The sequence below is a fragment of the Lentihominibacter sp. genome (assembly GCF_046951855.1).
Taxonomy (GTDB): Bacteria; Bacillota; Clostridia; order Peptostreptococcales; family Anaerovoracaceae; genus Lentihominibacter; species Lentihominibacter hominis.
The window spans coordinates 1-53,875 of sequence record NZ_JBKTXS010000013.1; the positions used below are offsets into that span (position 1 = coordinate 1).

The following is a 53,875-nucleotide window of genomic DNA, read 5'->3' on the forward strand; positions in this document are numbered from 1 at the left end:
CAATAGTACCTATGATAATAAGATACATAAATGTAAAAAGAGGAAAGGCCAGAGATGTTGTCAAAGCCAATGATAAGGAAAAGTCGTTTGACGAGTTGTTCCCGCCTCTGACTGAAGAAGAACATAAGGAGCGCGCAGCAGCGTATGCTGTAGAAGCAGCGAGAGAATAAATTCTTGACAAATATATTCAGGATGAATATAATTACACCATAATAATATAAAAACTTTAAACCGATGATTAAGAATAGTAGGTCAGGTTTTGAATTCAAAGAGAGTCGCGTGCGGTGGGAGAGCGATAAGGATAACCGGATCGAATGGACTTATGAGGGCAGACGAAAAGCTGTATAGCCGAGTAGAAACTGACGGGATCTCCGCCTGTTATAAAGGGAGTGCGTATGATAGCTGTACGTGAAAAGATAAGGGTAGAATCGTTATCCTTGGGTGGCATAACAAAAGCAGCGCTTTTGTCCCGTAGCTGGGGCAAGAGCGCTTTTTATAATTGGGAGATATTGAGTTTTTCTATTTCCTGAAAAAATATTATTAACAATGTCAGTAAGTGAAAGGAGTTTTAAATGAAAACTAAAATACCGCACAGAATATATCTTACAGAAGATCAAATTCCCAAGCAATGGTATAACCTAAGGGCAGATATGAAGGAACAGGCCGCTCCTCTGATTAACCCTGCTACAGGCAGGCCTGCGGCTCTCGAAGATCTTTATCCTGTGTTCTGCGAGGATCTGGCAAAGCAGGAGATGGATGATGAAACCAGATATTTTGATATTCCTGAGGAAGTTTTGGATATTTACAAGATTTACAGACCATCACCTTTATGCAGAGCCTATAATCTTGAGAAAGCTTTGGATACACCGGCAAAAATATACTATAAATTTGAAGGAAATAATACATCCGGAAGTCATAAACTGAATTCTGCTGTGGCTCAGGCATATTATGCAGGAAAAGAAGGTCTTAAAGGGGTAACTACAGAGACGGGAGCCGGCCAGTGGGGGACAGCTCTCTCGGAAGCTTGCTCATATTTTGGACTGGATCTGGAGGTTTATATGGTTAAGGTATCATTCCAGCAGAAACCTTTCAGAAAAGATATCATGAAGACTTTTGGAGCAAAAGTTTTCGCATCACCTTCAGAGAGAACGGAGGCTGGACGAAGGATCTTGGCGGAAGATCCGGATAACAGCGGAAGCTTGGGCTGTGCCATATCAGAAGCGGTGGAAAGGGCTGTTACAAGCGATGGGTATAAATATGTACTTGGTTCGGTCCTCAATCAGGTGGTGCTTCACCAGTCTGTCATAGGCCTTGAATCGAAAACGGCTATGGAACTTTGCGATGAATATCCTGATATAGTTATAGGATGTGCGGGAGGCGGTTCGAATCTCGGAGGCCTTATAGCTCCGTTTATGCAAGATAAGCTGACCGGTAAGTCAGATCCGCGGTTTATTGCTGTAGAGCCGGCTTCGTGCCCATCTCTTACAAGGGGTGTTTATCGATATGATTTCTGTGATACAGGAAAGATTACTCCTATGGCTAAGATGTATACGCTGGGCTGCACATTCAAGCCGTCGGCCAATCATGCAGGCGGCCTTAGATATCACGGGATGTCCCCGATACTGTCCAAGCTGTATCATGATGGATATATGGAAGCTGTAGCGTATGAACAAACTAAGGTCTTTGAAGCAGCAGTTCAATTTGCCAAGCTTGAGACGATTCTTCCTGCCCCGGAATCGGCTCACGCCATCAGAGCGGCTATAGATGAGGCATTGAAATGCAGACAGACGGGAGAAGCAAAGACTATTCTATTCGGTCTTACAGGAACAGGATACTTTGATATGACAGCGTATGCTGCGTATAATGAAGGGAATATGAATGATTATATCCCTAGTGATGAGGAACTTAAACCTGCTATAGAGGCTCTTCCTAAGATACCGGGAATACAGGAATAGTAAATATGGGTGTTTACAATTCTTCATTTGTATCTTATTATATAAATAGAAAGTTATAAATTTAACAGAGAGGTATTTATGAGAATTTTTGACACCAAAGTACAAGAATTAAAGTATACGGTATTAATGGAGCTGGCATGGCAGACATGGAGGGGCAATGATGCCTTCATGGTGTTTAATGAGATAGCCGATGAGATTGTCAAGAAGGATGCGCCTCCGATGAGCTGCTGTATTTACAAGGACAGAGCCATAGTGGCAGAGAGAATCAGGATTGCCCTTGGCGGTAATAAAAATAACCCTAACATTATTCAGGTGATAGATATTTCATGTGATGAATGTCCTGTGGCCGGTCATGTTGTAACAGATCTGTGCAGAGGATGTGTAGCTCACAGATGTTCTGATGCGTGTAAACTGGGGGCGATAACATTCGATGATGAGCAGATGGCTCATATAGATAAGGATAAGTGTGTGGAATGCGGAAAGTGCGCAGAAGTGTGTCCTTACAGTGCCATAACCAATTTTAAGCGGCCTTGTGAAAAAGCTTGCAAAGTAGATGCCATATATATGGCAAAAGATGGTGTCGCCACTATAGACAGCGAGAAGTGTATTGCCTGTGGCGCATGTGTATATCAGTGTCCTTTCGGAGCTACTCTTGATGTGTCCAGTATAACCGATGTTATCAAGACGATAATGGCCAGTGAAAACAATGAAAAATTTAAAGTATATGCGGTAGTAGCTCCGGCTATTGCCAGCCAGTTTACATATGCCAAACCGGGACAGGTAATAACGGCGATCAAGGAAGTTGGCTTTTACGGAGTTGAGGAAGCTGCACTGGGAGCTGATATCGTGGCTTATAATGAAGCGGAAGAGCTTCAGGAAAGAGAGCTGATGACATCGTCGTGCTGTCCTGCTTTTGTCCAGTATATAAAGAACAATTTCCCGGAGATGGAGAAGTATATATCTACCAGTCTGTCTCCTATGGCTGAAGCCGGAAAACTCATAAAAAAATATGACCCTGACTGCAAAGTTGTGTTCATAGGGCCGTGTACCGCTAAAAAAGGGGAAATAAAGGATCCAAAGGTGGCTGAATATATCGATTATGTTTTGACTTTTGAAGAACTTCAGGCTCTGATAGACAGTAAAGACATTGAAGTAGAGGAACTGCCTGAGACGGATCTTAATACGGCGTCGCCTTTCGGAAGAAATTTTGCAAGATCAGGAGGCGTTGCAGACGCGGTTGCGGAAGCCGTTAAAGAGAGAATAGGTGATGAAGTTAAAGTTAATCCGATAGTGTGTGACGGTATTGATCAGTGCAAATCTGCACTGACCAGAGCAAGCAGAGGGGTACTGCCCAATAATTTCATAGAAGGAATGGTGTGTGACGGAGGCTGCATAGGTGGGGCAGCTTGTCTTACCCATGTGGATAAAGCCAATAGGAAAAAGATCGAGGCGTATGGAATAAGCGCCAAGATCAAAGAAATACAGGAAGCTGTAGAGCAAGCCAACAACAGAGAATAAAAAATTATATAGCTTGCAATGATTATATTAATATGGTAAGATGAATTGTTAGCAAATTTACCTGCGGCTTAGTCGGGCGAAACTCCGACGGCGACTCGGCGGCAGGCGAATAAGAATAAGGAGGAACAGAATATGATAACAACTGAAAAAAAAGCGGAAATTATTAAGGAATATCAGAGAAAAGAAGGAGACACAGGTTCTCCGGAAGTTCAGATAGCAGTACTGACATACAGAATAAACGATCTGAACGAGCATCTTCAAATACACAAGAAAGACCATCATTCAAGAAGAGGTCTTTTGAAGATGGTAGGACAGAGAAGAAACCTTCTTAATTACCTGAGAGAGAAGGATCTTGAAAGATACAGAGATCTTATCACTCGCTTAGGTTTGAGAAAGTAAATTAAACTTAAAAATTTAGGCGGGCTCATATTGATCCCGCCTGTTTTTTATCATGCAGGAAATATTGCATAGATGTTGTTAGAAGAAAGAATAAACAGGAGGTAGTTGTTTATTATGAAATTTACAGATTACAGGACTTTTAAGACAGCCATCGGCGGCAAGCTTCTCGAACTTGAGATAGGAAAAGTATGCGAAATGGCTAATGGACAGGTTATGGTGAGATATGGCGATACTGTGGTTAATGTTACGGCCGTAGCGTCTAAAGAACCGAGGCCTGATATTGATTTTTTCCCGCTTTCTTGCGACTATGAGGAAAAGATGTATGCAGCCGGAAAGATTCCCGGTGGATTTATTAAAAGAGAAGGCCGGCCGAGTGAAAAGGCTATACTTAATTCAAGGCTGATGGACAGACCTTTGAGACCGTTGTTTCCTAAGGGTTTTTTCAATGATGTGCAGGTGGTGGCGACTGTTATGTGTGTCGATCATGATGCGCCGTCTGAAATTGCCGCTATGATAGGATCATCAGTGGCGCTTGCGATATCTGATATTCCGTGGGACGGACCTACGGGATCTGTTCTTATAGGAATGATTGATGGACAGTTTGTGGTGAATCCGTCATTGGCGCAGAGAGAGGAAAGCAGTCTGCATTTGGTGGTTTCCGGTACTAAAGAAGCTATTATGATGGTAGAGGCGGGCGCTGAAGAGGTGTCTGAGGAAACTATTCTGGATGCTATAATGTTTGCCCATGAAGAAATAAAGAAGATAGTAGAATTCATAGATGAGATCGTGAAGGAAGTCGGCAAGCCTAAAATGGAGCTGGAGCTTTATAAAGTGCCTGAAGATATAGAAGCAGCGGTCAGAGAATATGCAGAAGATAAGATGAGAGCCGCTATCCAGACTTATGACAAAATGGAGAGACTGGATAATATGGATGCTGTGGAAGCTGAGACAAAAGAACATTTTGAAGAGATATATCCTGACAACAGTAAGGATATCGGCAATGTGCTTTATTCTATAACCAAGGAGCAGGTGAGAAGTCTGATCCTTGATGACGGAATCAGACCGGATAACAGGAAAGGTACGGAGATCAGGCCGATATGGTGTGAAACCGGTCTTCTTCCGAGGACACACGGTTCAGGCTTGTTTAAAAGAGGACAGACTCAAGTAATGTCTATTGCGACTCTGGGACCTCTGGGCGAAGCGCAAACTATTGATGGAATAACGGAGCAGACTGAGAAAAGATATATGCATCACTACAACTTCCCACCTTACTCTGTGGGAGAAGCAAGACCTATGAGAAGTCCGGGAAGAAGAGAGATTGGACATGGCGCATTGGCAGAAAGAGCGCTTTTGCCGGTATTACCTGATGAGGAGGATTTTCCTTATGCTATCAGGGTAGTATCTGAGGTTCTTTCCTCTAATGGTTCTACATCGCAGGCATCTGTATGCGGAAGCTGTCTGGCTCTTATGGATGCAGGTGTTCCTATTAAAGCTCCTGTTGCCGGAATAGCCATGGGACTTATAGAACGGGTGGAAGAAGACGGAAGCAGTAAGATGGCAATCCTTTCAGATATACAGGGTATGGAGGATTTTCTTGGGGATATGGACTTTAAAGTGGCTGGTACAGCTAAAGGTGTGACAGCTATTCAGATGGACATTAAAGTACACGGTCTTTCGAAGGAAGTTCTGCAGAATGCTTTGAAGCAGGCTTATGAAGGCAGAATGCATATAATGAAAGAAATGCTGGATGAGATATCAGAACCGAGGAAAGAGCTTTCTCCTTATGCTCCGAGGATTATATCTATGCAGATCGATACCGACCAGATTAGAACTGTTATTGGACCTGGAGGAAAGACTATTAATAAGATAATCGCTGACACCGGAGTAAAGATTGATATCGATGATACAGGGCTTGTATATATTGCTGCTCCTGATATGGAATCTGCTCAGGCAGGAGTTAAGGAAATCGAGATGTTGCTTAAAGAACCTGAACCCGGTGAGATTTATGAGGGAAAGGTGACACGAGTGATGCCTTTTGGAGCATTTATAGAGATTCTTCCGGGAAAAGAAGGCTTGCTGCATATTTCGAAAATGGCAAAAGAAAGAGTGGAAAAAGTGGAAGATGTCATGAATGTCGGTGATATGGTGACGGTAAAAGTTACTGAGATAGATAATCAGAACAGGATAAATCTTTCAAGAAAAGAACTGCTTAAATAAATTAAGAAAATATAAAACATCCGGTTTTAAAAGAGACCGGATGTTTTTTTATATAACTTATAGTATTTGGAGAGTATGAGAGTCGATATTTGTGTAAAAGCTAAGATTGCAGTTTCGCATTTTTTTGTTTTGTATGAGAAAAGCATGCGATGTAAGACTGATAATTAGTTGGGATTCTGATAAAGTGTGGAGAAATTTGAATGAAAATGAAATATTTTGAATGAAAATGATTGACTTTGAACGAGATTGTGTTATTATTAAAACACAAAGGAGAAAAGATATGCTGCAGGAAGAAAGATTCAATAAGATATTGGCAGAGTTATCCGAAAAAGGAGCCGTAAAAAATATCAGGCTTGCCGAAATGCTCAATGTCAGCGAATCTACAATTCGACGAGACATAAATGAGCTTGATGATATGGGCAGATTAAGAAAAGTTTTCGGCGGAGCAATGCGGATAGAAAAAGATGTGAATACACTGGAAGAAGACATTATCACGAAGTCTTCAGTTCATGTTGATGAGAAAGAACTGATAGCCAGATATGCGGCCGGCCTCATAGATGACAATGATTCAGTATTCATAGATGCCGGCACGACTACGGAAAAGATGGTAGAGCATATAGAAAATCATACAGCGACTTACATGACCAATGGCATAATTCATGCTCAGAAGCTTGCTCAGAAAGGAATGGATGTAAGTGTAGTATGCGGGAGAGTAAAGGGAAAGACACTTTCCGTAATAGGTGCAAGAGCTGTGAAGTCAATACAAAGCTATAATTTTACAAAATGTTTTATGGGTGTCAACGGTATAGATGTTTCCAAAGGATTCACGACGCCTGATCTGGATGAGGCTATGATAAAAGAGGAGGTTGTGAAGCGGTCTCATACATCGTATATATTGGCAGATTCTTCGAAATTTGATCAGATATTTGCGGTGACATTTGCAAAATTAAAGGGATCATGTATTATTACTGATACATTAAATAATGATTTATACAGAGAATATGCTGTGATAAAGGAGGTTAAGTGAGATGATATACACGATAACCATCAGTCCCGCTATAGATTATGTAGTACATCTTGATTTGCTGAAAGAGGGAATGACTAACCGTTCGACCCATGAAGAATATTTTCTGGGAGGGAAAGGGATAAATGTATCTCAGGTACTTAAAGAACTTGGAGTGGGGAGTGTGGCTCTTGGATTTGTCAGCGGATTTACCGGGCAGGCTCTTGAATCGGGACTTCGGGATAAAGGGATAGATACTGACTTTATTCATTTGACACAGGGGATAACCAGAATAAATGTAAAAATCAAAGCGGATGAGGAAACGGAGATAAACGGACAGGGAACTGTGCCTACAGCAGCGGATTTTGACAAATTGGCAGAAAAGCTGAAGAAACTTAAAGATGGCGATATTCTCATTATATCCGGCAATATACCTAAGGTACTTCCTCAGGATACTTATGATAGAATATTGAAGCTTACCAAAGATAAAAAAATGAGAATAATAGTGGATACAAACGGCGATCTTCTCATAAATTCACTGAAATACAGACCCTTCCTTATAAAACCTAATATAGACGAGCTCAAAGATATTTTCGGAAAAGACATCAGCGCTGAGGAAGGGGCATTAAAGCTTCGGGAATCCGGAGCGCGTAATGTAATAGTTTCATTAGGCAAAGATGGAGCAGTCCTTCTGGCAGAAGACGGTAATATATACAGAGCAGGAGTATGCACAGGGAAGGTTCTCAACACAGTTGGATCAGGCGATTCCATGGTGGCGGGATTTCTTGTGGGATATATGCAGACAGGTGACTATAAATATGCTCTTGATCTGGGAAGTGCGGCAGGATCCGCAACGGCACTTTCGCCGGGTCTTGCTGAAAATCATAAGATATACGGTTGTTTAAAAGAGTTGAGGGGCACCGAAGATGTGCAGCCTAAATGATCACTTTAGTGATCTGAACTAAAGGAAAGGAGAATTAAACATGCGTATTACAAATTTATTAAACAAGAGTGCTATGATTCTCAATGCTGATGTTTCAGACAAAAACACCGCAATTGAAGCATTGGTTGAGATGCATGACAAGGCCGGGAATCTTTCTGATAAAAAGAAATACAGAGAAGATATTCTGGCAAGAGAGGCAGAGAGTACTACGGCAGTAGGCGAAGGTATAGCTATACCTCATGCTAAAAGCAGCGCGGTATTAAAACCCGGTCTTGCTGTGATGACTGTAAAAGACGGGATAGATTACGGAGCCCCTGACGGAAAGCCTTCAAATCTTCTTTTCATGATAGCGGCTCCTGAAGATGGCGATCTTCACCTTGAAGTCCTCTCACGTCTTATGACACTTTTGATGGATCTTGATCTCAGAAAGAATCTGCTGGAAGCCGGAAGTAAGGATGAATTTTTAAATATAATAGATAAAGCCGAAGAAGATAAATACGGAAAGCCTGAGTCTTCGGCGGTTAAAAAGAGCGAAAAAAAATATCAGCACAAAGTAGTAGCAGTAACGGCGTGTCCTACAGGAATAGCACACACATATATGGCAGCAGAAGCGCTGGAACAGAAGGCTGCCGAAATGGGTGTACAGATAAAGGTGGAGACTAATGGTTCAGGCGGAGCTAAAAATGTATTGACTCCTCAGGAAATACAGGAAGCAGACGGAGTTATAATAGCTGCTGATAAAAACGTTGAAATGGTACGTTTTGATGGGAAGCTTGTTTTGAAAACTACTGTATCTAAAGGTATAAATGAACCGGAGGAACTGATACAGGAAGTAATAAAAGGCAAAGCTCCTGTATACACGTATGAAGGAGGGAAAACAACAGAGATCAATGTTTCAAGTGAATCTGCGGGACGTCAGATCTATAAGCATTTGATGAACGGTGTTTCATATATGCTTCCATTCGTTATTGGCGGAGGAATAATGATTGCTTTAGCATTTCTGATTGATACTATTGCAGGAGCGCCGAAAGATTCTTCCTTCGGAACTTATACTGCAGCCGCCGCTTTCTTTAAGACGATAGGAGGATATGCATTCAGCTTTATGCTTCCGGTACTGGCAGGATATATAGCAAGAAGTATTGCTGACAGACCCGGTCTTGCTGTAGGCTTTGTGGGAGGTTTTATAGCCACAGTCGGAAGTACATTTGCACAAGTATCGGGTGACAGCTCAGCTATTTCGGGATTCTTGGGAGCTTTGATAGCAGGGTTCGCAGGTGGATATATCGTACTTCTTCTTAAAAAGATCTTCTCATTCCTTCCTAAATCACTGGAAAGTATGCTGCCTGTATTGATCTTGCCTCTGTTGGGAACAATAATAATCGGACTGTTTATGTGTGCTATAAATCCGGCTGTCGGAGCATTGAATATGTGGATCACAGATCTGCTTAATTCTATGGGAGAAACCAGTAAGATAATACTCGGATGCGTAGTAGCCGGAATGATGGCGATAGATATGGGAGGACCGTTTAATAAAGCGGCATATGTTTTCGGTACAGCAGCAATAACTACAGGAGGCTTTGATATCATGGCGGCTGTAATGATCGGAGGTATGGTTCCGCCGATAGCAATCGCTCTCTGTGCTACATTCTTTAAAAACAAATGGACTGATACAGAACTGAAATCAGCTCCTATAAACTATATTATGGGACTATGCTTTATAACGGAAGGAGCTATACCATATGCGGCGTCAGATCCTATTAGGGTTATCCCTTCATGCGTAGTGGGTTCTGCCGTAGCAGGCGGACTTTCTATGGCATTCGGATGTACTTTGAGAGCTCCTCATGGAGGAATATTTGTATTCCCTGTAGTAGGAAATGTACTGTTTTATGTGATTGCACTTGTGGTAGGAGCTGTTGTAGGAATGGCGCTTTTGGCTATATTAAAGAAAAATATTGCCAGAAAAGTTTCAAATTAGATATTGAGCGGAGGAAAATAAAATGGTATCAAAAAAAATGAAAGTGGTTAATTCACAAGGATTTCATATGCGCCCTGTAACCGAATTTGTAAATAATATGAATAAATATAATGCAGACGTTAAAATTATCGCTAAAGGAAATGAGATTAACGGAAAAAGTCTTATGAACATAGTTGCCTCCTGTATAAAATTCGGAGATGAGATAGAACTTCAGTGTACCGGACCGGATGAAGATGCTGCGCTTAAAGCGGCAGCAGATATGATTGAATCCGGATTTGGCGAAGAATAGATAAGATTTACGGAGGATCAAGTCATGCTGAAAGGAATCCCGGTTTCGGAAGGAATAGCGAAAGGTATCGCTGTTTGTATAAAATCCGAGGATAAATCGGAAAATAAACAATGCATTTACAAAAAGGCAGAGGATAAAGATCAGGAATCACGCAGGTTTAATACGTCGCTTCAATCGTTTCTGGAGGATACTCAAGAGTCGGTAAATAAACTTAAAAAACGAGGAATGGAAAAGGAATCGGGAATACTGAAGAGCCATATGGAGATAGTAAAGGATCCTTCTGTGATATCAAAGATAAATGAGGAAATCGAAAATGGATGTTGTGCAGAAGAAGCTGTAGATAAAACAATGGGATTTTTTGCCGATATCTTTGAAGCAACAGGTGATGAACTTACTATGCAGAGGGCAGCGGATATACGTGATGTGAATAAAAGTCTCAGAGATAAACTTACAAAATCAGAGTCTGCCGATTTATCTAATATTCCGAAAGGCTCGGTGATAATAGTAGATGAATTGACTCCATCTATGGCGGTTTATATAGACCCTGAGAAAGTCACGGGTATTATAGCTGAGTCGGGAGGGTATACTTCTCACTCTGCAATACTTTCCAGAGCGCTGGGAATCCCGGCGGTACTCAGTGTTCCTGAAGCTCTTTTGAAAATAAATGACGGAGATGAGCTGATTGTTGATGGAACGACAGGTGATGTAATAAAGGATCCTACGGATGCAGATGAAGCTGAATATATGAAAAAGGCAGAGGATTTCAAAAAGCATAAGGAATTGCTCAGAGAATTTTCAGGTAAACCGAGTATGACATTATGCGGGGAAAAAAAAGATGTCTTTGCTAATATAGGAAATGCTGCAGATGCCGAGAAAGCCAGATCTGATGATGCTGAGGGAATAGGTCTTTTCAGAACGGAGTTTCTTTACATGGATAGAGATTCTGCACCCGGTGAAGAGGAGCAGCTTGAAGCTTATAGAAAAGCGGCAGATATATTTGCTCCTGCGCCTGTTATAATAAGGACGCTGGATGTAGGCGGGGATAAAAATATTCCATATATGCATATGGGCAAGGAAGATAATCCTTTCATGGGATTTAGAGCAGTAAGATATTGCCTTGAAAACCAATCATTATTCAAGACACAGATAAGAGCCTTGCTTCGGGCTAATACACAGGGGAACATAAGGATAATGTTACCTATGGTAACGAATCTGTGTGAAATAAGGGATGTAAGAGATATGATAAATAAATGCTGCGAGGAGTTGAAAGCAGAGGGAAAAGAATTTAATTCGAATGTCTGCTTGGGTATTATGATAGAAACACCGGCTGCAGCGGTTACGGCAGATATACTTGCCGGCGAAGCAGATTTTTTCAGTATAGGGACCAATGATCTTACAGGATATATGATGTCTGCAGACAGAGGCAATGCCAAGGTTTCATATCTTTATAAGGCATATCAGCCTGCCGTGCTGAGGATGATAAAATTTATATGTGAATCAGCTCATAAAGCGGGTATCCCTGTGGGTATGTGCGGAGAAGCTGCGGCAGATACGATACTGACTCCGTGTCTCATCGCTTTTGGGCTTGATGAATTCAGCGTAGACAGCGGAAAGGTGCTGGAAACCAGAAAAAATATTTCTATGTGGAGTTTTAATGAAGCAGTAGAAGTATCTGAAAAAGCCATGGCTTTACATACTGCTGAGGAAACAGAACAGTATTTGAACAGTGTAAAAAGATAAGGAGGATATCATTATGAGTACTAAGGTTGCAATTAATGGATTCGGAAGGATCGGGAGACTGGCTTTCAGAAGGATATTTACAGACAGTGAATTTGAGGTGGCTGCTATAAATGATTTGACAAAACCGGAGATGTTGTCATATTTGCTTAAATATGACAGTGTTCAGGGAGCCTACAGTGGTCATAATGTTGAAAATACAGAAAACAGTATCATAGTAGACGGAAAAGAAATACCTGTATTTTCTTCGCCGGACCCCGGTCAGCTTCCATGGGGGAAATTGGATGTAGATGTAGTTCTTGAATGTACAGGTTTTTTTGCTTCAAAGGATAAGGCAAGAGCGCATATTGAAGCGGGAGCTAAAAAAGTTTTGATATCAGCGCCTGCCGGAAATGATCTACCGACTGTTGTCTATGGTGTAAACCATGATATCCTCACTAAAGATGATGATGTTGTTTCGGGAGCAAGCTGTACTACAAACTGTCTGGCTCCTATGGCAAAGGCTCTCAATCAATACAGAGAACTCAGGACAGGTTTTATGACTACGATACATGCTTATACCGGAGATCAGATGATTCTTGACGGACCTCATAAGAAGGGTGATTTCAGACGTGCGAGGGCCGGAGCTGTAAATATCGTGCCTAACAGTACAGGAGCGGCTAAAGCTATAGGCCTTGTTATCCCTGAGCTTGACGGTAAGCTTATTGGGTCGGCTCAGAGAGTGCCTGTTCCTTCAGGATCACTTACAATCCTTGATGCTACTTTGAAAGACGAAACAGACAGTGTATCTGTTGAGGGAATAAATGAAGCTATGAAGGCCGCTTCAAATGATTCTTTTGGTTATACCGAAGAAGAGCTTGTTTCCAGTGATATAATCGGTATGTCATATGGTTCGCTTTTCGATGCTACACAGACTCTTGCAGAAAAATGCGGTACACATATTTATGAGGTTAGAATTGTGTCATGGTACGATAACGAGATGAGCTACACTTCTCAGCTGGTAAAGACTCTCAAACATATGGGAACCTTGCTTTAAGAAGATAATTCCTATACCACATTATTAAATAACAGAAAATACGCCGAAAAGAAATTGTTTTCCGGCGTATTTTCTGTTTGTCAGAGAATTTTACAAACTTGTGATATATTCGTTCATGGGTTTTACCATATAACTACTGTATGGAAGTTTGTCAGTACTGATATAGCCTGCGGGAGCATCGATGAGCTGCGGCAGTCTGTTTAGTATTGTAGCGCATGTCAGTTCGACAGTAGACGGTTTGTTTACTATGATTGTTGTATCGGGTTCTCCGTAAAGAGTCCACTGATTTTTATCAAATTCTTCAGGTGCATATACTTTTCCTATGCATTCTGTTTCAAGGACTATTCCTTCAGCTGTCTTTGTGGTAACAATAGCTGACATACCAGTAGCATTTCCGGCTTTTACAGTCATACCGAGAGTATCTGATCTCAGATCCTTGTGATAGGTGTGGGGTATGCATTTTTGTGTCTGAGATATGATAGTGAGACCCAGCTTACTGCAAAGCCATCCGTTTTGGTTCCACATATATGATGGAATATATTCCCCTTTTTTGACAAGAGCGCCTATTTCTTCTGAGGATAGGTTGTTGCAGGTGCCTATTTGCTTTTCGAATTCCTCTATGCTTAGCCCTGCTCCGTGCCCTTGGGCAAGGGCTATTCCGTAATCTTCTACGTTATAACTGCTGCTTCCTTTAATTTTAGTTATTTTTGCAAGAGATGCGGCGATATTAGTTATCATGGTTCCCCAGTAAAGATCAGGATATCCGCTTCCACATAGTGTACAGTTGTTTTTCTTTGAAAGCATATCTAAAGCCTTTGTTATGTCAGGTGATGAATTCCATGGATAAAGAGATTCTTCACAAGTCGAGATAGCATTGATTCCATTTTTTGCACATACTGAGAAGGCCTCTTTCAGCTCTTCCATAGTGCTGCGTGTGGCAATGATACATGCGTCAGGCTTTGTATTTTTTAGAATGGTATCTGCATCAGATGCAGGGGAGATTTTTAATCCGACAGGATTACCGCCGGTGATGATACTGATATCCTTTCCAACTATATCCGGATTTACATCAAAGGCTGCAACCAACTCAGCTCCTTTTTCCAAAACATAACTTATCAAATATTTACTCATTTTACCGCACCCGTATTGTGCTATTTTTACTTTACGATTCATAATGATACCTCCCATTTTATTGAAGTATGGACTGATTTATAAATTTTATACTATAAGCATAATCCTTATAGTTAGTATAAAGTCAACAGTATTTTGAAAATTCTAAAATTTATTGTGATTAATGTTAATGAATCGTAAAAATTTATGTACAGTGTATCTTTTGTAAGATTATTTTGAACTGACAGGTATCTCAAGTTTATAAAACATATTTCTGCAGTTGTTTTCAAAAATGGGAAACTCCACAAGAACTTCACACAGATAATCTCCGCATATTTGAAGTCCGCTTCTATGTATTTGGGCTATCAGTTTGGCTGCATTATCTTTTTCTGCGTAAAAATCATCTGAACAAATACAGTAATACATTGCGGCAGGTATGGTTTCAGGATTTAATGCATGGTCTTGAGGATCGACAAACAGGAAAACTTCATTAGCAGAAAAATCACCTTTAAGCATCGTTTCTTGCCTCATTATGGTTCCCACGTTGCAGAAGTAACCCATGGAGAGGTCTTCGCTGGCCAAGTGCATCTTTAATTCTCTAAGCATATATTCGTATCCTGTATGATCCTGATCAAAGAAATTTTTTTCAGTGGAATAACGATAGATATACCTTTCCTGTATGTATTCCATAAACATTCGGCCGTCCTTTGGCAGAGACTCATATTTTCTGTAATTTTCCAGCATTCTGGAAATAGAACGACTGCGCCTTGAAAGTTCATCTATTTGAATGTCTATAGAGAGCTGCTGCCGTTTTAAAAAAGATTTTATATCGTTGGAGCTTCCGTTGTCCAGGGTATGGCGGATTTGTTTGAGCGTCATGCCGTAATCTTTCATATATTGTATCATATCAAGCCGCGCTGACTGGATTATATGATAATAGCGATAGCCTGTATCGGGATCTGTGACGGCAGGAGTCAGCAGTCCTTCTCTGTCATAAAGTCGCAGAGTCTGAGGTGAAATATGATTCAGTTTTGCCATCTGTCCAATGGTCAGAGAGTTTAAATTCATATATAGCCTCCTTTAAAGCTGATAATTTATTTGATTATACGATAAAAAATAAGGCCCTTTCAAGGGTCATGAACCAATTTGCTGTATGATTCATATCTTAATATGAACATAGTTGGGAGGGATTTTTTTGTATAGAGTTGTAGTAATAGGCGGTGGCTGGTCCGGATGTGCAGCGGCGCTCACCGCAAAAAAAGCAGGAGCGGATGTGACGCTTCTGGAAAAAACAGATCTTCTTTTAGGTCTGGGAAATGTAGGCGGAATCATGCGCAACAATGGCAGGTTTACTGCTGCCGAGGAAAATATAGCAATGGGGGCAGGGGATTTATTTGCCATCACAGACAAATGTTCGCGCCATATTAATATAGATTTTCCCGGGCATAAGCACGCAAGTCTTTATGATGTTACCAAAGTGGAACCGTGTGTGAGAAGACTTCTTCGTGAAAAAGGTATAGATGTAAGGCTTATGGCGCGAGCGGTAGATGTAGTGACAAGAAAGAAAAATAAGCAGAGAGGCGGCAGAGACGGTGAGTCTGTCATTGAAAAAATTGTATTGGCTGGCGGAGAGGAAATTGAGGGGGATGTTTTTGTAGAAACAACAGGATCCACAGGTCCTATGGGAAATTGCCTTACATATGGAAACGGATGTTGTATGTGTATCCTCAGGTGTCCTGCTTTCGGTCCGAGAGTAAGTATTAGCGCTAAAGCCGGCGGAAGCGATATAATGGGCAAAAGAAAAGACGGATCTTTTGGAGCTTTCAGTGGCAGCGGCAAACTGGAAAAGCGTTCTTTGTCAGAAGAACTGCAGCACCAGCTCAATGAAACCGGTGTAGCAGTAGTTCCTCTTCCGGAAAAAGCTATAAAACGTGAAAAACTTGATATGAAGGTATGCAAACAATATGCTCTCAATGAATATGCCGAGAATATAGTATTGCTGGATACGGGATATGCTAAGATAATGACACCGTTTTTTGATCTGGAGACACTGAGACAGGTTCCGGGGTTTGAAGATGCCAGATATGTAGATCCTTATGCCGGAGGCAAGGGTAATTCTATCAGGTATCTTTCTGTTGCAGAAAGAGAAAACACTATGAAAGCTGCCGGAATAGAGAATCTGTTCTGCGGGGGAGAAAAATCAGGTCTTTTTGTAGGTCATACCGAAGCTATTTCTACCGGAAGCCTGGCAGGCCATAATGCGGTAAGATATCTCAAGGGAATGAAGATGCTTGAACTTCCTATCGGAATAGCTATAGGAGATCTTATTTCGTTTGCAAACGAAAGCCTTAAGACAGATGATGGACTGATGAGTCGTTATACTTTTGCCGGAGCTGAATATTTTAAGAGGATGAAAGAAAAAGGACTTTATTCTACAGATGCAGAGGAGATCAGCGCTAAAGTCAGAAGGTATGGCGTAGATAATATATATGAAGAGCAGCTCATATAAACATAAATATCAGATATATCAGTATATTCGAAAAAAATATTGACAATGAAAAAGGTTTTGGTATAATGCTTTTAGGAACAGCCGATGTAAAGCGGCAGTTTGTCTTTTAAAACATAGGAGATTGAGAACCGAAAGAGAATACGTCAAGTAAGCTCATCGCAGACCAATACATTTACTTTGTATTGGTCTTTTTTATTATGCAGAAAATATCGTTTTGTGATATTGATGCAATGCAATAAAGCCAGCTGCTGGAGAAAATAGGTGAAGCCGGCTTTGTTCTTATCAGAAAGGAGAGATGTAATGAAGATGACAAAGAAGTTGGTGGGAGTAATACTGGCTGCTGTTATGGTGCTGACGTGTCTGACTGCATGCGGTGGTAAGAAGGATATGGAATATCCTGAGGATTTTCAGAAGTTTATGGATGTTCTGGATACAGATTTTTCTTATGATGTGGACAAAACTATATCAGAAAAAGGGGATGATCCTGCTTTGGGATTCAGATCAGCAGGATCACCTGCGGAAAAGGAGACTGCCGAGTATATAAAGCAGACTATGGAAGAAATCGGGCTTGAAAATGTTACTGTGGACAAGACCCGCTTGGACGGATGGACTTTTAATGGAGCTAATATAACCTTTAAAAACGCAGATGGTGAAGAAGAGAAAATAGATCTGGGCGGATATCAGACGACTATACAGGCTGATAATGAAACGGTAGAGGTAGTATACTTGGGTAAGGGGACTGCTGAAGATTACGAGAATGTTGATGTGACAGGCAAACTGGTTCTGATAGATATCAATCAGAATGAGGAATGGTGGATCAATAGCCCAGCGTATCAGGCTCATGTTAAAGGAGCTAAGGCGGTACTGGCTAATACTGAACTTCCGGTAGAGATGGATGATCGTATCGGTACTCAGGATATATGCGGACCTGAGGATGCTCCTGCTATGGGAATCAGTCAGGAGGATACAGATGCACTGAAAGAAGCTATAAAGGCTTCAGGGAAAAATGAAATAGAAGTAGTTTTAAACGCTGATTCAGTGGTTACAGAAGATGCTGAAAGCAAGAATGTATGGGGAGAGATTCCGGGAAAGACTGATGAAGTGATATATATGATGGCGCATATGGACGGGTATTTTCATTCTTTTTATGATGATGCTTCAGGTGTGGGGCTGATATTGGGATCAGCCAAAGCCATGATAGACAGTGGATATAAGCCGGATAAGACAATAAGATTTATCTGTCATGGAGCTGAAGAATGGGGCAAGATCGACAGTCAGTCTGACTGGGCTATAGGAGCTTATAAGCAGATCACGGAGATACATCCTGAATGGGCGGAAAATGCCTTTGCTATTGTTAATATAGACGGAGCTTACTGCGTGAAGGACGAAACTACATTTGGAATTTCTGTGTCGGAGGAGCTTTACAGCTATATTGAGCCATTAGTTCAGCCGATGTTGGATGAGTCAGACTATGAATATCAGTATGTGATGCCGCCAAGCACATATAAGGAAGACTTTAATTATATGACATGCGGAGTACCATCGGTGGCAACGGCTAAAGGTGAAGAGACATTATTTTATGATACAGCTTATCATACCAATGCTGATAGTGAAAAGGTAGTTGAATTTGATGAAGATGCATGGATCTGGATGCATACTCTTTACGCAAGGATTGTGTATGCTTTTGATGATCTTGCCGCAAGACCTATGGATTTCGGAACACGTTTTGAAGCTTTTAAAGAGTCTATAGATAATGAGATCTCAAATGATAATCAGCTTACTGAAAAGGCCGACGGCGCTATTGAAGCGGCGAAACCTGTCACAGAAAAAATAAATAAGCTCAATGAAGATTATGAGAAAGCAGTAAGTGACGGAGATACAGAACAGGCAGATAAGCTGAGGGAAGAGGCGATAGAACTGAATAAACAGCTGCATGGGGCATATAAAAAAGTACAAGACGAATTTCTGTATCTTGACGGGGAGATGACTGTAGTATTTCCTCATGAGACGAGACAGTCTAATGTACAGAATCTGCAGGGAGCTATAGATGCGCTCAAAGACGGTGATGCAGAAACTGCTTACAATGATTATCTTTCAGGGATAAACAATGGATGGTATGCTATGTATTTTGATAAAGAGACTGTAGATTATTTCAATGATAATTTTATTGAAGGCGTAAGAGGAACATGGGCAGAAGGCAATGTGGATCCTATGGATTGTTATGTTGATGATATTATAAGAAGCCTTATGGATAAAGCGGATTCGGGAAGTCGAGATTTTACAGATGAAATCAGCCGTCTGGAACAGTTGAAAGAAGATCAGAAAGCTCTCCTTGATACCGTGATACAGCAGGAAGAAGAAGGGCTTGACACAATAACGGAAACATTACAAACACTTTTATAAAGATGACAATGTTTTTATAACATAAAAATTTTAAAATAGCTGTCTGATGGCAATATCAGGCAGCTATTGCATTGCCACAGAAAGATATTATAATTATATAAAGCAGGCATACATGTGGACAGTGTTGAGGGGAGAAGGCGAAGATGAATCGTATTATCAAAAAGATATCTGCAATAACAATTCTTATAGCTTTTTGTGCTTTTACAGCTTTTGCAGCTATTGAGACAGTCACTTTTTCCAAGGTATTGAAAAAAGCTGCTGATGATAAGCTCTTTTTTGAGACTAAGAAGTTTGCAAATCAGATAAGTATGGTTTTTGAAAATGCAGAGGGCTCGGTAGATACATTGTGTGCAGAAGTTTCTAACAGCTTTGATATATCTGAACAACTTCGAGACTCTTCTTACATAAAGGAATATATGAAGCTGTATTCTCCTGTCATAAAGGATGCTCTTACGGATATAGAAGATTCTCAGGGCTTGTATATAACCTTCTCCCCCGATATAACCGATAGGCAGGGGACTTATGAGATATGGTATTCTTATGATAAAGACGGCAGGCTGACATATACCGATGCTATGAGCAATGGTATATATTACGAATCATTTGATGATGAAGAATTCCCGACAATGCAGTATTATTTTTCTGCTGTTGAAAGTCCCGGGGAGGGAATCTGGACTGAACCTTATGTAGATTCGGACATAAATGAAGAAGTAATTGCTTATTCCAGAGCAGTGTACTGTGAAAATATGTTAATAGGAGTTATAGGTACAGATATCTATACAGAATATACTATAGACTTGATAAGTGATATGAGAGTGGAAAATGACGGAATGGTTTTTCTTTTAGATGGTGAAAATAATGAGATTATATCATCTGACAATATAAGAGAGGCAGGATTTTTGGATTCGCATGATCTATGGGAGACAATAACAGCTGGGATGGAAGGAAAAAAGGACGGATTTTTCGGTGTGGACTGGAATGGCAAGGCCATGAGAATCAGCTTCAGCGAGCTGAGCAATGAATGGAAGCTGGCGATAATAAATTATGAAGATAAGCTTTACAGCGCTTATGATAATATAATAATAATAGTTATATCGTTATCTGCGATTCTGGTGCTTTTATTGTCTGCGGCAATATATTTTACTGTGAGATATTTTTCCAGCCCTGTTGACAGAGCTATAAAGATGCTTCATATGATGGACCTTGATAATCAGGTGGAAGAGAGAGAAGCTACCGGAATAAAGGAAGAAAGTGATATAGAGCTGATCGTCAGGAAAGCTATGAAGAGGCAGCGTATGAATGACATTATGCTGGCGAATCAGGCAAGGCTGGCATCAGTAGGTGAGATGATGGCAAATGTTACTCATCAGTGGAAACAGCCTCTAAACAATATAAATATCGTAATGGGAAATCTCAAAGATGATATAGAAAACGGACAGATTAGTGAGGAAGAGGCTCTCTTGGCTATATCCAAGGTAGAAAGACTGACTACGGGAATGTCAGATACCCTTACTGATTTTTCGGATTATCTCAAACCTGATATGAAACTGGTGGCATTCAATGTAAATCATGTTATAGAAGCAGTTCTTGATCTTTTTAAAGATAAAATAAAGACAAGAAATATTCAAGTCAATGTAAAAGGTGAGGAAGGCCTGATGTCATATGGATATAAAAATTCTTTATATCATGTGATTCTCAATATAGTGGACAATGCAATAGATGCGATAGATGAAAGAGGGAGTGAAGGCGGGATAATAGACATAGCTATAAGGCGGGAAACAGGAAAATGCGGTAGGATATCCGTCGAGATATTCAACAACGGAGTCCAGCTTTCGGAAAGTGAGCGGGAAAATTTGTTCAGGCCATATTATACTACTAAAGGAAGCAGCGATGGTACAGGGCTTGGGCTTGCTATCTCCAAACATTTTATAGAAGAAAGTATGGCTGGTGAAATAAGCCTTGAAAATTATAAAGACGGTGTCAGATGTGTTATACTCATCAATGAGAAGGAGGAGAGACATGACAGGTAATACATATTTGTCTCAGCTTAAGATATTGTATGTAGAGGACGATGACTGTACAAGACAGGAGCTTGAACATTATCTCAGAAAAAAGGCAGGCAAAGTGATAACGGCATCTGACGGAGAAGAGGGGCTGAAAAAATACAGTGAGGAAGATCCCGATATAGTTATAGCTGATATTTTGCTTCCCAGAATGAACGGCATAGATATGCTGAAGCAAATAAGAAAACTTGGGGGAAGATGTCCCTTTATAATCACTTCATCTGTACATGAAACAGAGATGATAATAGAGGCGGTTGATACCGGCATAGTCAAATATGTGGTAAAACCCATAATACTTGCTCAGCTTCTTGATGCCCTCAATAAACTTGCAGCTACGCTGCGAAGCGGGAATGTAATTTTCGGGAATGTGGAGAAAAAGCTGGAATTTGAGAGCAAAATAAAACAGGCTATGACAGCGTTTTTGAAAAGAACTGCCGGAAAAGGGCCCAGAGATATGACGGTGTTCATCAGTGACGAACAGATACAGATATCTGCTTATGGAATGATAACACCTCTTGAGCGTAAACTGCTGGAAGATAAACATAATGTGAGTCTTATAGAACATATACATAAAAGTTATTATAAGACAGTAAAACCGGAAATGGAATTTATGGTAAAAGAAATTATCGGCATAGATGTGATTCTGTCGCATACGGATTTTGCAGTCTTTAAATCTATGGATCATCTTATTTTTGAAATAGACGGCAAGTAATATAAACAGCTGGATTTAAGGAGAAGGCTCTCGCGGGCCTGTAATATAAGCGTGTATTATCAATAGCTTGCCTTTGTTGACAGTGAATAGTATAATATAATTAACATATGCCAAAAATATCGGTTATAATTTTTATTATGGCCGTAAAACCGGAAGAGAGGTAATAAAAAATGGACGAAAAGGAAAAAGTACAGCAGTCATCAGGTTGTGACTCTGACTGCAGCCATTGCGCCAGCGCAGGGAGCTGCAGCAGTCAGCCTCAGAGCATGCTGGAGGAAACCAACAGTATGAATAATATCAAAAAAGTAATAGCAGTGGTGAGCGGTAAAGGCGGTGTGGGAAAATCCCTCGTAACTTCACTCATGGCTGTAAATATGAGGAGAGCTGGCTATAAGACGTCGATTCTTGATGCTGATATAACAGGACCTTCTATTCCTAAAGCATTTGGCATCAGAGAAAAGGCTATGGCTAACGAGCTGGGGATATTGCCTGTTACTACTGAAACCGGAATAGGAACAATGTCAGTAAACAATTTACTTGAAAATGATACGGATCCTGTGGTCTGGAGAGGTCCGGTAATAGCAGGAACAGTGAAGCAGTTCTGGACGGATGTATTATGGGGCGATGTGGATTACCTTTTTGTGGATATGCCGCCGGGAACAGGAGATGTGCCTCTTACAGTATTCCAGTCTCTGCCTGTGGACGGCATAATAGTGGTGACTTCTCCACAGGAGCTGGTGTCTATGATAGTTGAAAAGGCAGTGAAAATGGCAGAGATGATGAATATCCCTGTACTGGGTTTGGTGGAAAACATGTCTTATCTTAAATGTCCCGAGTGCGGTAAGGAAATTCCTGTATTTGGAAAGAGCAAAGTAGATGATGTTGCCGGGGATCATGGACTGGATGTTCTGGGAAAACTTCCTATAGATCCTAAACTGGCTGAGGCCTGCGATAGAGGCAGAATAGAGTATTTTGAAGGAAATTGGCTCCATAAGGCAGTAAAAAAGCTGCAAAATTTATAAAATGAGGTATGAGAAAGTTTGCAGGTTATGATGATTTTTTTCATCATAACCTGTTTATTTTTTTTGTTATCATTATTATGACACCTGTTACGGAGCCCATAAGAAGCAGCCCTGCTGCAATAGCCCCTGCAGTCAGGATAGTTTCTTTTACTGTTTCGCCAAAGGATTTATTTGTGTATTCAAGCATGGCAAGCATACTGTAGTAAGTTCCTGCTCCGGGGACTAAGCTTATTATGCCCGGAATAATGAACATAGTGGAGGTTTCCTTGAATACTCTGGCGAATATATTGCTGAACAGCCATACAAGACAGGAAGATATAAATGTAGAAAACACCGGTGACATTTCAAGGAATGTAAAAGCTTGATATGACATCCAGCTTACAGCTCCCACAATACAGCATAAAGGGAATTTGCGTGACGGGACATTAAATATAATACAAAAACCACATGTCATAAGCAGGGAACATAAAAGCTGAAGCAGTATTGTTATCATAGTATAGCGCCTCCTCCCAATATTTCCCAGAGTTTAATGACAACGCCGGCTCCGGCAGCCAGAGAAAGAGCAGTCAGAATAGTTTCCATCAGTCGGGCTACACCGGCCAGCATATCGCCCGAGAGAAAATCTCTTATGGAATTAGTAAGAGCTACGCCGGGAACAAATAACATAATAGTTCCTATTATAATAGGGTCATAAGTTGCAGCATCTATGAGAGAAGCTGTGGAAAGTGCAATGAAAGCAACCAGCGCGCAGCTGCAAAAGCCGGTTACGAAGGAATTTATTTTCAGTTTGTTGAGAAAGACCGAAAACAAATAGCCGAGAATACCTGAAAATACAGAGATACAACAGTCTGCAGCGCTTCCTCCGAATATCAGGCAAAAAGCTGACGATATCATTGCTGCACCCAATAGGCGGACTGGCAGAGGATAGATTCCTCTGTCATCTATTTCTTTTAGCACAGTCATTCCTTCATCAACAGAAAGCGCCGCAGCAGAGAATTGTCTGGAAAAATGATTTACTTGAGAGATCTTTCGAAGATCTGTACTTATTCCTTTTATTCTTTTGACGTATGTCTGAGTATCATCTTCATCTCCACCTCTGTCCATGGATATGAAGATGCCCGTAGGAGTAGCAAAAACTTCTACGTTATCCATTTTACAGGCCTTGCATATATGAGTCATGGTATCTTCGACTCTGTATATCTCGGCTCCGTTTCTCATCATTATCTCACCGGCATATAATGCCAGCATGAGAACCTTCTTCTGAAACAAATCGACCATTTTAAAACCTCATGATATTAAAATTAGAGTTAAAAATATATTGTGACAATACGTTTTGAGCAAAATCATTATAACAAAGAATATGTATGTTGTGTAAAAGATTCTGTGCAAAAATTATGCTGATATGAAATAATGTTAAAGTCAAAACAATACCGCGACAGAGATTGCCGCGGCGTTGTTTTTTGCATTAATTTATATAAATTTATTAAAGAGGCTTAACTTCAGTCTCAAGAGTGATGTCCAGTTTAGCAGCATATGCAAGATACTTGTCGCATTCTTCATATGTCAGCATATCTGATGAAAGAAGTCCTGTCTGATCATAATCATCATTTACAAACATCTTTGTGAATAATGATCCGCACTGTCCTGTCAGATACTGTTCTCCTGTAATACCTGCTCTCTTAAAGCTTTCCTCACATCCGGGCGCATAAAGGTATGTCTCTACCATTACCTTCTTGCCGTCCTTTGTTCCTGTCGCTTCTACTACGAATGCTCCTTCGTCCTTTACAAGGCCTTCATCTAAGATTTCCTTGATCTCATCATGATACTTTGGTGCAGGCGGCAGATGTGATACGATTACATCAAATGGGATGAATGTGTGTCCCTTATATGTCTCCTCTTCTCTGTTTAAAAGGCCTGCTCTGTAAAGCGGTGTTGAAAATTCGATTCCTACTCCGCCGTACTTGAAGTTGATGTTCTTTGCTCCCTTAAAATGAGTATCCTTGTTCAGTCCCATGTATACTGTCTCGTCATGGGCATGCTCTACAAGTGTTACTTCCTTTGCGCATCCCTTAAAGTGTCTTGTTACCGGCAGTGAATGCGGTTCTGTTTCCACAAGTACTCCGTCCTTAAGTGCAAATGTAGGGTCTGTCATGTCGGATAATGCTGTGAACGGTGACCACCAGAAAGGTAAGAATCTCTTAGCCTCTACTCCTTCATATACCATCATAAGGATATCATCACAAGTATCAAGATATCTCATTGAGCTCTTTGTTGCCACGCACATCATTCCGGGTGCTGATCCTGTACCTATAATAGCCAGTTTTCCGATCTCTGCGAATTTCTTGCCATAATCATTGTACATGATCTCTACGCATGTAGGCCACCATGGATCCAGTACGTCTGTAGCCGCAAAGTCCTGATAGTTTGCCTTTACTGCCAGCGCCGCATCAAGTACTTTTGGTGCGAATCTGATTGGCAGTGCGTTTACGATAAGGTCTACGCCTTCTGCTGCCTTCTTGATGCTTTCAACATCATCTGCATCTACGTAAGCTCCTTCTGCTTTCTTTAAGATCTTTACAAGCTCATCTACTGCTTTGTGATCGGCATCTGCACAGATGATCTTTTCAACATTTGCTTCTTCATCCATTCTCTGTGCTACTGTTGAACCCTGCGCGCCTGTTCCTAATACCAGTATTTTCTTACCCATTTTAATTTCTCCTTTCATATATATGGTTGCCGGAGGCAACCATCAAGGTTACACCCTTGTGGTGTTTCATATATATGGTTGCCAGAGGCAATCATCAAGGTTACACCCTTGCGGTGTTTCATATATATGGTTGCCGGAGGCAACCATCAAGGTTACATTTTTTCTTTACACCCCTGCCTTTTGTCCCAAGCGCCGTGAGGCGATTGGATGACAAAACGGACAGTTCAGCATTATTTGCTGTGATACACTTTAAAGTGCATCGAGGTGTTTGAGGTGTTTTATATTATTTTTCCCCCGGGTATTTCCCGTGAAGTTCTTTTATCATTTCATCGAGCTTATGTTTTCTAAGAGGTTCAAGTCTCTGAAGCTCTGATCCTTCTGTTTTGTGTCCTATGAACCATAATATGATTCCGACCACTAAGAGTATTAGTCCAAGCCATCTGCAAAGTCCTATCATAGCATCGAAGTTACTGAACAGACCGCTTCCGTACTCTTCAAGATAATATTCGGTACCGTAGCTGCCATCATACCAGTTCAGTATGAATGACCCCGCCAATCCGCCTATACCGGCGAGAGTAATGAATACGCCTATATCTCTTATGTCTCCAATACCAAGTTTTGTCTTGGCATTGAGAGGATATGCATCAGGATCATCTTTTACTCTTCCTTTGTATACCCATTTGCATATGAGATAGAGAGCAAGGCTGATGGCGAGGATAAGGAAGCCTACTACAAAGTATTCGGTTCCATTGATATAGAGGGCAATGATACAAATTGTCATTACAAGTCCTGTACATACTACGAGTCCTATTTTACCTCCGGGCATAACCGTAAGTCCCATTTTTCTCCTGTCTTCAACAGGATATTCTTTACGGACTTTGATGATACATGCTGCCAAAGCAAGATAAAGGAACAGCTGTATAGGTGTTGTGGCCATTACCAACGTTGCAAAGTCAAACTTGCAAGTGATAGCTGTAAATATGGCCAGAAGCACTATAGCTACTACAGGAACTCCTCTTTTGTCGACCTTTGCCATGAATTTAGGGAACATGTGGTCGTCTGCCATTACAAAGAAGGCTCTTGAACCGTGTGCAATATATGAACAGAATATAGAACAGTTCGATAATACTGCTACAAGAACAAACAAAATACCTGCCCATGAGCCCAGATTCTGAATCAGTACATCTGCATATCCTACATGTCCTGCGCCTGAATCTGTATTCCACGCACTCCATGAGCCGATAGCTGCAAGAGCAGCAAGTGTAGGCAATACATATGTAAGTGCGATAACAGGCTGTGATATCCTCATGGCTTTTGGTATTACCTGTGGATTGTTGAGTTCGCCTGCCATATTTGACATACATTCATATCCGCAATACATCCAGATTATGATGCTGATTCCGCCACCTATTGAGTGGAGGACTCCTTCGTCTTCATTATATATAGGCGTTACAGGATTGTAATTCCAGTTTATAAGTCCGACTACAGTAACTGCCACGAAAGCGATAATTACTATTACAGTGAAAACTGTTTCCAGTTTTTCAAGAGATTCCAGTCCTATAATATTAATTATAGTAAATACCAGAACGACTGCAAGCTTCACAAGATATTCCGTAGTTTCACTCATCGGAATATACTTTGCTGCATATCCTGCTACCAGAGCGCAATATTGAGCCTGACAGAGCCATGTGGATATACCTGACCAGAAACCTGCCTGCCATCCCCAGAATTCTCCGAGAGATTCTCTTGCCCATGAATAAATACCACCTTCGGTAGGATACAGAGACCCTAATTCGCCGACCATTTCACTGAGAGGGAAGGCCCAGATAAATGGAAAGACTACCAGCATTATTAAAGTCAATCCCGGACCACTTGCCGAAATCGCTTCTTCAATACCGAATGCGCCGGCGGCAACAAATGAGAAAATCAATGCTACCACACCGATCAGCGACATACTGGTTTTTTTTAGAGCCGCTGTGCTTTTCTTTGTGTCTGCAGCAGGCAATACACCGCTGCTTTGATCTTGACTCAATTCAAAACCTCCTTTATTAAATTAGTATTAGTGTGTTACCCGGCTTGGTGCGGCCGGGCGTTGCTTTAAGCATTTATTATTGTTGCCCATTTGTTCAAAATTATCAATGACACTATGGTAGTATTGGCAGGGCCATTTTTGTACAACCCTGTGATAATACTTTGAGTATCATTGGGAGACCGAGTTTCATGCTGAAAGCAAAACCAACCGACCTGTTTTTTATGGAAAAAGCTGTTATGCTTTGACGATGGCATACGGACAGCTGATATTTTTGCATATGAAAAAACACCGTACGGATGACGGTGTTTTGATAACTTTAATTTCAGTTTGCTTTTGAAATCTTATATATTATCTCATGCCTGCTTTGGGTTTCTGTTTTTTTGAAAATATTGCTTATATGTCTTTTTACTGTATTTTCTGATATGGAAAGTTCCGTGGCGATCTGTTTGTTGCTCAGTCCCCGATTCACCAGTATGAGAACTTCTCGCTCTCTTTCCGAAAGCATATATCGTTTGGCGATGATATTAACTGCTTCATCAGGGGAAATCTGAGATTCTGATATCTTCAAAGGATCATTTTTGTAAAAGTAATATATGAGAAAGACATTCAGTATTGCATAAAGCAGGATAAGAGGATCCATAGCGTATATATTAAGGAGCTTCTCCTCTGTTTTGTACCAAGTGCTGTAGTCCCAATAGGAGATCCATACCATGTAACCTATGAGAAGTGCTGACATAAGCAAGTTTATATTTCTGCTGGCACCTTTTTTGTACTTCTTACACAAAAGTATCATACATCTTATTCCAATGGCCATTATGCCTATGTCATATCCTCCGTTCAGTATCTGAAAGATTATGTTCCAGAAACCTTTGTCCACGTGGAGAGTATAAGAGTCATATCGACCCAAGTAGAAAGAAAGTATTTGAGAAGATACCAGATATATAGCAGATGCGATTATCATCCATTTCATATTTATGGCCTCTTCTATTTTCGCAAGGACCATAATGGCATATACCCAGGCTGTGATGACCAGACAGAACAGTGTGTCAGACAAGGTTATGAGTATGAATACAAAACTTCCCGATGCCAGTTCACCCAAAAAGTAGTATGTTATGAAATCCGTGACCATATAAAGAAATATAGACGTAACAAATAACAGTATCGCTTTATGCTGCCTGCCTCGTTCTTTAGCATTCAGTATTATGGTAAGAGTCAGTGTGACTCCTCCGAGAATCATAAGTGCAATATATATGAAGTTGTATATATCATGAATGTTGAGTGAGGTGAAATTCATAAAACCTCCCTTATTGAAGTCTATCTTAAGTTTACCTAATGCTGACTCGTATATTATAGTAACCTTTTAACCTATAAGTCAACCGTTATTATGTTAAAAAACTAATACCGGTATACAGCCATGATATGGTGATAGTAACACTAAAGTAACAGCATTTCGAGGCAATTTGAGGTTGACCTGTGTCAAATGAAATTGTATAATTGTATACAGAAATACAAAAAATGATCACAGATTCAGGAGGTAATTACATAATGGGCAAGACATTAGCGTATAAGATTTTAGAAAACCATATAGTGGAAGGTAAGCTGTCGCCTGGTGAGGAAATCACAATAAGGATAGATCAGACGCTGACTCAGGATTCAACGGGAACAATGGTTTATCTGCAGCTTGAAGCAATGGAGATAGATAAGGTTAAGACAGAGTTATCCGTTGCTTATATAGATCATAATACACTTCAGACAGGTTTTGAGAATGCTGATGACCACGAATTCATCAAGAGCGTGGCGAAGAGACATGGTGTCCTTTTTTCAAAGCCGGGAAATGGCATATGTCATCAGCTGCATCTTGAAAATTACGGAAAACCGGGGAAAACTCTTCTTGGCTCGGACAGTCATACGCCGACAGGCGGCGGGTTGGGAATGATCGCCATAGGGGCAGGGGGTCTTGATGTGGCTGTAGCTATGGCCAAGGGAACATATAGCCTTACGGCTCCTAAGGTGGTAAAAGTAGAGCTTAAGGGGACTCTTAAACCATGGGTATCGGCAAAGGATGTTATTCTTTATGTATTACAGCAGCTTACTGTAAAAGGCGGCGTAGGTAAGATCATAGAGTATACAGGCGAAGGCGTAAAAAGCCTTTCTGTTACAGATAGGGCGACCATAACCAATATGGGAGCTGAGCTGGGTGCAACTACATCTGTATTCCCAAGTGATGAAAATACATTGGAATATCTCAAATGTCAGGGCAGAGAAGAAGACTATACCCCTCTCAGTGCTGATGAAGATGCAGCATATGACGAAGAACTTATAGTAGATTTGGATTCTCTCACACCTCTTGCGGCAATGCCTCATAGCCCTGATAATGTAGACAGTGTAAAAAATATAGGCGAGATAAAGATAGATCAGGTAGCGATTGGAAGCTGCACAAACTCCTCATATACAGATTTGATGAAAGTAGCCGCTATATTAAAAGGAAAGAAAGTTCATCCTGATGTAAGTCTTGTGATTTCGCCCGGATCGAGCAAGATTCTTGCGAAAATGGCTGAAAACGGAGCTTTGGCAGATATTATAAGTTCAGGAGCAAGAATAATAGAAAATGCATGCGGCCCATGTATCGGAATGGGACAGTCTCCTAAATCAGGAGCGGTTTCTCTCAGGACTTTCAACAGGAACTTTAAAGGAAGAAGCGGAACGCTTGATGCAGATGTTTATCTTGTGAGTCCTGAGACAGCAGCTGTTTCTGCTATAAAAGGCGTTTTGACAGACGGAATGATTAGCGGAGAATCACTTCCTGAAATTTCAAATACAGAATTCACACCAAATGATAATTTCATCGTATATCCAAAGGGCTGTGATACTGAAAATACAGAGGTAGTGATGGGTCCGAATATAAAACCTTTCCCAAGAAACTCAGACCTTCCCGAGAACGTAGAGGCAAAGGTAGTTCTTCATGCAGGAGACAATATAACGACAGATGATATAATGCCTTCTGATTCGAGGCTTTTGCCTTATAGATCCAATATACCATATCTTTCGAACTATTGTTTTGAGAAGATAGACGGCGGCTTTTCCCAAAGATGTAAAGAAGCTGGACAGTGCGTTATCATAGGCGGTGACAATTACGGACAGGGAAGCAGCAGAGAGCATGCTGCACTGGCGCCTTTATATTTGGGAGTTAAATTCGTAATAGCCAAATCATTTGCCAGAATACACAGATCAAACCTGATAAACAGTGGAATACTTCCTCTTGTATTTAAAAATTCTGCCGATTATGATACTTTTGATCTGGGGGATCAGCTTATAATTGAGAATGCTCCGTCACAGGTAAAAAATGATACTATAGAAGTAAAAAATATAACAAAGGGTAAGGTATACAGTACGAAATCTAATTTTTCAGATCTGGAAATAAATATGATATTAAAAGGTGGTAAGATAAATGCCATCAAGGAGGATTAATATGACATATACAGAACATTTTAGGAAAATCGTAGAAGAACAGCTGGAAAGAGTAGAGAAGCTTAAAAACTCTCCTGCCGCCGCCGACTTTTCTTCTATGGATAAGATAGTAATAGGAACTGTGGATGGGGATGGTATCGGTCCCATTATTATGGATTCTTGTAGAAAAGTTCTGGAAAAATTGCTTGCCGAAGAAATCAGTACCGGTAAAATAGAACTGCGGAAGATAGATGGCCTTACTCTCGAAAACAGAATTGCTAAAATGGAGACAGTTCCTTCTGATGTGCTTGCTGCCATAAAAGAGTGTGATCTTTTGCTTAAAGGTCCTACTACTACTCCGGGAAAAGGTGATAATCTTCCTAATATAGAAAGCGCCAATGTGACATTGAGGAGAGAGTTGGATTTATTTGCTAATGTAAGACCTGTAGTTATTCCTGAAAAAAACATCGATTGGATTTTTTACAGAGAAAACACAGAAGGTGAATACGCTTTAGGCAGCAAGGGTATAGATATTAATGAGGACATATCAATAGACTTTAAGGTGACGACATCTATGGGGACGATCAGGCTGGCGAAAGCGGCTTTCGAGTATGCCAAGAACAATGGGAACAAGAATGTTTCTATCGTTACAAAGGCCAACATCATGAAAAAAACAGACGGCAAGTTTCTGAGTCTGTGCTACGATGTAGCTAAAGATTATCCTGATATAAAAACAGACGACTGGTATGTGGACATCATGGCAGCTAATCTTGTCAATGATCAGATAAACAGTAATTTCAATGTAGTTATACTTCCTAATCTTTATGGTGATATTATAACAGACGAAGCTGCTCAGCTGCAGGGAGGTGTAGGCACGGCAGGAAGCGCCAATATCGGAAGTAAATATGCAATGTTTGAAGCTATACATGGATCAGCCCCACGTATGATGGAAGAGGGCATAGGAGAATATGCAAACCCTGCCAGCATTAACAGAGCGGCAGTAATGATGTTGAGACATATCGGAATGACAGAAAAAGCTTCTAAACTTGAATCAGCTCTTGATGCGGCTCAAGAATCTTTGGATATGCCGGGAGATGGAACAGGCAATACAGCTGCAGACTTTACTGGTTTTGTATTGGACAGGATTTAAGTATGGTGATCTGATATGGTACTATACAAATTTTCCGATGAAACGGAAATAAGCAACGCGCCTCTTTCCACAAGCCTTTTGGGGAAATTGCAAAAAGATATACTGACCGGTAAACTTAAACCCGGGCAGAAGCTGACAGAGCAGCAACTTTGCAAAACTTACGGGGTGAGCAGAACTCCTGTAAGAGAAGCGCTGCGTCAGCTTGAGACTGATGGTCTTGTAGAGAATATTCTCAACAGAGGAGCGTTTGTCGTGGGAATGACAGATCAGGATTATGAAGACATGTTTGAACTGAGAAAAGCGTATGAAGTTCAGGCAGTGAAGTGGGCCATCGAAAGGATAAGTGAAGAAGAGATGGATCGGCTTGAAGAGACTTTTGAGTTTATGGAATTTTATACTATGAGAAATGATATAGACAAGATGCTGACCATTAATACAGGTTTTCATCAGGTTATATATGAGGCTTCGCATAATAAGATGCTAAAGAAGCTTCTGTCATCTTATCAGAACTTTCTTAAGTATAAAGGTGCTGAATCTGTATATGATGATAATTATCTGACAACTGTGCTTGAAGAACACAGAGCGATTTTTAAGGCCTTTAAGGATAAAGACACTAAGGCAGGAGCCTTGGCAATGGAAATACATATCAACAGAGCTAAAGAAAGGCGCTGTGGGATATGATCGGAGGTGACCACAGATGGAAAGAAATAATGTATGGTCTTCATACAATAGGGATCAGCTGACAGAGCTGGATCGTATAAACACGATGTATAAATCCTGTTTGGATGAAGGAAAAACTGAGAGAGAGTGCGTGAAAATAGCGGTACGCATGGCTGAAGAGAAGGGCTATAGAGATATCAAAGGGCTCATAAAGGATCAGACAGAAGTAAAGCACGGTGATAAGGTCTATGCAGTATGTATGAATAAGAGTATATCGTTGTTTAACATAGGAGAAGAGCCGCTTGAAAGAGGAATGAATATACTGGGAGCGCATATTGATTCTCCGAGGATAGATGTGAAACAAAATCCTCTGTATGAGAGTGAAGAATTCGCGTATCTTGATACTCACTATTACGGAGGTATCAAAAAATACCAGTGGGTGACTCTTCCGCTGGCTATTCACGGTGTTGTAGCAAAGAAAAACGGTGAGATTAAGGAACTTTGCATAGGTGAAAAAGATGATGATCCGGTTTTCGCCGTTACTGATCTTCTGATACATCTGGCTGCAAAGCAGATGGAAAAAAAAGCAGGCATCGTGATTGAAGGTGAGAAACTTGACCTTCTTATTGGTAGCCGTCCTGTCGGAAAAGAAGATGGATTCAGAGAAGAAGAAAAGGAAGCTATAAAAAGCAATGTATTGAAGCTCCTAAGAGAATATTACGATATGTCGGAGGAAGACTTTGTATCTGCAGAACTTGAGATAGTCCCTGCAGGAAAGGCGAGAGACATGGGGCTTGACAGAAGCATGGTAATGGCATATGGTCAGGATGACAGAGTATGTGCCTTTACGTCATTGTTTGCTATGCTTGATGTGGATGAACCCCAAAAGACATCATGTTGTATTTTGGTCGATAAAGAGGAAATAGGGAGTGTAGGTGCCACGGGAATGCAGTCCAGATTCTTTGAGAATACTGTGGCGGAGCTGTTGGCTCTTATGGGAGAGACCTCTGATCTTAAAGTAAGACGTGCTTTGCAGAATTCTAAAATGCTGTCTTCTGATGTAAGCGCTGCTTATGATCCTATGTTTACGGAAGTATTTGAAAAGAGAAGTTCTGCATTCTTTTCAAAAGGGCTTGTATTCAATAAATTTACCGGGAGCAGGGGAAAAAGCGGATCTAATGATGCCAATGCAGAATATCTGGCAGCCATAAGAAAGGCTCTTGATGAAGATCATGTAGCTTATCAGTTCGCCGAACTGGGTAAAGTGGATGCCGGTGGCGGCGGTACTATCGCTTATATTATGGCAAACTATGGTATGGAAGTTATCGACAGCGGTGTAGCGGTGCTGTGTATGCATGCGCCGTGGGAGATCGCCAGTAAGGCTGATATATATGAGGCTTATAAAGGATATAAGGCATTCCTGAAAAATATGTAATATTGATTTGTATAGATATAAAAATATGCGGCAGCCATTGGCCGCCGCATTATTCGTTATTTGCGGTCTGATATTTTTTTGTGAAAAGCTTCATAGTCTTTCTTCCATTTATCTTTTTGTTTTTTTGTTATGTCGCTTTCAGGCAGATTTATTTCTTCCTTCAATTTTCTGCCGAAATCATTGGTCACAGTGACAGCTCCTGCGTAGTTAAGATGGTTTCCTCCGTCTTTGGTATGTAGTTTCCAATCGAAGTCTTGAGGGTATGTGAGATTATAATCATAATACCGAAGACCGTATTGATCGGCAAGTTTCTGTGTGGCCTGAGACTTGGAAATATTCCATGTATTGGCCGAAGGAACTGTTATAAGAATCAACTGTATATTATTATTTTTACATTTGTCATATATATCCTTGAAAATTTTTTTGTTGTCGGAACTGATTCTTGCAGTTTTTGTTTTACTGCTGCACATATAATCTTGCTGAGAGATATAAGGTTTTATTTTATCTGAGTAAGCCATTCCTTTGTTGTGAAATTTGTAAAAGTTTCGGGAATGATGAATAAATGCTGATAAACTTAGTTTTTTCCATCTGTCGTGATATTTTATCAGTGGAAAATAGTAGTTGATTGCGGAAATTATAGCGCTGTCCCCGTTATCAACAGAATCCTTTATTTTTTTGAATAATGAGGTATGTTTTGTTTTAGAGTTTCTAAAATGAGGATTTTTTCCGGAAAACATACAGTCTGTTTCAAGAACTAAAAGCTTAGGCTTCTGATATTTAAGTATGTCATCTATATCGTTTGATATTTCTTGAAGACTGTTGTTAGGCCGGCCGGAGACAGCTGAGGTTATGCCTGTTACGTGGTACATATCTACTGGGGAAATTCCTCTGTACATATCACTGTTGCCGATGAATATGACATCCAGAGAATTCCTGTCCTCTCCTCTGTAAGCATTTGATATTCTCGACTCCATGCCGTCTTCCGACGAGTTTCCGCTTACGGTGAATACTTTTGAAAGAAATATAAATATCAATACGAATAAACTCATAAATATAACAGCTCTGATAATATTTCGTATATTTTTTGTATTGATGTTCATGATTTTCTTCCTTTCTAAAATTCTCCATATATGAATGTAGTGTTGGCGAAATTTCCTCCGTAGGCTCCGAATATAATTATGGAAAACAGCAGTATTATATATATAGTCCAGCGAATGGGAATAATCTGTTTGGACAGTGTTTCTCTGATATTCATACCCTTTTCCTGTAAATATGATATAGTTAAAAGTAGCATGAAAGAAATCGCAAGAATAAAATAATCCCATATATGGATTCCTTTCACCATCAGTGCACCGCTGAATATTTGAGATATATTAAAATTTGTAAATATTCCGGTGAATACAGAACATGCTTGACTCAGGCTGCCAGACCTGAATATCATCATTCCGAAACAGACTATGATACATGTTCTGATAACTTCAAAAATATGATATCCGTGAGAGTTTCTGGAAACATGTAGTTTTGCAAGACATTTGTCTGATAAGGGTTTTGCTGCTTGTCCCATCATCATGAGAATGTAGTAATACAATCCATAGAATATATATTTTATACTTGCTCCGTGCCACAGACCGTTACAGAACCAAACGAAGAATAAAGCGTAAGCGCTGGGGATGAGAGCAAGGAGATATTTTGAATTTATATGTTTTCTTATTTTTTCGTTTATTTTTTTAAAATGTCCGGAGAGACTTACAGGGTAAAATACGTAATCTTTTAACCATTCCCCAAGTGTGATATGCCATCGTCTCCAGAATTCATTTATAGATCTGGAGAAAAAAGGACGTTTGAAGTTTTCAGATATAGTTATACCAAACATTTGAGAAGTTCCGCATACCATATCCATACATCCGGAAAATTCAGTATATATTTGAAGTGTATAGAGAAGTATGGCAATGATAAATACGCTGCCGCTATACATATCCTCATGTGAAAAAACTGTATTGACAATAAGGCCTGCTCTGTCTGCTATGACAAATTTTTTGAACAGTCCCCAGACAAGTCGTATTCCTCCGTTTTTAATTCTGTCATAATCCGGCCTATGAGATTGACGAAATTGATTGGACAGAGGGGCATAACGGTCAAAAGGTCCTTCGATTATATGAGGGAAGTAACAGAGAAAAAGCAGAAGCATTAAAGGATTGCGCTCTGCTGTTATAGTTTTTCTGTATACATCTGTAATATAACTTATACCCATGAGTGTGTAGTAGGATATCCCTAAAGGCATCAGGATTTTCAGTACAGGTATAGGATGCCCGATGCCTGATGCACTCATAGCCTGATTTATTATGGAGCCAAAAAAATTAAAGTATTTAGTACTGAAAATCATGAGGATCATAAGTATAATAGATGCAGCAGCGATAATTTTCTTTTTTCTCTCAGCCTTTTTTCTCAGCTCTTTTCTCTGATTTTTTTCTAATTCTTTTTTTCTTATGGCGAATTTGTCTTCTATGGTTTGAATGATAAGGGCTCCTGTATATATGACAGTTGCGGCGGCCAGAAGGAAAGCCGTTTTTACTCCACATGAAAGTATGTAAAAAAACATTGATGCAGCCAGAAGAACGCCCCACTGTATTTTTTTTGGGACTGAAAAATACAGTACTCCTGTAGCCAGAAGAAAAAAGAGAAAGACTATTGTTGTATAACTCATAACTTACATATCCTTAAATTTCTTCATCCTGAAGCTTTTTAATAAGTTTCATTATATTTTCTGTGGAGTTGAAATTTTCAGGAATTATATCAGGAACTTTTATATCTACATCAAACTCATCGTTTATTTCCGATACAAGCATTATAATATTCATAGAATCAAGATCACCTGATGAAAACAAGTCGGTTCTGCCTTCAAAATTAACATCGGGTTTTATTTCGTGTAAAATTTTCAGTAATTCTTTCATGTTGTTACCTCATCTTTCTGTCAGTTGTTATGTATTTTTTTAATTTGGCTCTGTCAATTTTACCATTAGCATTATATGGCATAACTTTTATTTTGATAATTTCATCAGGAAGCATATAAGACGGAATCTTCTTTTTGAGTGTTTCTGATATCTGCTCAGGCTCTTTGACTTTACCCTCACAGATAAGAAGTATGCGTCCGCTTTCACTGTCACAGACTGCTGCGGCAGATTTTATCCCTTTCAGGGATATGGCAGCGGCTTCAATTTCTCCTAATTCTATGCGATATCCCATTCTTTTTATTTGAAAATCTTTTCGTGATATATATATATATTCCCCTTTTTCGTTTAATCTGGCCAGATCTCCGGTTTTGTATATTCTTTCCGGATATGATTTATTAAGCGGGTTTTGCGGAAATGCTGCCTCTGTTTTTTCGGGATCGTTATAATAGCCTGATGCCAGAAAAGAACCTCGAACTGCAATTTCTCCTTCTTCTCCCGGAGCTGCCATGCGGCCATCTTCTGTAAGCAGAAATACATCACAGTTGTTACATGGCTTTCCTATAGGAAGCTGTTCATCATCTTTAAATTCTCTGTCTATAACATAAAATGTACATATATCTGTTGTTTCTGTGGGACCAAAAAGATTGGCATAAACACATTTAGGCAGAAAACGGATCCAGTAGTTAAGATGTTTTACAGGCATTACTTCTCCTGCAAACAGAACTTTTTCTATATACATAAGCTTTTCATATTGAAAAAGGTTCCAGTTTGAAGCTATGGCAAGGGCGGAAGGAACCCAGTAGATTGTATTGATCTGCCGGCTGTTCATGTATTCTATCAGTTTTATGGGAAATGAAAACATCATTTTGGGAATAAGGGTATATGTTCCTCCGCATTTTAGTGTAGAAAAAAGATCTGTCACTGACATAGAAAAATAAAGAGGAGTCTGTGATCCGAAGATGGTAGTCTGGCTAAAGCTAAATTCCTCTGATACCCATTCAATATAATTTATGACACTTCTATGGGAAAGGACAGTTCCTTTGGGAGTTCCGGAAGAACCACTGGTAAAAAGAACATACAGAGGATCAGAATCTATCATGTATAATCTGGCTCTGCTGAGAAACTTATTGTCTATGTGATCTTTTACTGCTTCTTCATATAGAATCAGCTGTATGTTTTCAGAATCTTCCTCCGAAAGATATTTAAGTTGGCCGGCAATGGAAAGACTGTCATTGTCAGTTATTACTGCTCTGGGCTTTAAAGCTTGGAATATTTCATTGATCCTGGATAGAGGAGAATGGATATCTATGACTGTGTAGAAACAACCTGCGTATACAGCGGCAAACATAGATTCTATGCATTCAACACTTCGTTCGATCATTATAGCTACAGGACTGTTTTTAGACAGGGATTTCAGAGACCCTGCTATTTTTTTAGAATTGTTCATTAGCTGGAGAAAAGAAACCTCACGTTTTTCATCTGTGAATCCTATTTTGTGAGGATTTTTTTCCGCAGTTTTTTCAAGATATTCAAGTATATTTTTCATATATGGTCACACCCCTTTTGTTATGACCATGATATAAAAGAAATGTTTAAATATAAAGGAGGTAAATTCTTAATAATTTATTAATTTTGGTTCAAAGACTACAGAAGGTTTTGATGAATAAGAAAATTAGCAGCTTGTATTTCAGGGCAGAAAAGTCTGAATACGGACGGGTTCAGGAAAATGCTTTCCTCTCTGTTTTCTTTGAGGCTTTCCGAAATATAGATTACAAAAGACATGCGAAGATCGGAATCAGCAACAATACTTTTTATTATATCGACAGATTTTTTTGTATCTGACCATTTGACCGATTTAAACTGTGACAGAGATTCCGAAAAAGAAGGCGTATTTTGAAAAGCTTTAAGTTGTTTTTGTATTAATGATATGAAATTTTTTCTGTCATATATCAGACAGGGATCAAGGCCAAGAAAATCAGCGGCATTCTCAGCGCCTTTCAGCTGATGAGGAGTAAAATTATTTTTCCTGAATGTATATATCTTTCCGTCGTATTTGTTAAAATTGCGCATTGTATCAAGAAATCCCAGTGTCATTATTTTAGTTGTGTTGATTTTGTCGAATATAAGAAAGTTGCCGAGCGACAGATGGCTTTTTATAAGGTGAAATTCTTCGCATATGTCTGCCGCTTCATTTAAGACGTTTTGCTTTATTACTCCTGTGGCCTGAAGATCAACAGCTATTATGCGGGAAGCTTTTTGTTGCATAGCCATGGAGACGGGAAGATTGTCACGGTATCCTCCGTCTATGAAACTTTTGCCGTTTATATTGTATTTTCTTACAGCAGGAAAACATGAGGCGCTGGCCATGATGTAATCTATAAGTCTTCCTTTGGGAATATCATTTTTGTAAAGTGAGTATTCTTTAAAGGAAGGGAATTCTGTAGTTACAAGGCCATAGCCCATGTGAGATTTTCTTAGTCGTTCTTCATCTATGTATTTGTGAAGAAGCTCCGAAAGGCCGGAACTTCCTGCGCCTCTGTGAAGAATGATTTCCTTTGCATATAGAAGAGTGTCATCTGTATGACTTTCGTTTTCGCCTATATCAAATATCATGGATGTTTCAAGCTGCAGCCATAGATTTTCTGCAAGATTGAGATCATCCTGAACGATCATGGCTCCGTTGATGGCTCCCACAGAAGTTCCCATGACCATATCAATTTGTATGCCCAGAGTCTTTAAAGCCTTCCAAACACCTATCTCGTATGCCCCCCTGCTTCCTCCGCCACTGAGTACTAATGCTGTTTTTTTCATGTGAATACTGCCTCCTTAAAGTATTATAGCCAAATTATAAGATCTGTGACAGAATATATAAGGAGAGTTTTCGCCAAAATTATCAAATAATGCAGAACTTTAATAAACAAATATATTGCTGCAAATATTTTTTGCTATTAATATATAAATGAAAAAACCTTGAGCATCTACTGGACATATTAGAAGACTTTTAATAATTGTGGTGATATGGAGGAGATCTGACATATATGAGTAATGAGAACATAATAAAAATATGTGATAAGCCTTTAAGCATCAGTGTTTATGCAGTTAAAGACAAGTCCTTGCATATGCATGATGCAGGAATGCTGGAAATAATCTTTTGCCTTACAGGTACTGTTAAATTTTCGTATGCATATGAGGAGTTCACTCTGAATGCAGGTGAATATGTTTCCGTGGACAGAGACGCCTACTATCTTCACAGTGATGGATATAACATGTGTGCATCTTTTTATGTTGATTTAATGGCCTTTGAGGAAAAATACCCTAATATTAAATATCAGATGTTTGTATGTGAAGGCTGCAGACAGACGACTATGGAGTACCCTACAATATATCACGACAGACTGAGAGGAAAACTGATAACATTGTTGAAGATAATACTGGAGGGAAATGCAGCGGAAAATGCTGAAAGAATCGGAAATATTACGAGTTCGGTAGTGGATCTCTTTGTTTCCCACTTTGATATAGTTTTGTTTCATTCAGGGAAAATTGAAATGAATCGGGATATTTTGGCAAGATGTCAACAAATATACGCATATCTGGGTAAGCGTTTTTGGGAAAAAGTAACATTGGATGATCTTGCTTCTCATCTTGGGCTGAGCGGAAGTTATCTTTCCGAATTTATGTTAAAATGGTCAATTGGCTTTCGCAGAATGCTTTCTTATATAAGAGCAAATAGATCAGAGTGGTTTCTCATAAATACTGACAAGACTATTGTTGAGATTTCCGAAGAATGTGGCTTTTCGGATCCACAGTATTACTATAAAGCTTTTAAGGAGTGGTATAAATGTACTCCCAGACAGTTTCGTCAAAAGTACGTAAGGCATTTAGATGATAGTATGGTTTATTATGAACCGCGTGTTGTCAGGAGTATAGTAGATGACCTTATGGTGGAACATTATATAAATATGTTTGAAGAATAAAATATTGTCTATTATAGAGATAAAAGATAGAAAACAACAATTAAAAGACATTGTATTGGATAAACTCTCTGAATATTATGAAATTATAATCATTGTAATATTTAGGGAGGTTTTATTTATGAATGAAAAGAAACAAAAACGAGAAATTTCTCTCAAACGGACACTGACACTGCCGCTTATCATTATGTTTGGATTGTCTTATCTGGCGCCTACGGTAGTTTTCAATTATTACGGACTTTTTACACCAGGAACACATGGTATGTATACTCTGGCTTTGTGTACGACTGCAGTAGTGATGGCTTTTACAGCGTATAGCTATACGCAGATGGTGAAAGCATATCCTTCCGCAGGCTCTGCATATACTTATATAAGCAAATCAGTGCAGCCACATTTAGGTTTTCTGTCGGGTTGGGTAATGCTTGTTGATTATTTGCTTCTTCCGATGATCTGTTATCTCCTTCTTGGTGTTTATATCAATGAATATTTTCCGATGATACCGGTATGGGCAATAGTTGTAGTTGTTGCAGCCATAGGTATGATAATAAATATAGTAGGAATAAAGACAGCAAGCATTATAGATACAATAGTTACTTGCGCAGCAATTGCTTTCACTATTCTTTTCGTGGCCTGTATAGTTAGATATGTGACAGGAGGCGGAGGAGCGGGAACTCTTTTTGATCCTTCGGCATTTTATAACCCGGATAATTTTGAACTTAAAGGAGTGCTTTCGGCTTCTGCGGTACTGTGTGCATCTTTTGTGGGTTTTGATGCAGTAACAACGCTGGCAGAAGAAGCCAAGGAGCCGGAGAAAGTGATGGGGAAGGCTATTATGGGGGTAGTTATTGGAGCAGGAATAATTTTTGCCATAGTGGCTTATTTTTCTCAGATAGCATGGCCTTCAGCACATGTAGATATTCAGGATCCTGATACCGGAATATTCGAGCTGTTCCCTCATATAGGAATGAGTTGGCTGGGCACAGTATTCTTTATCGTTGATAATTGTGGAAGTTTTGTATGTGCATTGGCAGGAATGGGCGCTGTTTCACGTATACTTTATGGCATGGGTAGGGATAATATCCTTCCGAAAAAATTCTTTGGAAGGATATCACCAAAATTCCGTACACCTGTGAATAATATAATTTTGACGACCTTGATCGCCCTTACGGCGCTGTTTTATCAGGATAATGTTATGGGTGCAGCATCTCTGGTATCTTTTGGAGCTGTATGCGGATTTTTTATGGTTAATTTTTCTGTTATAAGTCATTATATCATCAAAGGCAGAGAGAAAGGATTTTCCGCTATGATCAGACATTTAGCTGTTCCTGCTCTCGGAATGATGAGTCTGTTGGCGGTCTTCTATTTTATAGAAACACCTGCGAAGATTCTGGGAGGGATATGGCTTTTGACCGGCGTGATATATTTGCTGATTAAAACAAAGGGATTCAGACAGTTGCCTCCTGAAATGAAAATAGATGAATAGCGTTCAAGGAGGAAATAAAATGATAACTGTAATAAAAAATGCTCAGATATACACTTGTAATGAGAAACATCCCAAGGCAGACTGTATAGTATTGGACGATAAGAATATTATTTATGTGGGAACTGAAGATGAAGCAAAAGAATTCTGCGGTGCAGATTCAAAAATTCATGATGCACATGGTAAGTTTCTTATGCCCGGAATAATAGATAGTCACATACATCCCGGTTGGGTGACAAAAAGCCTTTGGCATGTACGTCTTCCATGGACAGATAATGTGGATGAGCTTCTGACTTTTGTTAAAAAATACGGAGAGAATCATCCTAAGTCGGAATGTCCGTTTTTGTATTTTGAATATTATCCTACTTCTATGTTTAATGAGAAAGGACCGGATAAAGCTTTGCTGGATGAGGCTATAAGCGATAGACCTGTGCTTTGCCAGGACTTTGGCGAGCACTTATGCTGGGTTAACAGCAGAATGCTGGAATTGCTGGAAATAGACAAAAACACGCCTGATCCGGGTCCTTTGGAAACTTTCGCAAGAGATAATGAAGGTAATCCTACAGGTTGGATCAGAGAAATGGCATGGATGAAATTCGCAGATAATATGTTTAGATCTATCGGATGGTATCCGCCGGAAGAGTTGAACACAAAGACGATGAGAGGATTTTTCAATTTTCTTGAAAACAGCGGTATCACGGCGATCGCAGATGGATTTATAGAAAATGATGATCAGATAAAGGCTATATATGAGATGGATATGGCAGGTCAGTTAAATGTATACTATGATGGCATGGTAAGATTCTGGAGCTTGGAGGATCTTCCTGAAAAGATAGCAGTTCTTCGCAAGTATCAGAGACAGTATACAACAGATCATGTAAAGATAAATACTATGAAACTGTTTCTGGATGGTACTAATGAGAGCGGCAATTCAGCATCTCTTCATGAACATATTAACGATCCCGGAAATTATGGCGAGATAATGATGGAGAAGGAGGAACTTATAAGATGTCTGCTTATGTGTAATGACGAGTGCTTGGATTTGCATATACATATGGTGGGGGACAGAGCTTTTCGTATAGGATGTGACGCTGTTGAAGAAGCTCAGGCTATAGCTGGAAGAAACGGTATTCCATGGGTGTGCAGACCGACCTTTGCTCATTGTGAGATCGTGGATCCATCTGATATGCAAAGGCCTGTGCAGTTGGGAGTTTATATAAACTGGTCATGTCACTGGTCGGGCGGGTATTTTGGCGAGGAGGCTATGAATTATTATTCGAAAGAAAAATGGGAACGAATGTATCAGTTTAATTCTATAATAAAAAGCGGAGCTACAGTTGCTTTTTCAAGTGATGTAGTTACAGGATATGAGCTGCACAGGGCTTATCCTTTCTTTGGTATGCAGGTGGCAGCAACAAGGATAGATCCTGAATTCCCTCTGGATCCGAGAAGATATCCGGATTCAGCAAGGCCCCCGCTGTCAGCAAAGCTTAGCATTTCAGATCTGCTTAAGGGTTATACTTTAAATAGTGCAGTTCAGATGAGATGGGAGAAAATAATGGGGACTTTGGAGAAGGGAAAGATAGCCAATATTTTAATCCTTGATAAGAATCCTTTTGATGTCCCGGATAATCAAATAAAAGATATAAATGTTGAAACGGTAATATTTGACGGAAAAACTATTAAGGGAAGCATATAAAAAATATTTTATATGGATATAAGGGCAGGATGAAGATATTATGATAAAGGGTGATCTGCTTATTTCTCCTGCTTTTAGAGGGCGCTTTTACGGAGAAGGCTTTAAAAGAAAGATTTTATCTGCAAGAGAAGTATAGATGATTGGAGTCCTTTAAAAATTTCGGTTTATAAAGTTTGAATATTTTGATAAAAGTTTCCGTTATATTTGATTTTTCATGATAATGGGGACTTTTTTATTGTTGGAAGAACAGAGAATAAAAGGATAGATCTGATAATGATTTTTTTATGTTGGAAGACTTGTAAATTGCTATTTTTTAAAAACATAAGTTCTTGATATTGAACATACGTTCTCAAAGTGATAAAATACAATATATTACTTGAGAAAAGGAAGGGCAGATAATGGAATCCATCATGAAAAAGTTAAAGATATTAGCTGACAGTGCAAAATATGATGTATCATGTTCCAGCAGCGGGGTAGGAAGACACAACGATGGTAATATAGGAAGCGCTCATGCTTCAGGCATATGCCACTCATGGGGCGCTGACGGCAGATGTATTTCGCTGCTCAAAGTATTGTTCACTAATAAATGTGTATATGACTGTGAATATTGTGTTAATAAAAGGAGCAATGATTTTCCCAGGGCTTCTTTTGAACCTGATGAGCTGGCTAGGCTTACGATAGAATTTTACCGCCGCAATTACATAGAGGGATTATTTTTGAGTTCTGCAGTCGAGATTTCTCCTGATCATACAGCAGAACGTATTCTCGAATCATTGCAGCTGCTCAGGGTCAAATACGGCTTTGCCGGATATATACATGCTAAGATAATCCCCGGTGTTTCTCCTGAACTGCTGCACTGTATAGGTCTTTTTGCAGATAGGCTAAGTGTTAATATAGAAATGCCTACATCAAAGAGCCTCTCACTGCTTGCACCTCAGAAAAAACCAAAGGAGATTTTTGCTCCCATGAGGCAGATTACCAATTCATTAATAGAACGCAATATCCTTACAGGTCCGGGAACTATGTTCAAAGGACAGAACTTGAATACAGAAAAAAGCTATATTGGAGGAGGCAGAAAACATCTGGGCAAAATGGGAGAAGACTTGACAGAGGATATGAATTGCTCTGCCGATTACGAAAAATATATAGGATTTTTTGAAGATACTGATAGCGCGATGAAAGACCGTATTGTACAGCGAAATAAAACAGGAGTATCTTCACTGAAATTTGCTAAAAGGGACAAGAGTTTTGCCCCTGCAGGTCAGACGACGCAGATGATAATAGGGGCAGGAGGGGAATCGGATAAGAGTATTCTTACTACCAGTGAGAATCTCTATAGGACTTTTAAAATGAAGCGAGTGTATTATTCAGCATATATCCCTGTAGTGGAATCTCCTGTACTCCCTGACAGTACATCGCTACCTCCTTTGGAAAGAGAACACCGCATATATCAGGCTGATTGGCTGCTCCGATTTTATGGTTTTTCCGTTAAAGAGTTATTTGGCGGAAAAGAAATAAATCTCGATCCGGATCTTGATCCTAAAGTTGCTTGGGCACTCAGAAATCTCGAACTTTTTCCCTTGGAAGTGAATAAAGCTTCTTTTGAAATGCTCATGAGAATACCGGGAATAGGGGCTGTTTCAGCAAAACGTATAATCAGACAGAGAAGAGTGTCGGCGGTAAGGTTTGAGGATCTTAAAAAAATGGGAGTAGTGCTGAAACGAGCCAAGTATTTTCTTACCTGTCTGGGCCGGTATTATGGAGAGAGGCGTTTTGAGCAGGATGTTATAAGAAATGCTATATTACAGATGGAGGATGGGCTTCAGGTATCTATGTTTGATAATACATGGAACAGGCTTCAGAAAGGAGAGCGGCAGGAAAAGCTGTCTTCTGCCGGATTGATATGATAGATTATCTTTATGATGGTACATTTGAAGGAATATTGACATGTATATACCATAATTACTATACCGATAAGGCTTCCGGAATATTCAGGAAAGATGAATATCAGTCTACTTTGCTCGGAGGATGTATGGATATTAAAACTGATCCTGTGAAAGCCACTATTGTATATGAGGCAATAGAGAAGAAGATATCATCTTACGATCTTCGGCGTATATATAAGGTCTATCTTTCAAATGATTCGGACAAGGAAACAAAGATCTTGAAATATGTACTTCTCGGTTTTCATAAAGGGGCGAGTGTATCAATGCTCCATAGCTTCCCGGAGGTGTTTGATATTCAATCCATAGAAAAAAAGGTGGACGTTGAGCGGGAAAGGATGCTGCAGTTTGTGCGGTTTTCCGTAATGAAAAATAATATTCTTTATGGGCGGATTGAGCCTGATAATGATGTACTTGAACTGATAGCCTCACATTTCTGCGATAGATATAAGAACGATCCTTTTATAATACATGACATAGGGAGAAGAAAAGCGCTGATTGCTTATCAGAGGCGTTGGTATATATCCTTGTTTGACGATAAGGATGTTCCTGAGGTTTCAGCTGATGAACAGAATTATCGTAGATTGTGGAAGAATTATTTTGATAATATCGCTGTAAGAGAACGGACAAATCCCAGATGTCAGAAAAACTTTATGCCTGTTAGATACTGGAAAAATCTTACTGAAATGACTGTTTTGAAAAACGGATAAAATAATGTGCTGAATGGAATAGTCTTTGCTAATAAAAATCACCGTATATATTGCAAAAAAATTCATAAAATTATATACTTTGAATTAGATAGTTAAGACAAAAGCTCGTATGGAAGGGAGCAGGTGAAATTATGAAATATGAAATAAAAGGGGAGACACTTCCCGTAGTTATATGTCAGCTGGAAGCCGGTGAAAAAATGCTGACTGAAGGCGGCGGAATGTCATGGATGTCGTCTAATATGAAGATGGAGACTACAAGCAATGGAGGAGTAGGAAAGGCTTTAGGCAGGATGTTTGCCGGAGAGAAACTTTTTCAGAACATATATACTGCTCAGGGAGGACCGGGAATGATTGCATTTGCATCAAGTTTTCCGGGATCTATAAGGGCTTTTGAGATCTCACCGGGCAATGAGCTTATATGTCAGAAGAGCGTATTTCTTGCAGGAGAAATAGGCATCGATCTTTCAGTATTTTTTAATAAAAAGATAGGCAGTGGACTGTTTGGCGGAGAAGGTTTTGTTATGCAGAAGCTTAGCGGAAATGGCATTGTGTTCGGAGAGTTTGACGGCCATGTTATAGAATATTCTCTGAAAGCAGGACAACAGCTGATAGTAGATACAGGTCATCTTGCTGCAATGTCTGCGACATGTAATATGGAAATACAGACAGTTCCGGGGATGAAAAATAAATTCCTGGGAGGAGAAGGATTATTTAATACTGTCATAACAGGTCCCGGTCATGTTTGGCTTCAGACGATGCCTTTGTCAAATGTTGCAGGAGTTCTCAGACCGTACTTCCCTTCGGGAAACTAATGGAGAACAGTAATATGGACAAAAGGGTAAGAAAAGCAGTAGATGAGAGCAAATCGGTAGTGTTTTTCGGAGGGGCCGGAGTTTCTACTGAAAGCAATATACCTGACTTCAGATCGGAATCAGGTCTTTACAACGCTATGAATAAATATGGATATTCACCGGAACAAATGCTTTCAAGGTCATTTTTTATGGAACATACAGAGATGTTCTTTGATTATTATAAGAAAAATTTGTTATATCCTGATGCACAGCCTAATAAAGCGCATATAGCTCTTGCAGAAATGGAAAAAACGGGGAAATTAACCGGTGTAGTAACGCAAAATATAGACGGACTTCATCAGAAGGCAGGAAGCAGAATTGTTTATGAGTTGCATGGGTCTGTCCTCAGAAACAAATGTATGGAGTGCGGAACCGGTTATGATTTGGAATATATAATAGATGAAAGCAATTGTGAAATCGGAGTTCCTAAGTGTAAAAAGTGTGGAGGTATTGTGAAACCGGAGGTGGTTCTTTATGAAGAATCACTCGATGAGAGAGTTGTGATGGGCGCTGTGAATGCTATAAGCAAAGCAGATACTCTTATAGTGGGAGGGACTTCTCTTGTTGTATATCCTGCAGCCGGCTTGATCAATTATTTTTCAGGAAAAAATCTTATCCTGATAAATAAATCCGAAACAGAATATGATGACAGAGCCGCTCTTGTTATAAACGATTCAATAGGCAAGGTTCTGGGTGATTGAGCGTATATATTGCATCCCTTTGAAAAGACTATATTTTCAGGGGATGTTTTATGATTGAGATACAAAAAACTTTTACATGTATGCGGTTTATTTTAAGATTTTTTTATGATATAATCAACACCATATACAACTGGATATAAGAGGTAGATTAATGAATATATTAGTATCTAATGATGACGGAATAAATGCGCAGGGTATAAAAGAGTTGGTGAAAGCACTGTCAGCAGAAGCCTCTGTTTATGTATGTGCTCCTGACGGACAGAGGAGTGCCAGCGGACATGGTATTACGGTTTCCAAGCATATATCGGTACGTGAAGTATGTTTTGAAAATGCAGAATATGCACTGAGCACTTCCGGAACGCCTGCGGACTGTGTAAAGCTGGGGATGAAGATACTGGCCGATAAGGGTATCAAAATAGATATGGTGTTTTCCGGTATTAATCATGGAGGCAATTTAGGGACAGATACGTTATACTCGGGGACTGTTTCGGCAGCGTTGGAAGGGAATATATGCGGCGTACCGGCCGTGGCTGTTTCTGTAAATAGTCATAATGCCGAACATTTTGAATATGCGTGTTATTTGGCGGTTGAAGTTCTTAAAAAAACAGAGGGCACATTATCTCCTGACATTGTACTGAATATAAACACACCCAACCTTCCGGAAGATGAAATAAAAGGACTGAAGTATACAACACTTGGGAAACGGGAATATAAGGAGTTCTTTGCTCCTGTGGATCTTGGTGACGGTACGGCAGCATACAAATATAACGGAGAACCTGTAGTATATGAAGGCCTTCCCGATACGATAGATGTGATAGCTATGCAGGAGGGATATGCCAGTATTACACCTATACACCGTGATTTGACGGCATACGAGATGGTAGATGAAATAAAAAAGTGGAGGATAGAGTGATGAGTTTACTTACAAGAGACAATACAGCATTTGTAGTTATCGATCTTCAGGAAAAACTTATGCCGGCCATGAGCAACGAAGCAAAGCTTGAAGAAAAAACAGTAAAACTGATAAAAGGAATGAAAGTCTTCGATATTCCTACTGTTGTTACGCAGCAGTACACTAAGGGGCTGGGCGCAACGATACCGTCAGTGACAGAGGCGCTGGGCAGTTTTGAACATGTGGAGAAAAATACTTTCGGATGCATGGCCAATGAGGAGTTTGCTGCTAAAATAAAAGGATTTGACAAAAAAAATATAGTAGTATGCGGAATAGAGGCGCATATATGTGTACAGCAGACTGTATTGCAGCTGATGGAAGCCGGCTATAATGTGTATTTGGCTGTAGACTGCGTATCATCAAGAAGTGAGGAAGATAAGCTTTGGAGTATAACCAGAATGGGTGAGGCAGGAGCGGTCATAACAACTTATGAATCGATATTGTATGAGATTCTGAGGGATTCTAAAGCCGAAGGATTTAAGGCGGTCTCAGCTATAGTGAAATAAGAAGACCGTGGGAAGAGAGAAAGACAATGTTTATGTTTGATAACGAGATATCTATAGACAATAGAGAGATACTCGAAGAATATTTAAACGGATATGAATATAAGACATCGGGGCTCTCATTTTCATCTCAGTATATGTGGCGAAATATCAATCAGTTTAGCTGGGATCTCGTGGGCGAGTATATGTGTATAAGCGGAGTGAGTCATTTAGAACTTGAAGAGGATATAATTCTTCCGTTTATGTTTCCTCCTCTTACAAAAGACGGGAAATATGATAAAGATGCCCTGAGAGAGACTATATATAAAAGCAAAGAGATATTTGAAAAAAAGGGTCAGCCTTTTAGCTTGAGACTGGTTCCGTCTCATATGACCGGCATTATTCTTGAAGCTTGTCCTGAAATAGAGTTTGAAGATGATCGACCTAATTATGATTATATTTACCTTACTCAGGATCTGATAAATCTTAAGGGAAAGGCATATCATGGGAAGAAAAATCATCTTAATTATTTTAAGAAGACGTATGAATATGAATATGTAGAGCTTACCGAAGATATGGCTGACAGAGCTATGAAATTCATATCAGATTTCAACAGAAAAAAGGAGATCCCGCCTCATGAGATGGAATTGCTTAAAATGGAAGAAGAGGCGATGGAAGATGTTTTTAATAATCTTGATAAGGCAGGATACAGCGCAGGAGCTATAATGATAGATGGAAGTATAGAAGCTGTAGCTGTAGGAGGTCAGCTGGGGAAGAATACTGTCACTGAACATGTTGAGAAGGCAAATACTGATTTCAGAGGACTGTATCAGGCTATAAACAATGAATTCTGCAAACATGTTGCTTCGAAAGCGGAGTATATAAACCGGGAAGAAGATATGGGTATAGAGAATTTGCGAAAATCCAAATTATCTTATAAGCCGGTAGAACTTTTGGCAAAATATATAGGGATATTTAAATAAAATATATTTGAATATATTATATTTATATTAATAATTAATCATTAAAAGGAGGAAATTCATTATGAGAGATGTTGTAATTGCAAGTGCAGTAAGAACTCCGATCGGAAGCTTCGGCGGTAGTCTCAAAAATGTTTCAGCGAGAACATTGGGAGCTACTGCGATTAAGGAAGCAATCAAAAGGGCAGGAATAGATCCGGCAACCATTGATGAAGTGGTTTATGGATGTGTTCTTCAGGGGGGCCTCGGACAGAATGTTGCAAGACAGGCGGCCATGGATGCGGGAATTCCGAAGGAAGTACCGGCTATGACATTGAACAAAGTATGCGGATCAGGACTGAGAACTGTTTCTCTGGCTGCACAGATGATTAAAGCCGGAGATGCCGACATCATTGTTGCGGGCGGTACCGAGAACATGTCTGCTACAGCTTATGCTGTTCCTACTGCCAGATGGGGAGCTAGAATGAACGATAACAAGATTATTGATATGATGACAAACGATGGTCTGACATGCGCGTTCAACAACTACCATATGGGGATCACTGCTGAAAACGTAGCCGAACAGTGGAACCTTACAAGGGAAGAACTGGACGAATTCGCTGCCAAATCACAGCAAAAAGCTGTTGCAGCTGTAAATTCAGGAAGATTTGATGATGAAATTGTTCCTGTAGAAGTTCCTCAAAGAAAGGGAGATCCTATCATATTTGATAAAGATGAGTATCCTAAAGACGGAGTAACAGCTGAAGGAATCGCTAAGCTCAGACCTGCTTTTAAGAAAGATGGTATGGTAACAGCGGCAAATGCTTCCGGAATTAATGATGCAGCAGCAGCTCTCATAGTAATGTCAAAGGAAAAAGCCGATGAACTGGGAATTAAGCCGCTCTGCACTATAAAATCATATGCTTCAGCAGGAGTTGATCCAAGCATAATGGGTATTGGACCTATACCTGCTTCTAAAAAAGCTCTCGACAAGGCCGGTATGACCATAGATGATATCGATCTTATCGAAGCTAATGAAGCTTTTGCAGCTCAGTGTATAGCAGTAGGAAAAGATCTGGGCTTTGAAGATGAAAAGCTTAATGTCAACGGAGGAGCGATTGCTTTAGGACATCCGATAGGGGCTTCCGGAGCAAGGATTCTTATAACGCTTATCTATGAGATGATAAAACAAGATGCCAAGACGGGACTTGCTACGCTCTGCATTGGAGGCGGTCAGGCAACTACGATGATTGTTGAACGATAAATAAAAATCAGGCAGGTAATTGCCATATGATATTGGAAGGATTGCTGCACCAGGAAAAATCTCCGGTGCAGCAAGCTTTTTTTTGATGCGGCGGGGAATATAGAATGCCATTCGCAGCCTGCATATGATGATTTATTCTTTACTGAAGGAATTATCCTTATGGTGGATGTCGATATATCTAAAAGTATACTTTATATTGCTATGCTTTTGATACAGCCACTTTGCATAATAAAATGAGTCAAATCGTTTTATAGACGAGCCTATTTTGGGCAGTTGAATGTTGGTGTGCTAAGAAAGGAAATTTGGTTGATGAAAAAAAGAAGTAAATTGATGAGCGCACTGTTAGCGTTATGTTTGATAATAGGCATAATACCGATAACAGCATCTGCGCAGGATACAGAAAAGGAAGCCCCTGGTACGACATGGACTGATGAAGGTAATTATGATACTGGCTGGTATGATGCTGACACTACAAAGGATGTGTTTGAAATCAGCAGTGCAGAACAGCTTGCGGGACTTGCCAAGCTGGTGACGACAAGGACGGAACAGAAAAATTTTAGCGGAAAGACTATTAAACTGACAGAAGATATTGATTTATCCGCCCATAAGTGGACTCGTATAGGATACGATTCATTTAGGGCATTTTCTGGAACATTTGATGGCGGCGGCCATACTATTACAGGCATGGACAGCGCAATTCCGTGTATCCCACCTTCTCCGGGAGAAACCTTTCCTGATGCCAATTATGCACGCGGTCTGTTTGGGTATGTGAAAGATGGAAATATAAAGAATGTTGTACTTAAAAACCCTTCTGTAATAAATGCAGACAAGGCATATACAAGTGCTGTAGTAGGATATGCCAGAGGTTGTGATATTACAAATTGCAAGGTAATTGATGGGAATATAAGCGGCGGAAGTCAAATGGGAGGTATAGTCGGACTTTCTGTAGGCGGCACTATAAGTGATTGTACTGTAACGAATACAAATATAAACGGACAGGCAAATTACGTAGGAGGTATAGCCGGCTTCTTTGCAAATGATGGAAAGACTACCACTGGTGATTCAAGAATTATTGACTGTACTGTAACCGGTGGAGAGGTAACTGGTTCAGCCCATGTGGGAGGTATAGCCGGAGCTAACACAGATGGCTCAACCTCGCCATATAATTACGGAGACGAGATAAGAGGCTGTTATGCTAATACATCTGTAACAGGAGAAACAACGAGAATAGGCGGTATTGTAGGCAGGATGCAAAATGCATTTCCTGGAGATACTGTGGTTACAGTTTCAGAATGTATATCGGGCAGTAAAGTGACACAGACAGGAAAGGCTGCCGGTAATGACACTGTAGGCGGAATAGTCGGATTTGCAGATAGAAATGTTAATATAGAATCATGCTATTCCACAGGGAACATAGAAGGGCAAACGTTTGTAGGCGGAATAGCCGGGATCAATAACGGAGAGATTGAGGCGTGTTATTTCGCAGGTAATATTAAGAGTCGCGGGGGTGAGCTGGGAGGTATCACAGGACGAACTCAATACGGGATGGTGAAAAATTGTTATTCAACAGGTAATGTTACAGGACATGAA

44 protein-coding genes are annotated in these 53,875 nt (G+C 40.0%); 32 read left to right on the plus strand and 12 right to left on the minus strand.

Annotated features, from left to right (window positions below):
- The first annotated feature begins 395 nt into the window (after nt 1-395).
- The 11 genes from ACLR96_RS05075 to gap all read left to right on the plus strand — a co-directional run bounded on the left by ACLR96_RS05075 (nt 396) and on the right by gap (nt 13,072).
- Nucleotides 396-530, plus strand: coding sequence for a hypothetical protein (locus tag ACLR96_RS05075; RefSeq protein ID WP_283242291.1), 135 nt, complete (start codon nt 396-398; stop codon nt 528-530).
- Between the two features lie 42 nt (nt 531-572).
- Nucleotides 573-1,955, plus strand: coding sequence for a TrpB-like pyridoxal phosphate-dependent enzyme (locus tag ACLR96_RS05080; RefSeq protein WP_177267631.1), 1,383 nt, complete (start codon nt 573-575; stop codon nt 1,953-1,955).
- A 78-nt stretch (nt 1,956-2,033) separates the two neighbouring features.
- Nucleotides 2,034-3,473 carry a 4Fe-4S dicluster domain-containing protein gene (locus ACLR96_RS05085; protein ID WP_177267632.1) on the plus strand — a complete coding sequence of 480 codons (1,440 nt, stop codon included), beginning with the start codon at nt 2,034-2,036 and terminating at the stop codon, nt 3,471-3,473.
- A gap of 132 nt (nt 3,474-3,605) precedes the next feature.
- The gene (rpsO, locus tag ACLR96_RS05090) at nt 3,606-3,872 is read left to right on the plus strand and encodes a 30S ribosomal protein S15 (RefSeq protein ID WP_177267633.1); all 267 of its coding nucleotides are present in this window, start codon (nt 3,606-3,608) and stop codon (nt 3,870-3,872) included.
- Between the two features lie 114 nt (nt 3,873-3,986).
- Nucleotides 3,987-6,089 carry a polyribonucleotide nucleotidyltransferase gene (gene pnp / locus ACLR96_RS05095; RefSeq protein WP_177267634.1) on the plus strand — a complete coding sequence of 701 codons (2,103 nt, stop codon included), beginning with the start codon at nt 3,987-3,989 and terminating at the stop codon, nt 6,087-6,089.
- Between the two features lie 280 nt (nt 6,090-6,369).
- A complete protein-coding gene (locus tag ACLR96_RS05100; RefSeq protein ID WP_177267635.1) occupies nt 6,370-7,116 on the plus strand; it encodes a DeoR/GlpR family DNA-binding transcription regulator in 747 nt (248 codons plus the stop codon).
- A gap of 1 nt (nt 7,117) precedes the next feature.
- Entirely contained in the window at nt 7,118-8,035 is a 918-nt protein-coding gene (pfkB, locus tag ACLR96_RS05105; protein WP_177267636.1) for a 1-phosphofructokinase, read from the plus strand.
- 40 nt (nt 8,036-8,075) lie between these two features.
- The gene (locus tag ACLR96_RS05110; protein WP_177267637.1) at nt 8,076-10,010 is read left to right on the plus strand and encodes a fructose-specific PTS transporter subunit EIIC; all 1,935 of its coding nucleotides are present in this window, start codon (nt 8,076-8,078) and stop codon (nt 10,008-10,010) included.
- A gap of 22 nt (nt 10,011-10,032) precedes the next feature.
- Nucleotides 10,033-10,299: an HPr family phosphocarrier protein gene (locus tag ACLR96_RS05115; RefSeq protein ID WP_177267638.1), complete on the plus strand. Its 267-nt coding sequence runs from the start codon at nt 10,033-10,035 to the stop codon at nt 10,297-10,299.
- 24 nt (nt 10,300-10,323) lie between these two features.
- Nucleotides 10,324-12,039, plus strand: coding sequence for a phosphoenolpyruvate--protein phosphotransferase (gene ptsP, locus ACLR96_RS05120; RefSeq protein ID WP_177267639.1), 1,716 nt, complete (start codon nt 10,324-10,326; stop codon nt 12,037-12,039).
- Between the two features lie 13 nt (nt 12,040-12,052).
- The gene (gene gap, locus ACLR96_RS05125) at nt 12,053-13,072 is read left to right on the plus strand and encodes a type I glyceraldehyde-3-phosphate dehydrogenase (protein ID WP_177267640.1); all 1,020 of its coding nucleotides are present in this window, start codon (nt 12,053-12,055) and stop codon (nt 13,070-13,072) included.
- A gap of 90 nt (nt 13,073-13,162) precedes the next feature.
- Here gap and ACLR96_RS05130 read toward each other — a convergent pair whose 3' ends face one another.
- Together ACLR96_RS05130 and ACLR96_RS05135 are read right to left on the minus strand one after the other, a co-directional pair.
- Nucleotides 13,163-14,245, minus strand: coding sequence for a dihydrodipicolinate reductase (locus tag ACLR96_RS05130; protein WP_177267641.1), 1,083 nt, complete (start codon nt 14,243-14,245; stop codon nt 13,163-13,165).
- Nucleotides 14,246-14,413: 168 nt separating this feature from the next.
- Nucleotides 14,414-15,250, minus strand: a complete 837-nt coding sequence (locus ACLR96_RS05135) for a MerR family transcriptional regulator (protein ID WP_177267642.1) — start codon at nt 15,248-15,250, stop codon at nt 14,414-14,416.
- Nucleotides 15,251-15,377: 127 nt separating this feature from the next.
- On the opposite strand from ACLR96_RS05135, the gene ACLR96_RS05140 reads away from it, so the two are divergent.
- The 5 genes from ACLR96_RS05140 to ACLR96_RS05160 all read left to right on the plus strand — a co-directional run bounded on the left by ACLR96_RS05140 (nt 15,378) and on the right by ACLR96_RS05160 (nt 22,891).
- Complete coding sequence (locus tag ACLR96_RS05140; protein ID WP_177267643.1) at nt 15,378-16,691, plus strand: FAD-dependent oxidoreductase; 1,314 nt, start codon at nt 15,378-15,380, stop codon at nt 16,689-16,691.
- Between the two features lie 300 nt (nt 16,692-16,991).
- Nucleotides 16,992-19,094: a M28 family peptidase gene (locus tag ACLR96_RS05145; RefSeq protein WP_177267644.1), complete on the plus strand. Its 2,103-nt coding sequence runs from the start codon at nt 16,992-16,994 to the stop codon at nt 19,092-19,094.
- A 143-nt stretch (nt 19,095-19,237) separates the two neighbouring features.
- Nucleotides 19,238-21,124: an ATP-binding protein gene (locus ACLR96_RS05150; protein ID WP_177267645.1), complete on the plus strand. Its 1,887-nt coding sequence runs from the start codon at nt 19,238-19,240 to the stop codon at nt 21,122-21,124.
- A complete protein-coding gene (locus ACLR96_RS05155; protein ID WP_177267646.1) occupies nt 21,114-21,869 on the plus strand; it encodes a Na-translocating system protein MpsC family protein in 756 nt (251 codons plus the stop codon). Before ACLR96_RS05150 ends, ACLR96_RS05155 begins: the two co-directional genes overlap by 11 nt.
- A gap of 170 nt (nt 21,870-22,039) precedes the next feature.
- Nucleotides 22,040-22,891, plus strand: a complete 852-nt coding sequence (locus ACLR96_RS05160; RefSeq protein ID WP_177267647.1) for a P-loop NTPase — start codon at nt 22,040-22,042, stop codon at nt 22,889-22,891.
- Between the two features lie 43 nt (nt 22,892-22,934).
- Here ACLR96_RS05160 and ACLR96_RS05165 read toward each other — a convergent pair whose 3' ends face one another.
- The 5 genes from ACLR96_RS05165 to ACLR96_RS05185 form a co-directional block, all read right to left on the minus strand.
- Complete coding sequence (locus ACLR96_RS05165) at nt 22,935-23,384, minus strand: threonine/serine exporter family protein (protein WP_177267648.1); 450 nt, start codon at nt 23,382-23,384, stop codon at nt 22,935-22,937.
- Nucleotides 23,381-24,169 carry a threonine/serine exporter family protein gene (locus ACLR96_RS05170; protein ID WP_177267649.1) on the minus strand — a complete coding sequence of 263 codons (789 nt, stop codon included), beginning with the start codon at nt 24,167-24,169 and terminating at the stop codon, nt 23,381-23,383. Before ACLR96_RS05170 ends, ACLR96_RS05165 begins: the two co-directional genes overlap by 4 nt.
- Before the next feature lie 205 nt (nt 24,170-24,374).
- Complete coding sequence (locus ACLR96_RS05175) at nt 24,375-25,598, minus strand: saccharopine dehydrogenase NADP-binding domain-containing protein (protein ID WP_177267832.1); 1,224 nt, start codon at nt 25,596-25,598, stop codon at nt 24,375-24,377.
- A gap of 283 nt (nt 25,599-25,881) precedes the next feature.
- The gene (locus ACLR96_RS05180) at nt 25,882-27,630 is read right to left on the minus strand and encodes an APC family permease (RefSeq protein ID WP_177268340.1); all 1,749 of its coding nucleotides are present in this window, start codon (nt 27,628-27,630) and stop codon (nt 25,882-25,884) included.
- A gap of 322 nt (nt 27,631-27,952) precedes the next feature.
- The gene (locus ACLR96_RS05185; RefSeq protein WP_177268338.1) at nt 27,953-28,924 is read right to left on the minus strand and encodes a LuxR C-terminal-related transcriptional regulator; all 972 of its coding nucleotides are present in this window, start codon (nt 28,922-28,924) and stop codon (nt 27,953-27,955) included.
- 251 nt (nt 28,925-29,175) lie between these two features.
- Here ACLR96_RS05185 and ACLR96_RS05190 point away from each other — a divergent pair, with 251 nt between their 5' ends.
- Genes ACLR96_RS05190 through ACLR96_RS05205 form a run of 4 tightly spaced genes read left to right on the plus strand, consistent with a single transcriptional unit; the run spans nt 29,176 to nt 34,322 of the window.
- Nucleotides 29,176-31,098, plus strand: coding sequence for an aconitate hydratase (locus ACLR96_RS05190; RefSeq protein WP_177268336.1), 1,923 nt, complete (start codon nt 29,176-29,178; stop codon nt 31,096-31,098).
- Nucleotide 31,099: 1 nt separating this feature from the next.
- Complete coding sequence (locus tag ACLR96_RS05195) at nt 31,100-32,227, plus strand: isocitrate/isopropylmalate family dehydrogenase (protein WP_177268334.1); 1,128 nt, start codon at nt 31,100-31,102, stop codon at nt 32,225-32,227.
- Between the two features lie 15 nt (nt 32,228-32,242).
- The gene (locus ACLR96_RS05200) at nt 32,243-32,908 is read left to right on the plus strand and encodes a GntR family transcriptional regulator (RefSeq protein ID WP_177268332.1); all 666 of its coding nucleotides are present in this window, start codon (nt 32,243-32,245) and stop codon (nt 32,906-32,908) included.
- Between the two features lie 16 nt (nt 32,909-32,924).
- Nucleotides 32,925-34,322: an aminopeptidase gene (locus ACLR96_RS05205; protein ID WP_177268330.1), complete on the plus strand. Its 1,398-nt coding sequence runs from the start codon at nt 32,925-32,927 to the stop codon at nt 34,320-34,322.
- Nucleotides 34,323-34,378: 56 nt separating this feature from the next.
- Here ACLR96_RS05205 and ACLR96_RS05210 read toward each other — a convergent pair whose 3' ends face one another.
- The 5 genes from ACLR96_RS05210 to ACLR96_RS05230 all read right to left on the minus strand — a co-directional run bounded on the left by ACLR96_RS05210 (nt 34,379) and on the right by ACLR96_RS05230 (nt 40,084).
- Complete coding sequence (locus ACLR96_RS05210; RefSeq protein ID WP_177268328.1) at nt 34,379-35,422, minus strand: hypothetical protein; 1,044 nt, start codon at nt 35,420-35,422, stop codon at nt 34,379-34,381.
- 14 nt (nt 35,423-35,436) lie between these two features.
- On the minus strand, nt 35,437-37,026 hold the full coding sequence (locus ACLR96_RS05215; protein ID WP_177268326.1) for an MBOAT family protein: 1,590 nt from the start codon (nt 37,024-37,026) through the stop codon (nt 35,437-35,439).
- A gap of 13 nt (nt 37,027-37,039) precedes the next feature.
- Nucleotides 37,040-37,273: an acyl carrier protein gene (locus ACLR96_RS05220; protein WP_177268324.1), complete on the minus strand. Its 234-nt coding sequence runs from the start codon at nt 37,271-37,273 to the stop codon at nt 37,040-37,042.
- 4 nt (nt 37,274-37,277) lie between these two features.
- Entirely contained in the window at nt 37,278-38,819 is a 1,542-nt protein-coding gene (locus tag ACLR96_RS05225) for an AMP-binding protein (protein ID WP_177268322.1), read from the minus strand.
- A gap of 98 nt (nt 38,820-38,917) precedes the next feature.
- Nucleotides 38,918-40,084: a patatin-like phospholipase family protein gene (locus ACLR96_RS05230; protein ID WP_177268320.1), complete on the minus strand. Its 1,167-nt coding sequence runs from the start codon at nt 40,082-40,084 to the stop codon at nt 38,918-38,920.
- 227 nt (nt 40,085-40,311) lie between these two features.
- Here ACLR96_RS05230 and ACLR96_RS05235 point away from each other — a divergent pair, with 227 nt between their 5' ends.
- From ACLR96_RS05235 to ACLR96_RS05290, 12 genes are all read left to right on the plus strand, one after another.
- Entirely contained in the window at nt 40,312-41,247 is a 936-nt protein-coding gene (locus tag ACLR96_RS05235; protein WP_177268318.1) for a helix-turn-helix transcriptional regulator, read from the plus strand.
- A gap of 118 nt (nt 41,248-41,365) precedes the next feature.
- Nucleotides 41,366-42,727 carry an APC family permease gene (locus ACLR96_RS05240; protein WP_177268316.1) on the plus strand — a complete coding sequence of 454 codons (1,362 nt, stop codon included), beginning with the start codon at nt 41,366-41,368 and terminating at the stop codon, nt 42,725-42,727.
- Between the two features lie 19 nt (nt 42,728-42,746).
- Nucleotides 42,747-44,423 carry an amidohydrolase family protein gene (locus tag ACLR96_RS05245; RefSeq protein WP_177268314.1) on the plus strand — a complete coding sequence of 559 codons (1,677 nt, stop codon included), beginning with the start codon at nt 42,747-42,749 and terminating at the stop codon, nt 44,421-44,423.
- Between the two features lie 398 nt (nt 44,424-44,821).
- Complete coding sequence (locus ACLR96_RS05250; RefSeq protein ID WP_177268312.1) at nt 44,822-46,330, plus strand: putative DNA modification/repair radical SAM protein; 1,509 nt, start codon at nt 44,822-44,824, stop codon at nt 46,328-46,330.
- A complete protein-coding gene (locus ACLR96_RS05255; RefSeq protein ID WP_177268310.1) occupies nt 46,327-47,076 on the plus strand; it encodes a TIGR03915 family putative DNA repair protein in 750 nt (249 codons plus the stop codon). Before ACLR96_RS05250 ends, ACLR96_RS05255 begins: the two co-directional genes overlap by 4 nt.
- Nucleotides 47,077-47,207: 131 nt before the next feature.
- Nucleotides 47,208-47,888 (plus strand): TIGR00266 family protein, encoded by a 681-nt coding sequence (locus tag ACLR96_RS05260; RefSeq protein ID WP_177268308.1) that lies wholly within the window; start codon nt 47,208-47,210, stop codon nt 47,886-47,888.
- Between the two features lie 14 nt (nt 47,889-47,902).
- Nucleotides 47,903-48,628 carry an NAD-dependent protein deacylase gene (locus ACLR96_RS05265; RefSeq protein WP_177268306.1) on the plus strand — a complete coding sequence of 242 codons (726 nt, stop codon included), beginning with the start codon at nt 47,903-47,905 and terminating at the stop codon, nt 48,626-48,628.
- 151 nt (nt 48,629-48,779) lie between these two features.
- Complete coding sequence (gene surE / locus ACLR96_RS05270; RefSeq protein ID WP_177268304.1) at nt 48,780-49,541, plus strand: 5'/3'-nucleotidase SurE; 762 nt, start codon at nt 48,780-48,782, stop codon at nt 49,539-49,541.
- A complete protein-coding gene (locus tag ACLR96_RS05275) occupies nt 49,541-50,086 on the plus strand; it encodes a hydrolase (protein WP_177268296.1) in 546 nt (181 codons plus the stop codon). The genes surE and ACLR96_RS05275 overlap by 1 nt, the downstream gene beginning before the upstream one ends.
- Before the next feature lie 26 nt (nt 50,087-50,112).
- Nucleotides 50,113-51,045, plus strand: a complete 933-nt coding sequence (locus tag ACLR96_RS05280; protein ID WP_177268294.1) for a phosphatidylglycerol lysyltransferase domain-containing protein — start codon at nt 50,113-50,115, stop codon at nt 51,043-51,045.
- A 61-nt stretch (nt 51,046-51,106) separates the two neighbouring features.
- Nucleotides 51,107-52,285, plus strand: a complete 1,179-nt coding sequence (locus ACLR96_RS05285; protein ID WP_177268292.1) for an acetyl-CoA C-acetyltransferase — start codon at nt 51,107-51,109, stop codon at nt 52,283-52,285.
- A 309-nt stretch (nt 52,286-52,594) separates the two neighbouring features.
- Nucleotides 52,595-53,875: GLUG motif-containing protein (locus tag ACLR96_RS05290; RefSeq protein ID WP_412265375.1), on the plus strand; the 1,281-nt coding region annotated here is incomplete at its 3' end.

What these genes read in the sequence shown, in the direction of transcription:
- ACLR96_RS05075 (WP_283242291.1), top strand. Translation starts at nt 396, where the DNA reads ATGATAGCTGTACGTGAAAAGATAAGGGTAGAATCGTTATCCTTGGGT.
- ACLR96_RS05080 (WP_177267631.1), top strand. Translation starts at nt 573, where the DNA reads ATGAAAACTAAAATACCGCACAGAATATATCTTACAGAAGATCAAATT.
- ACLR96_RS05085 (WP_177267632.1), top strand. Translation starts at nt 2,034, where the DNA reads ATGAGAATTTTTGACACCAAAGTACAAGAATTAAAGTATACGGTATTA.
- rpsO (WP_177267633.1), top strand. Translation starts at nt 3,606, where the DNA reads ATGATAACAACTGAAAAAAAAGCGGAAATTATTAAGGAATATCAGAGA.
- pnp (WP_177267634.1), top strand. Translation starts at nt 3,987, where the DNA reads ATGAAATTTACAGATTACAGGACTTTTAAGACAGCCATCGGCGGCAAG.
- ACLR96_RS05100 (WP_177267635.1), top strand. Translation starts at nt 6,370, where the DNA reads ATGCTGCAGGAAGAAAGATTCAATAAGATATTGGCAGAGTTATCCGAA.
- pfkB (WP_177267636.1), top strand. Translation starts at nt 7,118, where the DNA reads ATGATATACACGATAACCATCAGTCCCGCTATAGATTATGTAGTACAT.
- ACLR96_RS05110 (WP_177267637.1), top strand. Translation starts at nt 8,076, where the DNA reads ATGCGTATTACAAATTTATTAAACAAGAGTGCTATGATTCTCAATGCT.
- ACLR96_RS05115 (WP_177267638.1), top strand. Translation starts at nt 10,033, where the DNA reads ATGGTATCAAAAAAAATGAAAGTGGTTAATTCACAAGGATTTCATATG.
- ptsP (WP_177267639.1), top strand. Translation starts at nt 10,324, where the DNA reads ATGCTGAAAGGAATCCCGGTTTCGGAAGGAATAGCGAAAGGTATCGCT.
- gap (WP_177267640.1), top strand. Translation starts at nt 12,053, where the DNA reads ATGAGTACTAAGGTTGCAATTAATGGATTCGGAAGGATCGGGAGACTG.
- ACLR96_RS05130 (WP_177267641.1), bottom strand. Translation starts at nt 14,245, where the DNA reads ATGAATCGTAAAGTAAAAATAGCACAATACGGGTGCGGTAAAATGAGT.
- ACLR96_RS05135 (WP_177267642.1), bottom strand. Translation starts at nt 15,250, where the DNA reads ATGAATTTAAACTCTCTGACCATTGGACAGATGGCAAAACTGAATCAT.
- ACLR96_RS05145 (WP_177267644.1), top strand. Translation starts at nt 16,992, where the DNA reads ATGAAGATGACAAAGAAGTTGGTGGGAGTAATACTGGCTGCTGTTATG.
- ACLR96_RS05150 (WP_177267645.1), top strand. Translation starts at nt 19,238, where the DNA reads ATGAATCGTATTATCAAAAAGATATCTGCAATAACAATTCTTATAGCT.
- ACLR96_RS05155 (WP_177267646.1), top strand. Translation starts at nt 21,114, where the DNA reads ATGACAGGTAATACATATTTGTCTCAGCTTAAGATATTGTATGTAGAG.
- ACLR96_RS05160 (WP_177267647.1), top strand. Translation starts at nt 22,040, where the DNA reads ATGGACGAAAAGGAAAAAGTACAGCAGTCATCAGGTTGTGACTCTGAC.
- ACLR96_RS05165 (WP_177267648.1), bottom strand. Translation starts at nt 23,384, where the DNA reads ATGATAACAATACTGCTTCAGCTTTTATGTTCCCTGCTTATGACATGT.
- ACLR96_RS05170 (WP_177267649.1), bottom strand. Translation starts at nt 24,169, where the DNA reads ATGGTCGATTTGTTTCAGAAGAAGGTTCTCATGCTGGCATTATATGCC.
- ACLR96_RS05175 (WP_177267832.1), bottom strand. Translation starts at nt 25,598, where the DNA reads ATGGGTAAGAAAATACTGGTATTAGGAACAGGCGCGCAGGGTTCAACA.
- ACLR96_RS05185 (WP_177268338.1), bottom strand. Translation starts at nt 28,924, where the DNA reads ATGAATTTCACCTCACTCAACATTCATGATATATACAACTTCATATAT.
- ACLR96_RS05190 (WP_177268336.1), top strand. Translation starts at nt 29,176, where the DNA reads ATGGGCAAGACATTAGCGTATAAGATTTTAGAAAACCATATAGTGGAA.
- ACLR96_RS05195 (WP_177268334.1), top strand. Translation starts at nt 31,100, where the DNA reads ATGACATATACAGAACATTTTAGGAAAATCGTAGAAGAACAGCTGGAA.
- ACLR96_RS05200 (WP_177268332.1), top strand. Translation starts at nt 32,243, where the DNA reads ATGGTACTATACAAATTTTCCGATGAAACGGAAATAAGCAACGCGCCT.
- ACLR96_RS05205 (WP_177268330.1), top strand. Translation starts at nt 32,925, where the DNA reads ATGGAAAGAAATAATGTATGGTCTTCATACAATAGGGATCAGCTGACA.
- ACLR96_RS05210 (WP_177268328.1), bottom strand. Translation starts at nt 35,422, where the DNA reads ATGAACATCAATACAAAAAATATACGAAATATTATCAGAGCTGTTATA.
- ACLR96_RS05215 (WP_177268326.1), bottom strand. Translation starts at nt 37,026, where the DNA reads ATGAGTTATACAACAATAGTCTTTCTCTTTTTTCTTCTGGCTACAGGA.
- ACLR96_RS05220 (WP_177268324.1), bottom strand. Translation starts at nt 37,273, where the DNA reads ATGAAAGAATTACTGAAAATTTTACACGAAATAAAACCCGATGTTAAT.
- ACLR96_RS05225 (WP_177268322.1), bottom strand. Translation starts at nt 38,819, where the DNA reads ATGAAAAATATACTTGAATATCTTGAAAAAACTGCGGAAAAAAATCCT.
- ACLR96_RS05230 (WP_177268320.1), bottom strand. Translation starts at nt 40,084, where the DNA reads ATGAAAAAAACAGCATTAGTACTCAGTGGCGGAGGAAGCAGGGGGGCA.
- ACLR96_RS05235 (WP_177268318.1), top strand. Translation starts at nt 40,312, where the DNA reads ATGAGTAATGAGAACATAATAAAAATATGTGATAAGCCTTTAAGCATC.
- ACLR96_RS05240 (WP_177268316.1), top strand. Translation starts at nt 41,366, where the DNA reads ATGAATGAAAAGAAACAAAAACGAGAAATTTCTCTCAAACGGACACTG.
- ACLR96_RS05245 (WP_177268314.1), top strand. Translation starts at nt 42,747, where the DNA reads ATGATAACTGTAATAAAAAATGCTCAGATATACACTTGTAATGAGAAA.
- ACLR96_RS05250 (WP_177268312.1), top strand. Translation starts at nt 44,822, where the DNA reads ATGGAATCCATCATGAAAAAGTTAAAGATATTAGCTGACAGTGCAAAA.
- ACLR96_RS05255 (WP_177268310.1), top strand. Translation starts at nt 46,327, where the DNA reads ATGATAGATTATCTTTATGATGGTACATTTGAAGGAATATTGACATGT.
- ACLR96_RS05260 (WP_177268308.1), top strand. Translation starts at nt 47,208, where the DNA reads ATGAAATATGAAATAAAAGGGGAGACACTTCCCGTAGTTATATGTCAG.
- ACLR96_RS05265 (WP_177268306.1), top strand. Translation starts at nt 47,903, where the DNA reads ATGGACAAAAGGGTAAGAAAAGCAGTAGATGAGAGCAAATCGGTAGTG.
- surE (WP_177268304.1), top strand. Translation starts at nt 48,780, where the DNA reads ATGAATATATTAGTATCTAATGATGACGGAATAAATGCGCAGGGTATA.
- ACLR96_RS05275 (WP_177268296.1), top strand. Translation starts at nt 49,541, where the DNA reads ATGAGTTTACTTACAAGAGACAATACAGCATTTGTAGTTATCGATCTT.
- ACLR96_RS05280 (WP_177268294.1), top strand. Translation starts at nt 50,113, where the DNA reads ATGTTTATGTTTGATAACGAGATATCTATAGACAATAGAGAGATACTC.
- ACLR96_RS05285 (WP_177268292.1), top strand. Translation starts at nt 51,107, where the DNA reads ATGAGAGATGTTGTAATTGCAAGTGCAGTAAGAACTCCGATCGGAAGC.